Below are 57,671 nucleotides of genomic sequence, written 5' to 3' on the forward strand. Positions count from 1 at the left end.
AAAAACCGCACCTTCGGCACGGTTTTGAACGATTTATTTTTCTGTTGATATACTTTTCTTTGTAGTCAACGGCAGCACGTCTTCCTCTGTTTTTAGATCTTTTACATGCATTTCCTTGAAAGGCGCACTTATTTTCTTATTTTTCGGAGGTTCTTCAAAATTCTCCACCCAATCACATAGCAGTTCAAATCCTTGATACACATAAGGCAGGAGAGGCTGAAGCTTTCGATCTGGGTCAATTTGATGATTCCATACTAAGCTATCAATGTGGTTGCCATTTTCAATTACATAGTGACGATGAAGGTGCTGCTTACCAGAATCTTTTACCAGTTGTTCATAAGGATAAGCATGAATATCCGGAAAAATAAGAGCATCTAACGACCCTGTAATGCTTATCAACGGAACGGAAATATCACCTGTATTTTCAATTTCACGAACTCTTTGCTTTACATCTTGCGGTCTTTCTTGATAATCATACTTTTCAAAAATAGAATCTAACGAACGATCTCTAACTCCGTTTTCAAAAAGAGTCAAGTATTTTTGCCATGGAATGCTTCCAGGTGCTTGACTGTCAAACTCATCTCTATATATATTAAGCGTTAAAAACCAATAATACTGGTCATGATATGGCCATAAAAACTCAGATCCTTTTGGCAACCCTGCTTGATACAAACGGTGCAAAGCTTCTTTTTGCGATTCACCTACGGTGTACAGTGCTTCTTCGGCATGATTTACAACAGGTGTTAAGGAAGTAATCAAGTTATCGTGATCAGCTCGCCACATAACCCCTTCCCATTCAACGCCTCCATTAAAAAGCTGAGGCTCTCCATTTTTCCCGTCGTTTTCTAAAGCATAGCGAACAACATAACCCCCGTTAGAAATACCTAACGCATACGTTTTTATATCAAAATATTCTGTCACTTCTTTTTGAAGTTTGTGACGATAATTTTCAAACAAAAATCTCTGCGCGATTTTTGTCACTTCTCGGTATTGAATATGCCATTTTCTAATAGAGTCTTCTTCTTTGACTAGAGCGTTCTTTGCTTTAGCAAATGGATCATCACTCACTTCTTCTCCCTGAGTTCCTTTATCAGAAGCAGCAAACGCAAACCCTTTTGCCAACACATAGTCACTGAATAGTAAATCCGTTGATTTCTCATCTCGGGTAGCTGGGACTCCTGACATAACTAACTTTCCATTCCAATCATCGGGAATTCGAATGAGAAATTTACCACCATCAACTTCACCTTCTACTTGAACGCCCGTTATTTCTTCAGGCTGATACATGTAATACCATCCATTTTTTTCTTCTTTTGTTCCCCAATAGATAGGAGCCAGCCCAATGTTTCCATAGGCAGTCGCTGCTTGAAATTGAAGAGGATTTTTAGTCGTTAGCCAGTTTCCATACTTACCGTCAAACGTTGTGATATTCAAGTGATGACCTCCATTCACATTTGCTTTTGAAGAAACTCTTGGGGACTATACATGCATAATTTTAGTTAAATATTACCATCATTTTCTCAAAAAGTACATCAAAACGCCTTTCTTATAGAAAGAAAGTAGACATTTATCACAACTGAGCCCATAGCGCCGTATAATATTGAAATTTATTCAAAAAAAGGAGTGTAAATGACTATGAGTTCGTTTAATTCTTCAAAACTTTCTACGACTCTTATTCCCCCTGCTACTTCCTCCTATCCGGTTTCCGGAAGAAAATATACTCTTACTCATTCTGATACAACCGGTCAGCTTTTTTTAAGCATCGGATGCTCATATAACAACAAGGCGATAGATAAAAATATGCGTGATGAAGTACTGGCTGCTCTTCACGTAACAGACCGACAAGCAGTTATTCAAGGCGAAGTTTTTGTTAGCGGGGGCGAGTTCAGCCGCGAGCAAGCTCAGCTTCGTTATCAAATTTTCCGTCGTGAACTCCCCCTTGCTTTAGAAGCAATGTTTTACGGAGACCAAGCGTTTTTTCAACATTATCCCGACTTGCTAAATACACCAATTTACATTTATTTTATATCGACTTATCAAGAATTTAGAGGGTGGTCCTATTATCAAACTCCTAAATTTTATTTAAAACAAACATGCAGCAGCTAGCACGCTCGTGCATAAACTAATGGGAAATGAACGAGGAAGGTGTGAATGTTTCATGTACAGTCAATGGGTTTACCCCTATATGCCGCGCTATTACCATCCAGTGGTTCCTACTACGAATGAAAATTATTTAGAACCTTATAGATACAATGAAGACTTATTTTCTTATATCCTGCATGAAGAAGAGGAAGTTAGATCTACACGCGATGTAGACAGAGTGATGAAAATTTTAAAACGCCAGTATCAGTCCATCTACAGAGATGCTCAACGAGGCGGGATGGATAGCAAACTAACAGAATACTTATTTCGTTCCATTGTAAGATTTGTTGATGATAACTATAACAATTACAGCGGATCTATTAACGAACGCGTTGAAAAAGCCGCGCGACAGTTAAAAAAACGTGACCCCTGGATATTTGAACTTTTTAACTTATACAGCGTTTCCCCCGCTTCACAAGTTCGAATTACCAACACGATTTTAACCGTTTCATTTGAGAATTTACGTAGAGGAAATGAAGTTCCAAATCCTAGATAAACAAAAAACCGCCACAATTGTGACGGTTTTTTGTTATGGTAATACAGTTGCTCCCATTAGATGGCTATCAACTTGTTTAGCGACTTCACGACCTTCATGAATAGCCCATACGATTAAACTTTGCCCACGCCGAGCGTCACCAGCAGCAAAAACACCTTCAACATTTGTTTTGTAATTTCCATACGCTGCATCTACGCGACGATTTTTCGTTTCAACACCAAACGCTGATAGAACCGGATGCTCTGGACCTTCAAACCCAATCGCAATAAAGACAAGCTGAGCTGGCCATACTTTTTCTGTTCCTGGAATTTCGGTAAAGATGTACTGTCCATTTTCACCTTTTACTTTTTCCATTTGAACCGTATGAAGTTCCTTTAGATTGCCTTGCTCATCTGCCACGATTTTTTTCGTTTGAATTGAATATTCACGTGGATCGTCCCCAAATTTCGCCTGTGCTTCTTCATAAGCATATTCAAGATTAAATACATGTGGATATTCAGGCCACATATTATCTGCCGTACGCTCAGCAGGAAGCTGAGGATGTTTACCAAACTGAACAACGCTGCGGCATTTTTGACGAAGAGCAGTAGCTACACAGTCAGCTCCCGTGTCTCCGCCTCCAATAACAATAACGTCTTTTCCTTCAGCATCAATAAATTGACCATCTTTGAAGTTAGAGTCTAAAAGGCTTTTTGTTGAAGTTGTTAAGTAGTCCATTGCAAAGTGAACTCCTTTTGCTTCACGACCTTCTAATACTAGATCTCTTTGCTTCTGAGCTCCTGTACACAAAATTACAGCATCATATTGTTCTTTTAATTCTTCAGCAGTAATGTCTTTTCCAACTTCCGTATTTGTTACAAAATCAATACCTTCTTGCGTCAATAAGCGAACACGTCTTTCCACTACTTCTTTATCTAGCTTCATATTCGGGATTCCATATGTTAATAAACCGCCAGCACGATCTGCTCTTTCATATACCGTTACCGAATGACCCGCTTGGTTCAGCTGATCTGCGCTTGCTAAGCCTGCTGGCCCAGAGCCAATAACAGCAATTTTTTTGCCTGTTCTTTTCTCCGGAATTCGCGGAGTAATCCACCCATTCTCAAAGCCTTTATCAATAATAGCGCGTTCGATATTCTTAATCGAAACGGCTGGATCTGAAATAGCAAGCGTACAGGAACCTTCACACGGAGCAGGACAAACGCGTCCTGTAAACTCCGGGAAGTTGTTCGTTTTCATTAAACGCTCTAAAGCTTCTTTCCAGCGTCCTTTATAAACTAAATCATTCCACTCTGGAATTAAGTTATAGATTGGACATCCAGAAGTAAAAGCATTAATATCCATTCCCATGTGGCAAAAAGGTGTGCCACAATCCATACATCGTGCCCCTTGACGGCTTAGCGCTTCATCAGATAAAGGAGCAGCATACTCTTTCCAATCACCTAAACGTTTTAACGGGTCACGTTCCTTCCCTTTTTCACGTTTGATTTCCATAAATCCTGTTGGTTTTCCCATCGTACTCTCCCCTTTCTTACTGAGCTACCGCTTCTTGTTGTTTTGCCGATGCTTTCTTTTCTTGTTTTGCATTTTCCTCAAACGCACTCATAGCTGCTTCTTCTTCCGTTAGTCCAGCTGCTTTTTGCTCTTCAATGCGATTCATCATGCGTTTATAATCATTCGGAATCACTTTTACAAATTTTGAAAGTGATTGTTCCCAATTTTCCAAAACAAATGCTGCTTTATGACTGTTCGTATATTTCAGATGATTTGAAACCATCTCTTTTACTTCTTCTGCTTCTTCGCCTTTTAAGCTCTCAAACCCAATCATGTCTTTATTGCAAAGGTTTTTGAATGCTTCTTGATCATCAGCAAATACGTAAGCAATACCGCCTGACATTCCTGCACCAAAGTTTTTACCTACATCGCCTAATACGACAACACGTCCGCCAGTCATATATTCACAGCCATGATCGCCAATTCCTTCAACCACTACGTTCACACCGCTGTTACGAACTGCAAAACGTTCCCCTGCTAGCCCGCTAACATAGGCTTCACCGCTTGTTGCACCGTAAAATGCAACGTTCCCAACGATAACATTCTCGCCTGACACAGCTGTTGTTTCCTTAGGTGGAGCAACAATGATTTTACCTCCTGATAAACCTTTTCCGATATAATCATTTGCATCTCCAGTTAGATACATAGACATTCCTTTTGGAACAAACGCACCAAAACTTTGTCCTGCTGAGCCAGTGAATCGAAGAGTAATCGTATCTTCTGGCAGACCTTTCTCACCGTAACGTTTTGTAACTTCACTTCCCACAATTGTTCCAGCTACACGGTTAATATTAGAAATTGGAAGTTCTAACTCGACTTGATACTTATGCTCGATTGCTTGCTGTACCGCAGGCAAAATCTTTTGCATATCAAGAGATTCGTCAATTTTATGATTTTGAGGTGTTTTAAAGGTACGTACACCTTCAGCTTGATATAAAAGAGTTGTTAAGTCTAAGTGCTGAGCCTTCCAGTGATTTTTTGCACGTTCGCTAACGCTTAATACGTCTGTACGTCCAACCATTTCATCCACTGTTTTAAATCCAAGTTCAGCCATAATTTCGCGCACTTCTTGTGCAACAAATTTCATATAGTTAACGATGTGGTCCGCTTCTCCCAGGAACTTTTTACGAAGCTCTGGATTTTGCGTCGCCACTCCAACTGGGCATGTATCTAAGTGACACGCACGCATCATGATACATCCTAAAACAATTAAAGGTGCCGTAGCAAAACCAAACTCTTCTGCTCCTAGAAGTGCTGCCATGACTACATCTTTACCCGTCATTAATTTCCCGTCTGTTTCAAGCACTACTTTTTCACGAAGACCGTTTAACATAAGCGTTTGATGAGCTTCTGCTAAGCCAAGTTCCCACGGTAGTCCAGTATGTTTAATACTTGTTTTTGGAGATGCTCCCGTACCTCCGTCGTAACCGCTAATGACAATAACATCCGCTACTCCTTTTGCTACTCCGGCAGCAATCGTTCCTACACCTGCTTTTGAAACGAGCTTGACGCTGATTCGTGCATCACGGTTTATATTTTTCAAGTCATGAATAAGCTGCGCTAAATCTTCAATCGAATAAATATCGTGGTGTGGAGGAGGTGAAATTAAGCCTACTCCTGGCGTTGATCCACGTACATCTGCCACCCATGGATATACTTTGTTTCCTGGAAGCTGACCGCCTTCTCCAGGTTTTGCACCTTGTGCCATTTTAATTTGAAGCTCATCGGCATTCAAAAGGTAGTGACTTTTCACCCCAAAACGCCCAGAAGCGATTTGTTTAATCGCACTGCGGCGATTATCTCCATTCTCATCCAGAGTGTAGCGGCTAGGATGCTCGCCACCTTCTCCACTGTTGCTGCGTGCCCCTAAACGGTTCATCGCAACCGCTAATGTTTCATGAGCTTCTTGACTTAAAGATCCAAACGACATAGCACCTGATTTAAAACGTTTTACAATCGAATCAACTGATTCCACTTCATCAATGGAGATAGATGAACGCGATCCATTAAACGAGAACAGGTTGCGCAAGAAACCGATGCGTTCTTCATTAGCCGATTCAGAGAATTTTTTAAATAAGCTGTAATCTCCCTTACGGCAAGCCCACTGCAGCGTGTGAATTGTTTTTGGATTAAACGCATGATGCTCGCCCGTGTGTCTCCACTGGAAGTCACTTCCTGATTCTAACGTTTGCTCAATTGTTTCAACATAAGCATTGTCATGACGCGTTTTTGCTTCTTTTGCAATAACATCTAAACCGATACCGCCAAGCTGCGAGGCAGTGCCTGTAAAATAGTGCTCGATAACCTCTGCACTGATTCCAACTGCTTCAAAAATTTGTGCGCCCCGATAACTTTGCACCGTTGAAATACCCATTTTAGACATTACTTTTACGACACCTTCAGTAACGGCTTTTACATATTTCTCAACAGCATAATCATACGATACGTTCAACGTACCTGCGTTAATTTCATTTTGATATGTTGCAAAAGTAAGATATGGATTAATTGCGTCTGCGCCGTAACCAATCAGCGCTGCAAAATGGTGCACTTCACGCGCTTCTCCCGTTTCCACTACAATGCTCGCCTTTGTACGGTTTCCTTTTCGCACTAGGTGCTGGTGCAGCCCGCTGACCGCTAATAAAGCTGGAATAGCTACAGATTGAGCTCCCGCTTCACGGTCTGTCAGAACAAGAATGCTAGCACCCGCGTTAATTGCCGCTTCAGCTTCAGCAAATACGCGATCAAGATCTGCTTTTAAATCATTTGTAAATACAGCAGATATAACAGCACTTTTGAAATCCGGATGAATGGCAGACTTCAGCTGATCAGTTTGATCGTTTGTTAAAACCGGCGTCTCAAGCTGAATTCGATGAATGTTTTCTTTGGTTGGATGCAGTAAATTCCCTTCTGCACCAAGCAATGTCATTGTCGATGTAACCAACTGTTCACGAATAGCATCGATCGGTGGATTCGTTACTTGAGCAAATAGCTGCTTAAAGTAATTGAACAGCGATTGAGGACGATCAGACAACACGGCTAATGGAGTATCGTTACCCATTGAACCAAGCGGATCTTTTCCTTCTGTAATAACTGGAACTAAGTATTTATGAATATCTTCATACGTGTAGCCAAATGACTTCTGGCGAATGACCAAATCATCGAAGTATTCAGATTTTTCTCCCTGTACTTCTGGCAACGTTACCAGCTGTTCATCTAACCACTCTTGATAAGGCTCAGCCTGTGCCATTTCAGATTTAATTTCTTCGTCTGAAATAATTCGGCCCTCCTCTAAATCGATTAGAAGCATTTTACCTGGGCTTAAACGATCTTTATATAATACATTTTCATCTTCAACATCAATGACGCCTACTTCTGATGAAAGTATGATGTAATCATCTTTTGTAACATAATAGCGAGCTGGACGTAAACCGTTACGGTCTAAAATAGCACCGATTTGTTTTCCATCCGTAAACGAAATAGCAGTCGGACCATCCCATGGCTCCATTAATGCGCTATGATACTCATAGAAAGCACGTTTTTCTTTTGACATGTGCGGATTCTCAGACCAAGGTTCTGGAATAAGCATCATCGCTGCATGCGCTGGCTTACGGCCGGCCAATACAAAGAACTCTAGCGCATTATCTAACATGGATGAGTCGCTTCCTTCAGCATCTAAAATTGGAAGAACCTTCGGCAAATCCTTACCAAATGCGTCCGAAACAAACTGCTGTTCACGTGCTCTCATCCAGTTTTGATTGCCGCGAAGCGTATTGATTTCACCGTTATGAATTAAATAACGGTTTGGATGTGCTCTTTCCCAGCTTGGGAACGTGTTTGTGCTAAAGCGAGAATGCACTAAAGCAAACGCTGAAGTAAAGTCTTCATCTTGTAGGTCAAGATAAAAAGCATCAACTTGCTCAGGCGTTAATAACCCTTTGTACACAATTGTTCTACTTGAAAGACTCGTAAAATAAAAACGATTTTGACGCGCCTGCGCCCAATTTTCCGCTTGCTTACGAATAACATATAGCTTGCGTTCAAACGCTAAGTCATCTTGAATACCGTCATTTGCCCCAATAAATACTTGTCGTACGTACGGACAGCTTTCTTTTGCGACTTTTCCGATTTTTCCGACATTTACAGGTACAGTTCTCCAACCTAGTAACGTTTGTCCCTCTTCTTCAATTAATTTATTAATATAAACTTCGATTTCTCGACGCTCGTCTTCGTTATTTGAGAAAAAGATCATTCCAACTCCATAACGACCTTTTTCAGGCAAGTTCAATTCAACGCATGTCTTTTTAAAGAACGCGTGTGGAATTTGTACCATTAATCCAGCTCCATCTCCTGTTAGCGGATCGCTTCCCTGTCCGCCTCGATGGTCAAGCTGGCAAAGCATATTTAGTCCTTTTTTAACGATATCATGTGACGCTACGCCTTTCAATTGAGCGTATAGTCCGATTCCACATGCATCGTGCTCAAACTCAGGACGGTAGAGACCTTGAGCTTTTGGCATTTGATTGTATGTCATCTTCTTCTCCCCCGTTCGTTTTCTTTATCTTTTTAAGATCACCTGTTTACATTGTAAGTTTTCAAATCAATATAAACAATATATAATTTAGATAAAACTAATCTAATTTTGATATATATAGATGGAGGATGCCTATGGAACTGCGTCAATTACGCTATTTTATGGAAGTTGCAAAAAGAGAACACGTATCTGAGGCGGCAGAGTATCTGCATGTAGCTCAATCAGCGATCAGCCGTCAAATCGCGAACCTGGAGTCTGAGCTAGGTGTTAGTTTATTCAAACGCGAAGGAAGAAATGTCAAGTTAACAGCAATAGGAAAAGTCTTTCTTGAGCATACGGAGACGGCTATGAAAGCTATTGACTATGCGAAAGAACAAATTGATGAATACCTGGATCCCGAAAGAGGAACGATTAAAATCGGATTTCCCACAAGCCTTGCCAGTCACCTTCTTCCTACTATTATATCAGCCTTTAAAGAAGAACACCCAAATGTTGCTTTTCATCTTAGACAAGGTTCGTATAAATTTTTAATTGAATCGGTTAAAAAAAGAGATATTAATATCGCTTTTTTAGGCCCTGTACCTGTAGAGGACCAGAGTATAGAAGGGCATATTCTATTCACTGAAAATCTTTTAGCCCTTGTTCCTTCTCATCATCCGCTCGCTGAACGGGATAACATTCGGCTGCGGGATTTAAGAAATGAAGATTTTGTGCTATTTCCAAAAGGATTCATTTTACATAAAATGGCCTTTGACGCTTGCAAACAAGCAGGATTCATGCCTAATATTTCATCTGAAGGAGAAGATTTAGATGCGATTAAAGGTCTTGTATCCGCAGGAATTGGCGTCACGCTTCTTCCCGAAAGCACAGTGTCTGAAACGACTCCTCGTTTTACAACTAAACTTCCTATTCATACGCCGCAGCTTCAGCGTACAGTCGGGATGATTATTCCTCGAAATCGTGATTTAGCACCTTCTGATAAAATTTTTTATAAGTTTGTCAAAACCTTTTTTGAACGGTTGGAGCAGTATAAATAAGAGAGGCTCCTGCCTCTCTTATTCTTTACTTTATACACTATTCCTCAGCTGATCAATTGTATAAATAGATCTTCTTCCCCTAAAGCTAACAGGCATTGACGCTTACCGGACTCTTTCTTATACTGGAGTAACTGACTAAAAAGAAACAAGGTGACTGCTATGGATTTTAAAATTAATTTTTTATCATTTTACGTAATACAAGTAGAAGGAAAAGAAGAACAGGCTTCTAAACAATATAAGCATTTTCAAACGCTTGATACAGAAGAATATGAAGAAAGTCCCATTAAAGATTTTTTAGACGGTGAATTTAAAAAAATTGTAAAGCGCAAAGTAGAGCGACACCCCAAAGCAGAACAAGTGCCTACAAAGCTCGGATATTTTATAGTTGAACCAGGACACGCTCTCGACTCAAACCCTAATTATAATTTATTTCACCGCACTCGTTTTGCCACAACCAAAGAAGAATTTGAAGAAAATAGCGAACAGTTTATCAATGCATACCTTGATACTGCAGCCGTTCGAGGAGGAGCATTTTTAGTTGTATCTGCTGTTCCAAGAAAATATTTTGATCATGCTTTTGTGTTTATTTTAAAATGTGACTTCGAACCAAAAGTGGCTTCAATTTCAGACGAATCAACCCTTATTCGTCACGTAGAAATGGCGATTACTACTAAAAACATGAAATCCATTCAATACCCATACATGCCTGAAGAAGGCATGGTCGAAGAAAGTGAACTCGTCATCCACCAAGCGTCTCACGCTCGTTACTTTGAAGACTTTTTGAAATTCATTGACTACAACGAGCCGATGCCTGAAATTATGAAAACACAAGTGATGGATATGGTGCGTGAACACGTCAGCGAAACGTTTGAAGCAGAAAGCGTAGAACTCGAACAGTTTGAATCGGACATGGAACTGTGGGCAACAAGTGAAAAGCGTGAGCTTCAAGAACGTTTAGATACCCATCAAGTCATGGAAGCTGCTGCTCATATCGTCGAGCATACGCCTGATGCTGAGCTTAAAATGAAGCTTGGCGAAACAGAGATTAAAGGACTGTTAGCTGATTTCGGGGAAAATATTCACTTAGCGAAAGTGAACGGACGCTACGTGGCTATAATTGAAGCGGAATCGATTCTGTTTGAAAAAGGCGCGTCTCCCATTGAGTTTCATAAGCCTGGTGATTTGCACGGAATTATTGAGAAAATCAGCAGTAAGAAATGGGAAGAATAAATAAAAGCCAGAGAGCTATGTTGTACTCTCTGGCTTTTATTTAACTGAAAAACCAGCTCTATTTATCCACCTTAATTCTCTACTAATTGGCTCACGGAAACATTTTGTTCATTTTCTGGCTGACCTAGCGGATAAATTCTTACCGTATCATTTTCTTCGCTTACATGTTGAATATAAACGGCCGTATCGTTATACGTAACGTTAGCCATAACGGGTGAATCAGCAATTTGTTTTGCTCGCTGCTTGTCCACGTTTCTTCCCCCCTCTATGTTGATATACATATAAGGTTTGCTCAAAGAATAGATGCTATTCGCCCCCTAGAGCAGTTCTACCGTTTTTTAGCGGTGCGGTAACCAAGGTAAAAAACGAAAGAAGTATAGGTAATGAATGCAGCTCCAGCCAGCAAGAGCATTTTGTGATGATGCCAAAGGGCCGCATATGTTTTGATGAAGATTCCCTTTGTAAGTAAAATATATTGATACACAATAAAAGCAACCACTAAAGCAAGAAACAGCACTCGAAACAAACGAATGAAATCAATGTTAGATACAATGGAAGCAGCTTTTACCCAGGGCGATGTAGGAGGCTGCGCTTTTTTAGCGCTGCGGCTCTTCGACTTTTGTTTCTTTGCAGGCGAAGCTTTTGATTCTTCTATTTTAGGTGCTGGTTTTTGTTTTCCTTGAGCCATTAGTCACTTTCCCTCTTTCTTAAATAAAGTGTCTAAAAAAGAAGCTTTTCTATTTTGCATATTCAAGACAAGACCGGCTATCTCCTTTTGACTTTTAAAAATACTTTCTTTTTTAAATACAGAATGTCTTTAGGTATGTGCCTATAGCATTTTTCTTATCTTCGCATACGTTATATCGTGTTTGATTTGAAATTACTATGTAAAAGGAGCGGTGCCCTAATGAATCCTTATTATTTCAACCCTGGATACATTCCTCAACAAGTTGATTACTCAGTTCAACAATACTATCCCCCTTACGTACCACAGCATGAAGAATACGATGAAAGACAGCAGCTTCAAAACCTTGGAGGATTTGAACGAAGAATTCGTGCCCTTGAGAGACAAAATGAGGAGCAAGTCAGAGAAATTACTCGTTTAAATCGCGTTGTGGAGCGACATACTGATCGTATAAACAGATTAAATCAGCGCTTACGCAATGTAGAAAGAAGACTTAACATTCCATTTACAGCAAGCCAGGACGGATTTTAAACTCACCTTAAGCATTCCCGTTTCTTTTGAGCGAGAATGCTTTTTTACATGTCTTCCGTCGTTTTTGATAGCACATAGGATATTTGATTAAACTTTACATAAAATAAAATTTGACTATGAAAAAGAAAAGGAGAAAATCACATGAAATCCCCTGTTGTTATTTGTCCTAACTGTCATTCTCAAAAAGAGCTTGCTACCGTTTTAACTGCTCAGTCCAATCAAAACGTTATCTATACATGCTCAGCTTGCGGCTATAAGCTGACAAACATTAAAACAAGCAAAGGGTAATCAGTATCTCTCACCTCACTTAGTACCTATACTCAATACGTTCTTCTGTCCATATACAAAAATTAACGTTTACGTAAATGTTATTAATTTTGTATACTGATAGTATTATGGGAAAGGGAGTTGAAGAAGTTGAAGTTTAAAATGAAGGAACGCGGGCAGCTGCATTTGAGTCCCGAAGGAAAACAATTAATTTTAGACTTGTACGAATCAAATATGATGGAATCTGTAAATGAAGCTTTGGATGCTGAAACAAGAAGCTTTCACAGTGGAAAAGCCGATGGGATACAGGCTATTTTACTTCTTTTAGGGGTACAGCTAGAAGAAAACACTTCACAATCGTAAATCAATGCCCTATAAAAAACGTAAAAGCAGACGCACTCTTCTGGTGAATGCGCCTGCTTTTTATGATTCTTCCTGCTCAAATTTTACAATTGCAGTCTTAGCACGATCTCTCAATGACAGAAGGTCAGACTCTACTTTTAAGATGTTTTTCTTTTTCTGTTCAATCAGCTTGAGCTGCTCTTCTACCGTATGTAATACTTGCTCTAACTTTTCTTTTTGTTGACTTGTTCCTTTCACTTGCCTATAATCCATCTTTTGTATTTCAAGAGTATCACTTAAAGCAAGAAATTCCTGTAATTCTTGAAGTGAAAAACCCATGACTTCTTTGGCATTCGTAATTTTCTTTAAAAATTCTACATGTTCTTCGGTGTACAGACGAAATCCACCTTCACTTCTTGGTGGTGCTGGCATCAGTCCGATTTGTTCATAATAACGAATTGTACGTTTTGTTAAACCGCTTTGCTTCGCTACATCATCTATTTTTAGTTCACTCATTTTTAAATCCCCTTTAATCAATTCACAATGTCAACTTTTCATACTTGTTACTATTATACACTAACGCTAGATATCTCAAAACAAATCTGAACAGCTGTACACTTATTTAAAAATAAATAAGCAATTTCTTTACCCTTTTTTAGAGTAAAAAAATTGCTTATACAGTATATGCTGGGTTCTTTTCTCTAAAACCTTATCATAAATTGCCGTTTTTGTTAATTTACGATTTAGCATACAAATTAATAAATTTGTGTTTGAGAGTTCTTATTTCTATCCATTAAATGTTTATTAACTTGTATGTAGCCTTCCCTTTCTGTACTAGCCCCGCCTGCGCTGAGTACACCGATAGCCACGCATGCTATCCAACCTAATTTCATTATAACAGAAAGCGCTTACATAATAAAGTGTTATGCTTTAATTTCTAAAAAGTTATAAATAAAATCAGCAGGTCTTTTTCCACCTCCTGCTGATTTGTTAAATAGAACCGGCACGATACAGCTTTATCAAACAGTGAATAGTTCGTCTTAATAAGCTACTTTATAAATCAAAAACCGTTCATATGGGTTTTTACGATCCAACTCTGGCAGCATTACCTCTTCTTTTAAAATGAAAGAAGGATGTTTTTCGAGGTGATGAAGATAATCCTCCGAACTATAATATAAAATCAAATCAATCTCCCGTTTATTCTTTTCCCACGAAAGCAAAATATTGTTCACTACTTGGATAAAAATTTGAACTGAAAAAGGATTAAAAAAATAAAAGCAGTTGTCTAGCGGATGAATCTTATATTCTTGGGCTAAACAACACTGAAATTGAATATGATGTTTGCGACCCTTGGCTTTTTTTAAATAGCGCCTCTGATTATCTATGGCCTGCTCATAAAAGTGCTCGTTCATTTCTACCCCTACAGCGGTGGCATTGCACAGGTAGTTCACATAAAAATTTAGCCTTCCTTTTCCACACCCAAAGTCGACAATTCTATCACTGCTTGTTAGCTCATACTGAGTGAAAAGTGTTTCTAATGCACTATAAGGCGTGGGTTCATAACGATGGTAATGAAATGAATCATTGAATCCCTTTTGTTCTCCCGTTGTTTTTATATTTAATAAAGCGTCATAATATTGCTCATTCATGGCCAATCTCCTGTTTATAGTTGTTGAAAAAGAGAAGGACAGATGTCCTTCTCTTTTTTTCTCACTCTACTTTCACACGCATTTCTGATATTTTAAGACCAATCTCTTCAATTAACTGCACAGCTTCCGCTCGTTTTTGATCATCTAATGTGCTGATTCCCCGTACATCTACGCTTTTTAAATATCGATAAGAGGCTTTAAGACGTTCTAGGGTATCTTCTTGGTCAAATGTTTTCATCATTATCTCCTCCAATATATGTAGTTACTATATGTATACCACAAACATGTCCGTAATAAATCTAACCTGTTTAATAAATACTAAACGTATCTGATTTATCTAAGAGGAAATGCACTTCTAATAGCTGATATATACTCAAAAAATTCCTGGGTTTTCGAATTTTTACGTTCATTTCTCGTGTTAGTGGCAAAAAAAGCTTCTCTTTGCGCTTTACTTATCTCAATTTGCACACCCATCCGTCTAGCTGTTTTATTGGTTATATTTCTAGGGCTTGTACCGGAAAACGGGTCTTGATCTGATAAAATTTCTGTACTAAAACCTTTGGAAATAAGCGCTTCATACACTTTGGATCTTAATGCCTTGTCAGCACCGCCGATTTTAGTGTGTTTTTCACTTTTATCATTGTATCCATGAAAAGATACGGCATAGTCTTCTTTCGATATAATAGTTAGCGCATGAGGTTCATCAAAATGAGTGGAGGTGATATGAAGATCGGCATTTCCTGATTTCTTTAACCCTTCAAATATATAGTACGAGTATTCGTTTCCTGCTAGCCCAACAGCAAGTTCGGATGTTCCAGTTTCGATACCTCCGCCGTGTATCGCGAGCATAATAATGTTAGAAGGTCTGATTTCAAATTGAATTTTGTAGTCTTGGTTGTATACTTCATGAGAGGCAAGTTCAGAGAAGCTAGCATATTTATCTGGCATCATATATCCTCCTTGTGAATAAGACATAGTAAATAAACTTATTAGTTCTTTCTTTAATGTACCACATCTTTTCTTTCATCACATACTATGTGATTGCAATTACCAATAAATATGGTACGATTAAGTTCGAGTTTCTTGCTCGTTAAAAGTTCACCAGATAGTCAAAATTTTTATTTTTAAGCATTCCATTTTTATCTTATAATAAAGGATGTACTTATTTTTAATTGGTAATTCGACATTATTCATTGTTTTTTTAAAAAGTTCAAGGAATGTTAACAAATTTTACGAGCAACCTTGATGTAATTACGATATTTTTTTGTTAAAATAGTTTAGTTGATTAATAAAGATTAGGTTTATTCATGTAGGAATAAGCTCAAAAAGGAGAATTGCTGTGAAAAATACCGAAGTTATCACAAAGGAATCACTTCCTATCAATCAGTATTTTTCCCGGGAAGTAATCAGTGCTATTATAAAAACTGGGATTATTAAATCGAACTCACTAGGAATGGTTGCTGGGCTTTGTCTCGCAATTGCTGTTAATGACTTAAGCTTTGTGACACAAATTCCTATCATTATTTTGGCTTTAATTGGGACATCCTTTGTCGTAGGAGGAGCTGGGGCAGTTAATAACTTCTATGACCGTGATATTGATGCGATCATGAAACGTACGAAAGACAGACCGACGGTAACAGGAGCGGTCAACCCTAAATTTGCTCTATGGTTAGGACTGGCTTTATTTGTTATCGGTGTAGGCATTTTATTTTTAGTTTCTAACATGGCCGCCATTATGGGTATTTTAGGATTTTTCTTTTATGTAGTGCCTTATACTATGCTTACAAAACGTACAACTATTTATAATACCGAAGTCGGAAGTATTTCTGGAGCTATGCCTCCAATCATTGGCTGGGCCGCTATTTCACCAGACTTATTTCATCCGGTAGCCGTTGGATTGTTTGTATTTATGTTTTTATGGCAGCCTCCTCACTTCTACGCTATTGCGATTAGAAGACTTGAGGAATATAAAGCCGCAGGTGTACCAATGCTTCCTGTAGTAAAAGGGATCCGTCGTTCCAAAGTCCAAACGCTTGTATATCTAGTTATTTTACTAGCGGCATCTTTCTTATTTTTATCGTTTAGTAAAATTATCGCATTTACAATGTTCGGTTTAACACTAGTGTGGATGCTTCTTGGGATTGTTGGATTTAAAAAATTAGAAGATACAAAATGGGCTACTTTAATGTTTGTGTTCTCATTGAACCATCTTACGATTATTTTTGCCCTTATGATTATACTGTCATTTTTCAAATAATAAACTTTCAAAAGCAGGTAGCTATCAGCTACCTGCTTTTATACTAGATACATCTTTTGCTTTAAGCGAAATCATTCCTCCGTACCTTGCCGAAACTGCTCCACCTAACGCGTTAGCAAACATTGTGTACTGCTTCTGTGACTCCTCACTTTCAGGTAATCCTTTTTCGTGAACACACCATAAAATTCCTGCCATAAATGCATCACCCGCTCCCGTCGTGTCTATCACCTGCACTTCATTTGCACTCACATGAAGCGTTTGATTTGCAGTAACGGCTACTGCGCCATTTTCTCCCTGAGTGACCCATACGTACGGAATATGATACGCTCTCAGTTTTTCTAGGCTTTCTGCCAGGTCTGCTGAATTCATCAAAAATAGGAGCTCATCTTGAGAGATTTTCAAAATGTCTGTCTCGTACAAAAACGGTGTCACGATATTTCTACATGCTGCTTCACTTTCCCATCTTTTCATTCGAATATTTGGATCAAACGCTACAAGCATACGATGTTTTTTTGCGAGCTTCACAGCTTCTTTTGTAGTTTCCTGGGAAATCGAATGAAACAACGTACCTGATCCAAAATAAAAAATCGCTGCCTGCTCAAATAAAGCTTCCTGCAGCTCATGTTTATACACTTGCTCATGAGGTGTAGAATCTATGTAGGAATGGAAGTAACGATCTCCTTCTTTACTTTTATGTACATACACTTCACAAACTTTTTTAATCTCCGATATTACACAGCCGCTTTGATTCACTCCTTCAATTAAAAGATTCTTTCTTACAAAGTCACTTGTTTCATCACTGCCTAACTTGCAGATATAATATGCTTTTGCTCCTAACTTCTGAACTCCGACTGCTACATTAACCGTTGTGCCTCCTAAAAAAGGGTCAAAGCTGGTGTTAAATTCGTTTTTAGCAATATAATCAATAAATGCCTCACCGTATGAAATAATTCCTTTTTTCAAGTTAATCCTCACCTTCTTTCTTCTGTCTCCCAACGCATTTGACGCATACACACGCTTTTCCTCTGCTTTCTAAAGGAATTTGTTTAAACAAATCAGGGGTAAAAACTTTCTGCATACACCAACATTTTTCTATTTCTCTATCTTGTACAGAAGCACAGTTATTTTTTTCTCCGCAGATAGGACATCTGCTATCATCGCCTGAAAATGTCATGAATTCCTCTCCTTTTTTCTATGCAGTTGTATAGATTATCTTTATTAGTATACAAGAGGTGGTTAAAATGCGCTTTCTGCTTTTTGATATTTTCGTTTTCAACTTCTTCTATTCTTGATACTATACATATAAAGGAAATAACATATTGCGAAAGGAGCCTTTATGACAACACATTTATTTCACCAAAAACCCCTTGCTACATGGATGCATGAATATCCTTTATTAACACCTTTAATCAATAAACAGGAAATACTTTGGATAAATCCTTATATAAAACCTGCTCAAGAAGCACTTTCTTCTCTTTCTTTACATACCAAAGATATAAAAGATGCAAAAGAACGACTTTCTCGCTTTTCTTCTTTTCTTCAAATTGCTTTTTCTGAGCTGAAAGCATCAAAAGGAATCATTGAATCACCTCTTCAAGAAATTGCATACATGAAAGACTATTTAAATCAACAAATGAATAATAAGCTGCAAGGAAAATTATTGATGAAATGCGATCACGATCTTCCCATATCAGGTTCTATTAAAGCAAGAGGCGGCATTTATGAAGTATTAAAATTTGCTGAAAGTCTTGCTATCAAAGAAGGACTGCTTACCGAGGAAAACAGCTACGCTCTTCTAGCTGAAGACCGATGTAAAAAGTTATTTTCTTCTTATTCTATTGCAGTAGGATCTACCGGTAATTTAGGTTTAAGCATTGGTATTATGAGCGCTACTCTCGGCTTTAACGTCACCGTGCATATGTCAGCGGACGCTAAAAAATGGAAAAAAGATCTGCTTCGTTCTAAAGGTGTAACCGTTATTGAATATCAGTCTGACTACGGAAAAGCCGTGGAAGAAGGACGAAAGCAAGCCGAAGCAGACCCCGCCTGTCATTTTATTGACGATGAGCAGTCTAGAGATTTATTTCTTGGTTATTCCGTTGCGGCTTTACGTTTAAAAAAGCAGCTAGCAGAGCAGCAGATTCAAGTAGACGCCGAACACCCTTTATTTGTCTATTTACCTTGCGGAGTAGGCGGAGGTCCTGGCGGTATTACGTTTGGATTAAAAGCAATATACGGTGATCACGTTCACTGCTTTTTTGCTGAACCTACTCACTCCCCTTGCATGCTGCTTGGATTAATGACCGAGCTGCATGATGGCATTTCCGTTACGGATATTGGACTTGATAACATAACAGCTGCCGATGGACTAGCTGTAGGAAGGCCATCTAGCTTTGTAGGCGAAACGGTAAAATCGCTTATTAGCGGAATTTATACCGTAGAAGATGATCAGCTTTTCCGATTTATTTATGAGCTAGCCAATCGTGAAAATATGTATATAGAACCTTCAGCAGCGGCTGGTTTACAAGGGCCTCTTCACCTAATGAAAAACGGGCCTTCCTATATACAAGCGCAAGGATTAGAAAACGATATGTCAAAAGCTACTCATCTTGTATGGTCAACTGGAGGCAGTATGGTGCCAGTTGAGGTGATGAACAGCTATTACGAGCAAGGGAAAAATTTAATGAATAGATAACGTCAAAAGGCATGGAGAACAATGATGTTCTTCATGCCTTTTTAGCCGAAGTAGCTTGCAAAAAGATAGGATGCCAAATCTCAAATGGAAAATATCCGGACTTATAGCTGCCGCTTGTACCCATAGTTGCAATTTTTATTTTCCTGTATCCTTTTTTCCATAAAAAGGTGCCTGCAAACACCTCAATTTCTTCTATTTTCTTCCTTCTAATAATCGTTGTTTTTCGTGTTAAAAACTGCGATCGAATACTGACAAATACATCGTTCATCATCAAGCCGCCTTGGCGATAGCCCAACCAGTGAATGAGTACGTATACAAGGCATAGCACAGCAATAATCCACACAAACATTGATTTCCAAAAACTGATGCCAATCCCTGCTGCCGCAAATAACAAGACCGGTAATAGTAATGGATACCACGCATATTGAATCGCTGTATTTCTTGGACACTTTACATATTCATAGTGCGGGACATATACGTTCATTAACGCTGCAATCTTTTTTTGCTGAATAAACGGGTGCAAATAGACCTTTTCTTTTAAATCAGAGGTTACGACGTTTAACGAAACGGAAGACCATCCAAATAAGCGCCGAACCAACCCTTCCTCTATCGTAACAGCCTGTATTTTATGAAAAGGAATCGTAAGGGATTTCTTATTTAACAATCCGTATTCAATATGTAGATAATGATCGTAGCGTTCTACTGTAAAACCGCCAAATCGTATTACATATAAAACGATAGACAGCAAATAAGCAATCACCACAATTACAGCCACTAATACAAATAAACCAAGCATCGATTGATGAATCACTTCTTCGTAAGCTGTCTTCACCCAGCGGTTGATATAGGTATCAATATACTGATAGAGAAAACCAAGAGCAGCAAATATGTAGCCAAAATTCCCGGAAAACGCAGCAGCTAACGCAAGATGTTTCACCGACACTTTCATCGTACATTCAGGACTTTTTTCCCTTATTTCCGGCTGACTCCCTGACAGCTTTAACGTATCTTTAAGATGGTGCGCTTCTTTTAGTGAAATACCAGATAAATCAATTTCAGCATCCGTACCGCTGCTGGCCGTGTCAATACGAAGCCGGGCTAAGCAAAGAATTCTAAAAACAAACGGCTGATCTAACTGAATTGATTGAATGCGATTTCGTTGAATAAATCGTTTTTCTTTTTTTAAAATCCCTTTATACAGACGCACTTCCGTTTCCGTTACTTCATAACGAAATTCCTTCCAAGTAAAAAAAGCAAATAAAGCGACTACGCCTCCCGCTAATAGCGTTGCCCACCAATATGTAAACAATAGGTGCCGATTGACGATAAATACAAACACAAAAGGCAGGATATTATTTTTTATATGTTCAATAAATGCTATTGCAATATATAGAGGATGCAGCCGCTTACTCATCTTCATCATCTACCTCTGCTAGTCTAGCAATATACTCTCGCAGTGCCTCAGCATCTCTTTGTACAAGTGCAGGAATTTCGACGCTTCCAGCTGCTGTAATGATTTTAACAGATGCCAAGTCAAATTTTCTAAAAATCGGCCCTGTCAACGTTTCAACGTGCTGTACTTTCACAAGCGGAATTTTCGTATGATACCAGATGAATAGCCCTCTTTGTACATCAATTTGAGTATCTGTGACTTCATATGAATATACATTCATATATACATTTGGAGCTATAATTGTATATATGATAAAGCTCACGACTAATAATCCAGCTGATATCCATCCAATAATTGACCACCAATCAAAAAAATGAACGAGTAGAAAATAACCCGCTGTTGCAAGAAGCCACAGGCTATGCGTAAAAATGGATTGCCAGCGCATCGCTTTTTTAGCTTCGAGGGGCAATTTGCCCTTTAAATGTTTAAACTCCATAAAAACTCCTTTCTCTACCTTTTTTACTATTTCTATTACTATATTACGTTAAAAAAGGAAAAAAGTTTCATAGTTTGCTATTTTCTTATTATTTTTTGATAAAAAACAAACAAAGCTGCCTATTTCGAGGCAGCCTTGTTTGTTATCGATAAACGCCGTCTTTCTCTCCGTGTACAACAGCCGCTCTTTCAACTGCTTCAGATACTGCTTCATGTACAGCTAGATTAAGAGGATGAGGAACTAAATCGCCTGGACGCGTTGAATTTGCAATGGCTTCAGCTGCAGCTACCAGCATCGTATGCGTAATATCGCGCACCCCCGCATTTAACACTCCTCTGAAAATACCTGGGAAGCCAAGTACATTATTCACTGACCTTCCGTCAGTAGCGTAAATAGCTCCTGCTTCAAGAGCATCTTCAGGTTCAATTTCTGGCTTTGGATTAGAAAGTGCTAGAATGATTTGGCCTTTTCGGATCCATTCTTTTTGTATTAAGCCAGGTACACCTGTTGTCGCAATAACAATATCGCAGTTCTCCATAAGCTCTTCTAATGAATCCGCTACTTTTCCACCGTAGCTGACTAAGCGCTCATTCGCTTCAGGAGACTTATCAGCTCCTATCACCTGTTTGACACCGTAAGCCATGAACATTCTGCAAGTAGCGATGCCGGCAGCTCCTAAGCCAATCTGCCCTACTTTAGCTTCTTTCAAATTCACACCTGTGCTGCGGCAAGCTGAAATAGCTGCTGCTAGTGTCACCACCGCTGTTCCGTGCTGATCATCATGCATAACTGGAATATCGAGCTCTTCTTTTAAACGTTCTTCAATTTCAAAGCAGTGAGGCGACCCTATATCTTCTAGTAAAATACCGCCAAATCCCGGTGAAATATTTTTAACCGTTTGAATGATTTCTTCCGGCTCATTTACATTCAATAAAATAGGGATAGCGTTCACATTGGCAAGTTGATCAAATAACGCAGCTTTTCCTTCCATAACGGGCATCCCTGCAACAGGACCAATATTTCCTAATCCTAGTATAGCGGTACCATCTGTTACAATCGCAACCGTGTTTCCAATGCTCGTGTAAATTTTAGCTTTATCAGGCTGTTCTTGAATAGCACGGCAAACGTTTGCTACACCTGGTGTATATACTCTTCTTAAGTCAGCGATCGACTCAATTTTCATTTTGCTTTTCATTTGAATTTTACCGCCTTCATGCGCATGAAGAACTTCATCTGATACTGTATGTAAAGTAATGCCTTCTAAACTACGAACCGCTTCAAGCAATTCCTCAAGCTGGTCTTCACTTTCTACTTGAACCGTAATGCTTCTCATGGTGTAGTTATGTCCTACTTTAACGGTTTCAACCTCGCCAATATCTCCTCCAACATTTCCAATAGCTGTTGCTACTCTTCCTAAGTTTCCCGGTACGGTCGGTGTTTGTACCATTAATGTGCGTATTAGATTGTTCATCATATCCCCATATCCCCCTTGTCCTAATCCTGCAAGTACGTATGCTTACTAAATGAAACGTTTAAAACAGTCAAATTCCCTATAAGTTCATGTTATCTACTTATCTTACAAGTAGATCTATACGTACTGTCTTCACCATTAAAAGAAAAAGCAAAAGATAACGCTTTCAAACAGACGTTTCGCTTTGATTATAAGCAAAGTTTTTAGAATAATCAAGCGATGACATTGTGAAAATTCATAAATTATTAAGAAGGAATTTGTTCTTCACAAACAGAAAAGACTTATATAGAGAAGAAACAAAGGAGTGAATCAATTGAAATCAATTTGTGTGTTTGCAGGATCAAGCGCTGGAATGAAAACAGAATATAAAGAGGCCGCCGTCTCGCTAGGACGCTGTATGGCCCAAAAAAACTACCGGCTGATTTACGGAGGCTCACGAATGGGCCTGATGGGAGAAGTCGCAAATGAAATGCTTCAGCATGGAGGCGAAGTCATCGGCATTATGCCCCGCGGTTTGTTTAGCGGTGAAATTGTTCATACTGCGCTGACAGAACTCATCGAAGTAGAGAGCATGCATGAGCGAAAGGCAACTATGCACGAGTTAGCTGATGGTTATATTGCGCTTCCTGGAGGTTTCGGGACATTTGAAGAGTTGTTTGAGGCTCTTTGCTGGGCTCAAATTGGTATACATAAAAAACCAGTAGGGTTATTAAATGTGAACGGCTACTACAACCCGCTTATGCAAATGGTTCAGCATGCCGTAGATGAAGGGTTTTCTACGGATTCTGCTATTCGTCTCATCAACATTTCTGATACTCCTGAACAGCTTATCTCTTCAATGGACACGTACACGTCCCCTTCAGAAGACCAAAAATGGAACACTGAACGCTAAAAAGCAAGCGCATAATTTGCGCTCGCTTTTTAAGCTTTATTAAAAGTAATCTCATATTTTTTTACACCAAAAACAAAAGGACTGCCTATTGGCTTTAAAGACTGATTTTGAACTTTCGAAAATTCTCCTTTTTCTAGTAACTTAGTAAAAGCAATTTTCCCTTCCATTCTTGCTAGCGGTGCTCCTAAGCAAAAATGGATGCCGAATCCAAAGCTCACGTGAGGATTTGTTTTACGATGCACGACAAAAGTTTCAGGCCGTTCAAACTTAGCCGAATCTCTATTTGCACTTGCTGCCCAGCTAATTACCTGCTGCCCTTTTTTAATCTTACACTCTCCAAGTTCTACATCTTCAGCAGCTATGCGTCCAATCGCTTGAATAGGAGGATAATAGCGAAGCGTTTCTTCCACCAGGTTCGGCACTAGCGATATGTCTTGACGAACTTCATTCTGTACGTCTACGTCTTCTGTCATATACCGGACTCCGTTCGTAATTAAGTTTGTGGTTGTTTCATTGCCTGCTACTAGCAATAAAATACAAAACCCCAGCACTTCCTCTTCTGTTAAATGCTCGCCGTCAATTTCTGCTTCTAAAAGCAGCGAAATGAGATCTTCTTGTTTATTTTGCTGACGCTCAGCGATAATTTCTTGAAAATACCCTTGTAAAAAAATCACGCCTTTATTACGATTTTGCATCATTTTTGCAAAAGCTTCGTCTGAATTATTTTCGGCACCGCTCACTAAATCATCAGAGTACTTTTTAAACAGTGCTCGATCTTGTATAGGTACTCCTAGCAGCTCTGCTATTACAATAATTGGGAGTGGTCCAGCAAAGTCTTCTACTATATCAAACTTTTTTTTGTTGCTTACTTGATCTAATAAATAATCGGCAATCTCTTCAATATGACCCTCCAAGTGCTGAATAGCTCTTGGCGTAAAAGCTTTGTTTACTAAGTTTCGTAACTTTGTATGTTTTGGAGGGTCCATCATTAAAATACTTTCTTGGCGCTCTTCCATTGCTCGTTTGGATGAAAAAAGCGACGGGTTTTTTAAAATATACTTTACTGTTTCATAATCAAATACATCCCAGCAGTTTCGGCTTTCATCGTACCGAATAGGTGCCTCTTGACGCAGGCTGTTATAAATATCAAATGGGTAAAGCTGCTGTTCAACTGATTTGATTTCTTGCATAGGAATCAAGTTAGCATAGCGATTTTCTCTTTTTACTGCTTTTGAATTCATCTCGTATTCCTTCTTTCGTTTAGAAGTGACCTCGTTAAGTTTTTAAATTTTCTACAGATCAAAGAATTTTTTTCCATCTTTGTATCTTTTGATCAGACTATCACAAGGTTTTTTCACTTTCAACGGACATATTCAGAAAATTTTGTCAATTATACAGAAGACTTATTTTATTTAAGGTCTAAATCAGTGATTCTTTTCCATTTTTTTAGTTCATTTATCTTGTTTCATAATAATCATAGAGATGGTTACACTACAAGTAAGTACGTAAGAAAGTAGGGATCTCATGTGATAGATGCCCTTATGTGGGGTGGTGTCTCAGGCTCAGCTGTATTAATTGGAGCTATTATAGCTATTTTTGTACCTTTAAAAAAACAGTTGACTGCTTATATTATGGCTTTTGGCACGGGCGTTTTGTTAGGAGCTGCTGCTTACGAGCTCATTCAAGATTCGGTAAAAGAAGCGGGAATCATTTCTTCTTCTTTAGGCTTTTTAACAGGCGCAGCACTTTTTACTCTTCTTGACATCTCCTTAGCTAAAAAAGGCGCTCACAAAAGAAAACGTTCGGACCACCTTGTCCCCGCTAGCTCGGGACTGGCCATTTTTATTGGTACCATTATGGATGCTATACCTGAGTCACTGATGATTGGCGCAAGTTTGATTGAACAGCACCACGTTAGCTGGCTGCTTGTTGTTTCTATTTTTATCAGCAATATACCCGAAGGAATCTCCGGGACAAGCGGACTACTAAAAAGCCAATATAAGCAAAAGAAAATTTTTTCATTATGGCTTTCTGTCTTCTTTATATCGGCTCTTAGTTCTTGGATTGGTTATCTATTTCTTCAAAATGCTACCCCAAACATGATGGGTTTTATTGCCTCATTCGCCGGTGGTGGAATTGTGGCAATGGTTGCTTCGACGATGTTGCCGGAAGCTTTTGAAGAAGGTGGTCCTGTTATTGGTTTTATTGCCTCATTAGGGTTATTAACTTCTATTATTTTGGATTATCTGTCTTTTTAATGAATAAACTTATATTTTGTATGAAACAAAATATATAGGTCTTTCGTCTTTACAAGTAGATATAAACAAAAGGAGTTACCATTATGAAAAAAATATATGCTTCTCTTACACTTTGCACAGTGCTCACTTGCCTATCAGGGTGTGCTTATGCACCTCATAATAACCTGTCTGCCGAAAGAGTCTCTGCTTCTTCTATTCAATATACTTCTTCAAAACATGAGGCTTCAGTAGAGGAAATTACAAATAAGCTTCCGGGACACGTTTATTTAAAAGGTATAGCCTTTCAAGATACGCAAAAACCTTATTACTTAGCAATTAATTACGCTGCAATAGATAATCAGCATACGTTTGAAAAAAGCTGGACGTCTGTTAAAACCAAACGCATACTTTTACATAACGCAACCATCTTACTTTCTGCCGTACAAAATATTGACAGCGTTCACTTTACTATTAATACGACTGTTCCTCAGACAATCACGATTACTCGAAAAGAGTTAACCGACTTCTACGGAATAGATCTTCGGAATTATAATGACGTGAAACAAGTATGGAAAGAAAAATTCGAAGGGCAGCAAGAAAAAATCGAGGAATTTTATGATGCACATCCAATTACGGAAATGCAGTAAAAGCGGCCCATGGCCGCTTTTTAAAGTTGTTTTTTCATAAACACCTGCTCAAGTTTGATTCCTTCATCTGTATATAAATCTTGAAAACCAAATGATTTTAACATTTTCACGAGTAAGCTATTTCCTTTTTCAGGTACATTATATGTATTATAAGCAATTGGTCCATACATATTAAAAATGGTTGCTAATAAAAAGCCCAGAACGTCCTCTGAATTTGAGATATGTTCCTTAACGCTTCCTTGATAAAAAGTAACGGAATTCACGATGCCTATGGAAGAAAAATTCTTTTGAAATAATAGATAGCCAACTTCTTCGTTTCTTTCATTCAACGCAATAAACGATTCTCCATTACGAATACAGTCAAATTGATTTTTCCACGGAACGTCGTATGTATAAAAAGATAGGTTCTGAATATCTTTTGCAAGCCTTCGCTTTAACGAATACGTGAGCTGATTCTTCTTTTTAAGTAAAGCATCGGGAAAACTGCCTCTATGCTTTAGAAAGAAAAGCGTATCTACAATCTCATATCCGTATTTCTGATAAAGGTGAATGGCTTTTTCATTCACTTTAAATGCTTCCAGACTGGCTTCCACTACTCCTTGCTGCTCGTATCTCTCAAGTGTAGCTTTTAGTAAGGCTTCTCCAATTCCCATTTTTCGGTAAGGTAAGGCTACGCTTGTACCTCCATTCCAAGCATATTTTTTTCCCTTGACCTTTTTTATTCCATTTAACATAATTCCAGCTGGTGTATTATTATAAAAAGCCATAAATGAATGGTCGACAGATAGCTGATCGAAACCAAATCTACAAGTGAATTGATCTAGTGACAGCTCAATCGGAATGTAATAATCTTCAAAACCCTTATTGAATGCTTGTAGTGCATCAGAAAAAGAACACTGGCTTAGAGGCTTAATTATAATCATGGGACATTCCTTCCTTTTGTAAAAAGATAATAAGCTAGAAAATCATTATAAGAAAACATCATCAATAACCTTCTGAATTTTTGTGGTTTTTAAAAGAAAAGAAAGAGACGTATCCTTTAAGCATCCTGTCTCTTCCTTTTCTTTTAACACTCTATTCTATTGTCTTTTAACCTCTACATCCGACCCTTTCACAAACGCATAGCGGTGATTAAAATAAATTTGATAATATTCGTCTTTTCCAACAATCATTTTGTGATCGTTTGGGTTTGTTGTAAAAGTTGGGGCATAGTAATAGTCACTCCTTACTTTTTCTACCCCCACGTACACCTGCTCTGGAGAAATTTTATACTGAAGTGGCACCATAGCTTTAACTGGTATATCAGAAGGATAGGCTGAAGCTTCCGGGAAAGCTCCTCCGTACACTTGAATGCTTTCTTTTCCTGGTTTTGGCGTCAATAAGATGCCTGTACCTTTACTTGTATTTTTATTATGAGGATTATAAAACCACGCTTTTTGTCCTCCGTACCAAATCGCTGTCCATTCTCCTTTTGTCTCAGCTACTGCATACGTTTGGCCAGTTACAGCTTTGCTTCCCCAGTCTAACGTTTGTTTCGTTCCAGGCCCTGAAGCTGCAGGCTCATTCAGTAGCGGTGAATCATTGCTGGGAGCTTGATGCAAATACACAAAGTTGGCCGGCTGCTTTGGTGCATCTGATACCTCCGGCTGATTGTTTTGAAAGACTGGATTAACCGTAACGGCTAGTTTGTTTGTGTGCTGGCGCTCGACCGGGCTTCCTACCAAATCCATGTAGTGCCCCCAATCCCAAAACGGCCCGGGATCTGAATGCATACCTGATTGAGCTTTAGGAGACAAACCCGGCACCTCATCATGACCAATAATATGAGCTCGGTCTAACGGAATATTATATTCTTTGGCAAGGTGGCGTACGAGTCTTGCCGAAGAACGGTACATTTCTTCTGTAAACCATGTGGATCCTTCAAGGGCGAACCCTTCATGCTCGATTCCAATACTGTGCGTATTAAAATACCAGTTTCCTGCATGCCATGCTACGTCTTTGTTATTGATCATCTGTGCGATGTGACCATCACTTGAACGGATTACATAGTTTGCAGCGGCTCTATTAGGGTTAGCAAACAAATCAATCGTTCCATCATAACTTACTTCTGTATCATGAATAACAATATAGCGAACATCTGATTTTTGGCGATTTGCAATATCATAGTTTCCATAATCTGAAGGACTTTCGCTGAATTTCCCGTAAAAAGCAGGGATGTATTCACATTTTAAAGATGCCGGACAGTCCGCTTTATTCGTATTAGAATTTTCAGCACGAGGAATCGACATATCTATATTTTGAGGGGAAATTTTAAGATGCTGTCCGTCTGACGTTGTATGCTCTGCTCCTTTTTCCAACGTTTCATATACATCATCGGCAAATACTTGAGCGTTTTGTTTATCCTGAGAAGAACTGTAAGCTGCGACTGCATCGTACCATTTTTGATCAGTGGACGGTACATTTCCGTTTTTGTCTTTTGCGATAAAAGCCAGCACAGCAGCGCCACCGCGAATATTTTGCACGGGATCTTTTTTTAACCTTTCTTTATCTAAGTTAAGCAGCTTAGCAGCTAAGGAGAGAGTTTGCTGTTTATCATATGCTGGTTTTGAAGGCGAAGCTCCGTTTCCTTTTCCATCTTCTAAAGAAGGGATGTCTGTTAAATGCATAAGACCGTATCCCCCGGCTGCACTAGGTTTTCCGTTATGACTTTCCCAGCGCGACTTGTTGTAGGAAATTGCTTTTAAAAGCGAAGCTGGCACACCAAATTCTTTAGATGCTTGTGCAAATGCTCGCTCCAAAGAATCTGACTGATTCTCTGCAGCCAAAGCGACTACAGGCTTTTGCAGCGTATGAAGGGGCATATAAGCTGTACATATGACACCAGCCGTAAGCATGGCTACCCCTATCTTATTTAGTTTTAATCTTTTTTTTAGTTTCAAACGTATTCCTCCCCCGTAAAGTATGTAAATGAGGTCAATAAAGACATAATATGACTTTACCTCGTTCTCAACCATTTCGTCTTCTTTCTTTCTATTCCCTTGAGACAATAGTCTAGAAGATTCGACAGAATTACTAGGAGGAAAGATGTGGTACGAGGAAAAAATCATAAAAATCATCCCTCTTCTTTAAAGCTGCGCTCTCAAAAATGGTTAAGTATAACAGCGGTCCATTCATCCCTTTTGCTGCCTTTTTAATAAAGCAGCAATATTGTAGATAATGACATTCCTTCTATAATTCAACTATTACTAAACCAAATTTCTTAATTTACCAGTTTTTTAACAGACTGTTCGTTCGACATTTTAGTAACTTTTCACCATAGTTAACCATGGAAAAGGTTGCTATTATTAAAGACAAGAGAATGTTTACATATGATTGAACGCAGCAAGAACTGCTCTTGAAAGGAGATACCTTATGAGAGGACACAGCATTCCAGCAATTAAGTTGAATGAAGAAGAAAAAGAAAAATTAGAGGAACTTATTGAACACTATAATTTAAAACGAACGTCTCTCATTCGAAAATTTATTATGGATGGAAAAGTTAAGCCTCCTTTAATCGGCAAAGAAGCAGGTGTGGAACTATTGGTTAACCTGCGAAAAATTGAGTCTGAACTAAGCCGGCTAAGCAATAATATGCATCAAATTGCAAAGTACTTACATAAACCAAAAGATAAGCAAAACCATTCACAGAACCTTGAAGACATCCTATTAGAAATGATGAAAAAACAAAAACATGTACAAGAAGATGTAGAGACTATTTCAGAGCAGCTTAGCGATCATTTATACGTTAAATAGAGAAAAAACGCTCTTTTCATTTCAGAAAAGAGCGTTTTTTATAAAGAAGTAGGGATTTAAATGCTTTTTTTCATGCCGCACTTTGCGCATGTACGGATAAAAATAAAGTCTTTTACTAAGCTTTTAAATTTCACATGTCCACAGTTATCGCATCTGCCTGCAACTTTATCCGGAAACTCCTCATATACATATACTTTTGTTAAATCAATCGCTTCTTGTTGCTCTTCCATTTCCATCACACCTTTATGCATCTTTACGATTCAGCTCTTTATATTCTATCAAAAATAAGTAAAATTACTAGGGTGAAAGCTTCAAAAAACAAGAAGGTTTTTTCACTATTTTGTTATCCGTTCAGCTTTGTACCACCAATTTTCTCTATCTAAAAATGCTTTTACATTCAGTATTTTTTTATCGCGAAGGGTAATGATGGCTACCGCAGCTCCTTCTTTGGAAAAGGTTACAGCTGTTTCTAATTTCTCTTTTGTCACAAACACTTTTAATGTTTTCATATTCTCTTTTGTTAATTCCGCAGTTGTGATGGTTTCTCCTTCAATGATTGTATCTTTTTTTCCAATAAAATGTTGTCCATCCATCATCCAGGCTGCACGCGTTTCACCATAAACTTGAAAGAAGGTATTCTTTTTTAAATAACCTGTTCTCTCCGACATATTTGCATCCTTATACGTCTCCGTATCCTCGGTTGTTTTTATCCATAAAGGTTTATATAAAAAAGTAGGCTTTGGAAAACCTTCCTCGTCAGAATCTCCCACAGGATTTGTAGATTTAGACTCCAAGTTTAAAAACTGCGCAACCCCTTTTGCATATGCCACCCCCATATCTTTTAGAAATTGAGGATTTTTTAAGAGCTTTGCATCATGTTCTGTATCAATAAACCCGATTTCAGTTAGTACAGACGGCATATAGGAACGTCTTAACACACTATGATTAGCCAATTTCCTGCCTCGGTTAAAGTGATTGTATTTAGTAAGAACAAATTTCACATGATCATGAATATCGTTTCGTAACACAATGGTTTGGTTATTTATATTTTTGCTATAAATAAAATCTTCATATCCCGTTTCGCCACCCGAATTTATATGAATAGATAAGTATACATCAGCACCCCACGCATTGGCTTTGTTGACCCGTTCATTTAATGACAAAAACACATCGGTTGTACGTGTTGTACAAAGAGAAAATCCTTGATAGTGAGTAGAAAGAAAAGAGATGATGTACTGTTGAACAGCTAACACTACGTCTTTTTCATATAACCCGCTGGCGACAGCCCCTAGATCTGCCCCTCCGTGACCTGCATCTAAATAAATTTTTTTCATATAACCTGTCTCCTCCTTATCCGTAGCATATGCATGAATAAGCGAAGACGTTTGTTATACAAAACTACTTTTATGTATAAAGCTTTTTGCTATAGCTCATTTAGAAGTCTTTACAACTGATTTACCATAGCTAGTAACATCAAAATATGTATTTGATCCATCGTCTTCATTGATCACAACATCTAAGTCATGAAAATAACGATGAAGTTCTTTTAACAGTGCTTGATCTTTCGTCTGCTCTAGCTGTACAGCGAGCTTCTCCATATGCTGAAAGTCTTTCTTTAAAACAGAATCTTTTACTTCAATCGTGCCAATCGTATTGTTAATGGCTGTGGCTTCTTCTTGTACTGCAGACCAGTCTGGATGCTCAATGGCACTCCACCCCGTCAAATCATTTAGTACGTCATGATGTTCAGCAATAAAGTCTTTTGCCTGCTGATCGCTGCTTTCCAGTTTATCAACTTTTTGTTGATCCACTTTAATGGCGCTTGCCTGTATACTTTGCTGTGATAAAAAAGGAATTTTTCCGTTTTGGTACAATATCCACCCTGTCGCTCCTCCCCCGACTAAAAAAACGGATAAAGATATCGAAATGATCATACGCTTCTTCTTACTTTTATGTCTTTTTTCCATTTGACTCCTTTCCGGGTATTCAACACCCTTTAGGCCTTATGAACTGAAACGAATAACCTACAAAAAGAATTTTACCATATTTTTAATATTAAAAATATTAAAAAAGAGACTCCTTCGAGTCTCTTTGAATCCACTTCAATTAACTTTCACCTGTGTGTAGCGATTTTTAGGAACATTCAACTGCAAGTTACTTCTTAACGTATTCCCTTCGTATTCTGTACGATACAAGCCTCTTTCTTGCAGTATCGGTACAACGTGTTCAACAAAGTCATCTAAGCCATGCGGAACGCTTGAATGAATAATAAAGCCGTCAGCTCCTTTTTCTTCAAACCACTGTTCCATCAAATTAGCGATATGCTCTGGCGTCCCAATAAATTGTGTTTTAGGTGTAGCAATTCGCAGCGCTGCTTCTCGCAGTGTCCACTTATATTTTTTGGCGTTTTCTTTAATTTTGTCAGTTGTACTGCGGAAACTATTACTTCCTATATCTCCTAAGTCAGGAAATGCATCATCTAATGGAAACTGTGAAAAATCAAAATGATCGAAAAAGCGTCCTAAGTAGTTTAGCGCATGTTCAATTGTCACCAATTGAGAAAGTTCTTCATATTTTCTTTCGGCTTCTTCGTTTGTAATACCAATTATAGGACCAATTCCCGGAAAAATTAGAAGTTCGTTTTCATTGCGTCCTTGCGCTGCGGCTCTCGATTTTACATCTTGGTAAAAAGCTTTTGCTTCTTCTAAATTGTCTTGTCCCGTAAACACTGCGTCAGCCGTTTTTGCTGCTAAATCTTTTCCGCTTTCAGAAGAGCCTGCTTGAAACACTACGGGCTGCCCCTGAGCTGAGCGGCCAATGTTTAACGGGCCTTCTACAGAGAAAAATTCGCCTTTGTGATGCAACCGGTGCAGCTTTTTCTCCTCAAAAAATTGTCCGGTTTCTTTATTTCGAATAAATGCATCATCTTCCCAAGAATCCCATAATCCCTTCGTTACTTCTAGAAACTCTTCAGCTATTCTATAGCGTTTGTCATGAGTGGGGTGCTCTTTTCCATAGTTAAGGGCTGATCCTTCTAATGGAGATGTGACAACATTCCACCCTGCTCGGCCGCTGCTAATATGATCAAGCGAAGCAAATTGTCTAGCCACCGTAAACGGTTCGCTATACGAAGTCGATAGAGTGCCGACTAAACCAATATGAGAAGTGACAGAAGCAAGTGCTGATAAAATAGTAAGAGGTTCAAAACGATTCAAAAAATGCGGAAGCGATTTTTCATTAATATATAACCCATCGGCAATGAACACTAAATCAAATTTTCCTTCTTCCGCTTTTTGAGCCTGCTGCTTGTAAAAACCGAAATTAACGCTGGCATCTGACAAAATTTCAGGGTGTCTCCACGCCCCCATATTTCCTCCAACTCCATGAATAATAGCCCCTAGCTTTAATTGTCTTTTTATTGTCATATTACCATTCTCCTTTTTCATACCCGTTCATAAATTCTCGTAATTGATTGGTTAAACCGCCTGCTCCAAAGCGAAGGACTCCTTCTTTTTCTGTCTTTCTTTCATTTCCTTCTTGTGCAAATTGCAAAAAAGCGATAACGTGAACTCTTCTAGGGTGAATATTTTCAATTCCTTCGTCATAAAACCATTGATCAATTGTATTGTAAATCCCTTTATTGACTCTGAATTGACTGTGGCACCAATTAAAAAACTGGAGATCAGGCAAATTTAAATACCGCGCTTGCCCTAGCTTGGAAGCTGTATGTTCACTAGATACATAGCCCATATGTTGAAATCTTTGCTTTGCTTGTAGCGTATCAGCTTTAATTTGATGCTTTAAAAATTCAATAGAAGGAAATTTTTTCTCTCCTCGCACCCGAAAGATCACGTCGCATTGAACTGTCTCTCCATAAATAACGTCGTTAAAATCCAGAATATGCACCTCAAATGTTTTAGATAGCTCCGATCCAAATGTCGGCTTAACCCCTACATTCATAACTCCTATATGTTCAAGCCCCCGCAGATGAACGAGGACACCATACACGCCATTCTTTAATTCCTTATGCTGAGTATCTATATTAGCTGTTGGAAACCCTAAGTGTCTTCCTTGCTGCCTTCCAGGTACAACCTGGCCTTTTATAATAAGTTTTTTGCTTGTTTTAGCTTTTAATGCTCCTCTATTCACTACGTTCACCCTTCTTCCCTTAAGTCTAGTAAAAAATAAAAGGTTCTTTGCACAATGTCACATATTGTGCAAAGAACCTCTAGTGATCTAGTCGGTTTGTTTAATTTGATGATCTTATCACATACTTATTATTCCTATGAGTCAAGTTGGTTTTTAGTTAAAATATTAGATTGTTTTTTCATAAATATAAGAGTAAGGCGAATGCGTTGGGTTAATACGCTTGAAAAATTGCTTTGTTCGTTCTTCTTTTGGATTTGAAAATATGTCTTCAGGATAACCTTGTTCCACAATCTTTCCTCCGTCCATAAATACCACATGATTAGAAACTTCACGGGCAAAACTCATTTCGTGCGTAACAATGATCATTGTAATTCCTTCTTCAGCAATTTTACGAATAACAGACAGTACTTCACCCACCAGTTCAGGGTCCAAAGCAGACGTCGGCTCATCAAATAAAATGACTTCAGGATTTAAAGCAAGCGCTCTAGCAATGCCCACTCGCTGCTGTTGACCTCCTGATAACTGACTTGGATAAGCATTTGCTTTTTCAGCAAGCCCAACTTTTTCAAGGACGTCTAAACTGCGTTGTTTCGCTTCTTCCTTTGGCAGCTTTTGAACAATAACTAGCCCCTCCATAATATTTTCAATAACGGTTTTGTGTTTGAACAAATTGTATTGCTGAAAAACCATCGTTGTTTTTTGTCGAAGAGTTAAAATGTCTTTGCGGTTTGGCTTTTGGCACTGAACCGTAAATTGATCAATCGAAACTTCTCCTTCATCTGCTTTTTCTAAGAAATTAATGCAGCGTAAAAACGTAGTCTTTCCAGAACCACTCGGTCCTAAAATGGTCACAACGTCGCCTTTTTTAACAAGTAAATCAATACCGTCCAATACTGTATTATGACCAAATGTTTTTTTGATATTTGTTAATGCAATCATACAACTCCTCCTCGATTATAAACCGTTAATTTTCGTTCAAGCAGCGCTGTTATCCCTTCTATTAACATCGTCAGCATCCAATAAATAAGAGCAGCAGCAATATAGGCTTCTAAAAACTTGAGATTGTTCGAAGCTACGATATTAGCAGCACCGTTTAGCTCTTTTTGCGATACGATGAATGCGATAGAAGACGTATGCAAAAAGCCGATGAAGATATTACATAAATTCGGTAAAGACAAAGCAAACGCCTGCGGAAAAACAATTCGTTTCATTGATTGAAAGCGATTCATCCCAATGGCATACGCAGCCTCAATTTGTCCTTTTTCTACAGCTAACAAACCAGAGCGAATAATCTCTGACATATAAGCTCCCGCTGTAAAAGACAAAGCGATTAATACAAATACGACAATAGGAATGCTGTTTGCATTGAAGCTCCATCCATAGTAACTCGATAGTTTATTAATAAATAGCGGGAACCCTAGGTAAATAACCATAATATGAAGAATAGCAGGCGTTCCTCGGAAAAATGATACGTATACGTTGGCAATTGGCGTTATTATTTTTACTGAGTTGATTCTCACAGCCGCAACAGCAATACCAATAAGCAACCCGCCTAGTAACGGACCGATGGTAATAAGGAGCGTTAAAGGTAATGCCTTTAAAATTTCTACAAATGCTGTCCATATAAACGGTACGTCAATAATCATGTTTACACCTCTTTTAGTAAGCTCGTTTTATACATGAACAGGCTGATCATGTTTTTGCAGCTTCTGTTCTGATTTCACAAAAAATTTCTCTAATATAATCGCCACCAAATAATAAATAATGGCAAGTGCGATATATACCTCCACTGCATGAGCCGTTGCAGCTATAATGGTATCTCCTCTTCCCATCATATCCATCACACCAATGGTAAAGGCTAAAGACGTATCTTTTAAGGACCCAATCACAAGATTTCCAAAGTTAGGAAAGGCTACAACGAGAGCTTGCGGCAGCACAATTCGAGTGAACGTTTGTTTTCCCGTCATTCCTATACTATAAGCTGCTTCAGTTTGCCCTTTATCCACACTATTAATGGCACCTCGCATCATTTCAGAAAAAGACGCCGCCGTGCTCAGTGAATACGTGATAATAACAAATACAAGCGGAGCCATTCTTGAAACGTCAATATGAATCAATTGTAAAAGGGCAGGTATCCCGTAAAAAACTAAAAATAATTGAATTAAAATAGGCGTTCCCCTCATAAAAGAAATATAAACTGCTGCTATTTGGCTTAACACCGGTACTTTATAAATACGAGGCAGGGCAATAAACAATCCCAAGGTACTGCCAATCACAAGTGAAGCAATTAAAATCCAAATTGTAATATGCAAATAAGATAATAATTGAGGAATAGAGGTGAAAATCAGCTCTATATCAAATGCTTTTCCCATCTTTTTCTCTCCTTTGTTTCCCTCTGCAGGTAGCGAAAGGACCCAAGTTCAAGGCTTGGGTCACAGTAAGTGCTAGTAAGTGCTTTAGTTATTTCCAGCTGCTTTTGTATAATCTTCTCCCAGCCATTTTTTACTTAATTTTGTCAATGTTCCGTCTTCTTTTATTTCTTTTAACGCTTTATCAACGTCTTTTTGTAAACCTGTTTCATTTTTGCGAAGCATAAAATATACTTTTGAATTTGAAATAGCAGGCCCTACAACTTTTTGCTCTGCGTCCGCTTGTTTATTGACAAAGTCAACTGCAAACGGCGTACTAATCGTGGCATCCGCACGCCCTGTTTTCAGCTGCGTTTTTGTATCATCAGATCCTTGGCCTGAATAGACGATATTAATTTTATTTCCATGTTCTTTGTTATACTTATCGATTAAGTTAGCAGAATTACTCGTTGCTCCTACAATTACCTTTTTACCGCTCAAATCTTTAATTGATTTAATAGACGTATTTTTTTCGTTTACAACTACATGCAGCGGAAAGATATTATAAGGTTCTTTATTAAAAAGGAACTTTTGTTTTCTCTCTTCATTCACTTCCATCTGATGGGCTACTAAATCAATTTTGTTCGATTCTAAGCTCAAAAGTAAATTAGAAAAATCCATTGTCTTAAATTCGAACTTATAGTTTGGAAGGCGTTTGTCTATTTCTTTAACAAGCTCTACGTCATACCCTGTTAGATTTCCTTTATTGTCAAGAAAGCAAATGTTCGGAAATTGCGTACCCGTTCCTACAATAATTTTTTGTACTTTGTCTTTGCTTGCGTTAGCCGCTGTTTCTTTATTTGGTGTTCCGCAAGCGGCTAGTAATAAAAGAAGTGATAAAAAGATAGCTGTCAGCTGTAGTTTTTTCATGTGTTTTGTCCCTCACTATGTCTCAAAATAATTTGTTGTTTTAATGAATGAATAAAATAGATGTTCCAGCTATTTAACGATTGGTGAATAGTCTTCAATCAATTTTTCTATTTGTTCATAATCTTTTTCAATTACTCCTTTAAACTGCCCCTCGTCTCCAATTTCAACGACCGGTACATGGCGAATACCGTATTTAATTTCAAGTAAATCCCGCAAATAATCTTTTCCTTCTACATCGATACTTTCATATTGATATCCTTTCTCATGAAAATATGCTTTTAGTTCCTCGCAATGATGACAACCTTTTCGATTCCATAATAAAATTTTTACTGACATGGTTTTTCCTCTTTTCTTTTAAATGATTAATTAGCTTTTTGTAACTCCTTGTGTTTTTCTAACTCATATCTTTCGGGGTGTAAGATCTTCCTTAAGAATACGCCTTTTCCTTCTTCTCCTTGATCGACTTCAAAAAAACGTTCATACCCTTTCCTTTCATACATAGGAATCAACCACGGATGTTGATCAGAAGTAGCCAATGTAACGGCAGGTTCCCCCAATTGATCCCGAATAATTGTTTCTTCAACCCATGTTAAGAGTTTAGAACCTACTCCTTTCTTTTTAACCAAAGGATCTACCGCAAACCACCATAAGAAAGGCCAGTTCGTTATTTCTTTATACGTTCTTGCTGTAATCGTAGCTACGATTTTTTTATCACTTTCCAGTACGTAGCAGCGGCTGTTTTGAATGTTTTCTTTGACAAGTTCAATCGTTGCCGTTGCGGCTGGAAACTTAATTCCTAGCTTTCGAATCGGCTCGTATGCTCGAAGCGTTAAATCCAACAGCTCTTCAGCATCTTCTACGGTTGCTAATCGAAATAATTCACTCATTTTCTTCACCTCATTTTATAAATGTTTGAAGAGATAGATCAGCTTTATAAATCAGCTCATCCACAGCTTCCTTTAAACGACTTTTGGCATTTGCATTGTTGATGCCTGTAAAAGAGGCGTATTCATGCAGCAAAAAAAGACTGCTGACCCAATAAGGTCTACCTAAAAAAGACGCTAAAAGTTTTAAATCATACTTAGCTTTTAGTAACGAATTCACATTTTCACCAATAAGAATTGGCAGAAGTATTTTTTTATGCAATAAATCTTCTGGCAATATTTTTGTTAGCCGTTCAAAAGACTGTACGTATGTTTCATTTACTCCAGATAACAGAACGACAATACTTTTAGCTTGGTTCACTTTTGAAATAAATCCCTTTACTTCTTTCTGTGCTTCCTGCTTCAAAGCGTGTACATCATGATACAAAATAGTTTCTGCGTGCACTCCTCTTGAGGTTAAGCAAGCTTCTAGCTCATCTTTCACTGAGGCTATTTGTTGATAATTATGAGAGCTTCCGTTATATAAAATACATACATCGCTCACTTTCTTCCCCTCCTTTTTATAGCAAAAAGGCTCCTGGAGTTTCCTCAGGAGCCTTTGGTAGACCAATCAGCTTTAACTGTTTTTTTGATAAAACCGGAGAATGAAGTGAAGTGTCTTTGAAACATACTCACTTAATTCTTATTTATCCAAGTTGTTTTATCGGCTTTTCTGTTTGATGATTCAACTATATAGCCTCAAAATAGCAAAGTCAACTTATTTTTCAAAAAATTTTTTTCTTTCAAAAAACTCTTTTCATCTGGAAAATCCTTTGCTAAAATTAATCCCAATTATTCTTACCTTTTTTATCAACTTTAAGGAGTGTTTTCAGTGAAACTAAGTATTTTAGATCAAAGCCCACGTTATGAAGGTGAACGTGCTGAAGATGCATTTCAGCATACTATACAATTAGCTCAGCTAGCAGAAGAACTTGGCTACCACCGCTTTTGGGTAGCGGAGCATCATGACTCTGAACATGTTGTAGGATCATCACCTGAAGTGTTAATTTCTCACCTGCTCGCTAAAACGCATCATATCCGTATCGGCTCAGGCGGTGTTATGCTTCAGCACTACAGCCCTTATAAAGTAGCAGAAAATTTTAATGTTTTAGCCTCATTATCTCCAAATCGCATCGATCTTGGAATCGGTAGAGCACCAGGAGGACTACCTCATTCTACTCAAGCCTTGCAACAAAACTCTCAGCCCACTAAGTCCTTAACAGACAAACTGATAGAACTTAAGCAATACCTAAACGATACGCTGCCGGAAGATCACCCTCTTTACGGTTTAAAAGCCTATCCAAGGCCGGAAAAATCAGCAGATATGTTTTTACTGGGAGCAAGTGCTTCAAGCGCAGAGCTTGCGGGTTCATTAAACCTTCCTTATGTATTTGCTCAATTCATTAATGGTGATCAAAAAGTGCTAGAAGAAGCGATTTCTGTCTATAATCAGCACGTTGCATCTCGCGCACGCTCGCTTGTCGTTGCCCTTTCCGTCATCGTAGCGGATACCGTAGAAGAAGCAAAAACATTAGCATCCAGCACAAAAATATTTAAAGTATACTTACAAAATGGGAAGTCCGCTACATTAGGCTCCAAAGAAAAAGCTGAAGAATTTGGTCAGCAGTCCAAAGAAAGCTATCGAATTGAAGAAAAAGAAGCAAACATTATATACGGTACAAAAGAAACCGTTCGTCAAAAGCTTCAAGCTTTGAAACAAGAATTTTCTATTGATGAATTCATTATTCTTACTGCCATTCAAGATTTTGAACTAAAAAAGCGATCTTACACGCTCTTAAAAGAAGCATTCAATGAAGGAGATGTGCAGAGAACTAATCACACTCTAGCTGCTTACTAATCCAGAAGCTGAGACAAAAGTATTTTAGCAGAAATAAAACACGAACTAATAATCAGAATTATCGATTATTAGTTCGTGTTTTTCATTATTTTATCTACTTCCGAGGTGTTCAAACAAAATATACGCATGCCTCTCATTTTTTCAAAAAATCATTAAATTGAATCAAACGTTTTTTTATAGTACCATATGAAGATATGAGTCTAGTAGAAGAAGGGAATTTAAAAATATGCCTTACAAAATGATTGTTTTAGATTTGGATGATACACTATTATGCGATGATCACACTATTTCTCCCCGCACAAAAGAAGCATTAATGAAGGCGCAAGAATCGGGAGTGAAAGTTGTACTTGCTTCTGGACGACCAACTTACGGAATGGTTCACATCGCCAAGGAACTGGAGTTAGAAAAGTACGGAAGCTTTATTTTATCGTTTAATGGGGCAAAAATCATTAATTGCCTAACAAATGAAGAGCTATTTAGCAGCACATTATCTCCGAGAACCGTTGCACGTCTCGACGATATTAGCCGCGAAGAAGGCGTTTTAATTCATACGTACGTTGGAGATGAAATTATAACTGAAGTAGAAAATAAATTTACGGATATTGAAAGTGACATTACAGGTCTGCCGATCCGTGTTGTTTCATCTTTTACTGATGCCGTTACAGAGCCTGTTGTAAAAGTACTCATGCTTGCAGAACCGGAAATGCTGGTTCACGTTGAAAAGAAACTTCAAAAGCAGCTTCAAGGAGAGCTAAGCGTAATGCGCTCTAAACCATACTTCCTTGAATTTACAGAAGAAGGCGTCACAAAAGGGACAAGTCTCCACTTATTAATTCAACAGCTTGGCATTACACGCGATGAAGTGATTGCCATTGGCGACAGTTATAATGATCTTGCCATGATTGAATTTGCAGGACTTGGCGTAGCAATGGGAAATGCTCCTGAAGATATTAAAGAAAAAGCCAACCATGTAACAGATACAAACATGAACGACGGTGTGGCAAAAGTTGTGGAAGAATTTATCTTAAAACCTGTTAGCGTTTCATAAGACAAAAAAGCAGCTCGTACGAACTGAGCTGCTTTTTTCGTTTTGATTTTATACTCCTAAAAGTTTCATAAGAAGCGTAGCTAAAATAACAGTAGAAGCGCCTCCAAGTCTTGTTGCTACTTGAGCAAATGGCATAAGTGACATACGGTTGGAAGCTGATAAAATCGCTACGTCTCCCGTACCTCCTAAACCGCTGTGACAGCCTGTTACAATAGCAGCATCTACAGGGTGCATTTTCATCATTTTACCTACAAAATAACCTGTTGCTACCATAGCAATAACAACTGCAGCACATACGACTACATAACCTGGTGTAACAATTTTCACTACATCTTCAAGAGGAATATACAAAATCCCTAGCCCCACCATTAACGGCCATGTTAAGCTCGTAGAAATGAATTTGTACATATGGTAAGCACCTTGCTCCATCTTAGCAGGCATTACTTGTAAACATTTGACTAGCGTTGCCGCTACGATCATTAAAACTGGACCTGGAATTCCTAAAAACTTATGTGCTAAGCCTCCGAAAATAAAGAAACTACATGCAATTAAAAGACCCGCGCCCATTAACGAAAAATCTACTGGTTTCTTGATATTTGTATCTTCTGAGATGCCATCTCCGCCTTTTGTCTTCACAAGAACTCCATTACCTGTTAATTCTGGCTTTTTCTCTCCTAGACGTTTCATTAAGCCAGCACATACGATAGCAACGATGTTTCCGATAACAGCAGCTGGAATCATTTGCGACACAAAAGATTCTGCTGAACTACCTAAAATTTGAGAATAAGCAAGTGAAAGCGGTAAAATACCTTCACCAATCCCTCCTCCAATAATTGGTACAACAATATAGAAAAATGTATGTTTTGCTCCGTAACCAAATAACATCCCAACAGCTACGCCTGCAGCTACAGCGGCTAACGTACCTAATACAAGCGGTACGAACATACGTGTAAAGCCTTGAATTAAAACTTTGCGGTTCATACCAAGAATACTTCCGGCTACTAAACAAGAAATATAAAGATATAAAAAGTTTGATGTTTTCATCAAAGTTGTTACCGCTTCCATAGATGCAGGATTTAAAACATTATAAAAAACTAATACGGAAGGTACAAGCAGTGATAAGATAGCTGGTCCGCCAATATCTTTTAAAATCGGAATTTTTAACCCTAAATCACCAAGCAGCATTCCCATTACCATAATGATTGCAAATCCGCCAATCATATCTGGAGGAAGCTCGTTGTAAACGGCCGCACCGTATACAATTAAGGCAAGTAACACATATAGCGGTAGAGGAATAACTCCTACTTTAATATTGTTGATGCGCTTCCAAAATCCTTTATTTTCAGGCTGTGAATCTTGAGTAAACGTTTCCAATTTACGTGCTGTATTCATGTCATAACCCCCTGTGCTTCTAATATAGAGAATCATACACAAGTTTTTAAAAACTATATACGTTATGTAACTTAAGAATTCTTTTTGTAACTAAAAAAAGCACATCTTCTTTTTTCAGAAGCTGTGCTTTTTCTATCTAAAAATTAAGCATTTACTGTTTCTAAAGCTTTAATTTCTTTGTATGTTGGTTCCCACATTGCTGCTTTTACTGCCGCTTTAACATCTGTTGGAACTTCTTTTGCAACGCCATCTTTAATTGCTGCGTTAGCAACCGCTAAAGCAACGTTATATGATACTTCACGTAATTCTTCTACGCGTGGTAGTAATGAAGCACCCGTCTTGCTGCTGTCTACCATTTGAGCTACAGCGTGTGCACATGCTGCAAACATGCTGTCTGTAATAACTTCTGCTTTTACCACGATTGATCCAAGACCAAGACCAGGGAAAACAAAAGCATTATTAGATTGACCAATTTCATATTCCACACCATCGTAGTTAACTGGTTCAAACGGACTTCCAGTCGCTACAAGCGCTTTTCCTTCTGTCCAATTTAATAGGTTTTCAGGAGTAGCTTCCGCAAGCGGAGTTGGATTTGACATTGGTAAAATAGCTGGGCGTTCTACATGCTTCGCCATTTCTTTTACGATTTCTTCTGAGAATGCGCCTGCTACACCAGACGTACCAATTAAGATTGTTGGCTTAACTTGTCTGACAACTTCTAAAAGAGAAATTTTGTCTTCTTCACGGTTCCAGTCCTTCACTTCTTCTGCTTTTCGTGCATAAGGCGTTTGGAAACCTAATAAGTCATCCATGTCATCTGTTAAAAGGCCTCGGAAATCAACTGCCCAGAAGTTTTTATATGCTTCTTCTTCTGTAATACCATCTAATACCATTGCGTCACGAACTTGATCGGCAATACCGATACCTGCTGTACCCGGTCCAAAGATTAAAACTCGGTGGTCACGAAGTGGCATTTTAGACACTTGAACTGCTGAGAAAATAGCGGCAAGCGTTACAGCACCTGTTCCTTGGATATCATCATTAAACGTTAAAATTTCTTTTCCGTACTTGTTAATAATGTTGCGAGCATTTACATTACCGAAATCTTCCCAGTGTAACAGTGCATTAGGGAATATTTCAAGAGATTTTGAAATGAATTGATCTACGAAATGATCATAGCGTTCACCGCGGATACGTTCATGACGGTTTCCGATATATAAAGGATCATTTAATAATTTTTCGTTGTTTGTTCCTACATCAAGAACAACTGGAAGCACTCTGCTTGGATCGATTCCTGCTGCAGCTGTATATACCGCTAATTTACCGATAGCAATATTAATACCGCCAACGCCCCAGTCGCCAATTCCTAAAATACTTTCTGAATCTGTAATAACCATTAAATCAATGTCTTCACTATTTGCATCGATATTTTTAAGAGCTTCTTCAATGCCCTCTACATTATCGATTGATAAGTATACGCCACCCGGACGGCGATATTCGTGGCTGTACTCTTGGATTGCTTGTCCAACTGTTGGTGTATAAACAACAGGAAGCATTTCTTTTAAGTGATCTTGCAATAAACGATAAAATAATACAGCATTACGGTTTTGTAAATCGTTTAAATATACATTCTTACCAAGGTTATCTGGCTGAGCTAAAAATTGCTCATATGCACGTTTTGCTTGCTCATCTAAAGTTAAAGTCATTGGAGGAAGTAAACCTTCTAATCCTAACGTTTTGCGCTCTTCTTTTGTAAAAGCTACCCCTTTGTTTAACATTGGAGCTCCTAAAATTTCTTTCCCGCGTAAAGTCGTTTCGATTGTTTCATTATCTGCAAAAAATACGTTGCGCATACGACTATCTTCCTTTCTGTAGACTTGTATGACAAGCATACAAGTTGGTTAGATTTAAGTAATTAACATCTTATATGGATATTACATATTATTCAAATGTCCGTTAACTTTTTATGAATAGCATGCTAATTCATTTGACAATAGTATATTTTATGCCTATCTATTTCTGCTGTCAACTATTTTAGTAGAGCAATTTTTTAGTTATAAAGAGGTGGAAATTTCCGAATTTAATATCTTTTGTTAATTTTCTTTTTATATAGGTATTAAGAACCTTATTTACAATGGGTATTTCTTTTTGAGAGTTAAAACAGTTCTTTAATATGGAAAAAATGTTTAATTATAAAAAATTTTTTTAAAAATAATTTCAGTTTACCTTTAAAAGAATAATTTTTATTTTTTTGTCTATGCTGATTAGTAAATTACTATGAATATTCTTTCTCTTCTCTCTATACATATAAACTACATAGTTCTTTTTTATAATAATGGAGGTTATTGCATGCTAAAACCAGATACAGCTATTATTTTTGGATTTCTTATCGAAGAGGCGTCCAGTCGATTAGACGATCAAGAAATTAAAGAAATTGCGGCTAAAGAGCTAGAAAATGGAGAATTGGTGTTTGAAGAAGCGAGTTATTTTTATAAACGCTTTTTTATTCCGGCTTCCTCTGAATTAAGACAAGCTCTTCGCCGAGAGGTCTTATCACTTCATTTAACATTAAATCAAATCAAAAATGCGCATGGCAACGGATCCATGTCTAAGATTGCTCATATGCATCAAATTATTGCAGAAACTGAAAAATCAACAAACGAACTAAACAGACTTTTAAATCTTGCATTTTACGAAGGTGAAGACGATCAGACATACGCCTCCTTCATGAATATTTTTTCAAATAAATCATAAAAAAACCGCCCTTGAGGACGGTTTTTTTTATTGAACACCTTTCATTAAACGCTGAATTTTTGGCGAAATCATTAGTACAATTACACCTAAAATGACCGACACTCCGCCCAATGCAGCAAAATAAACAACTTGCGAAATGTTTTCATAATATTGAACAAGCTGAGCATTGATTGCCTGCGCCGCTGCGCTTGTTAGGAACCATAAACTCATTGTCTGAGCAGAAAACGCTGCAGGTGCTAGTTTTGTTGTCGTTGATAGCCCTACTGGTGATAAACAAAGCTCTCCAACTACAACTAAGAAGAAGCTTAGCACTAGCCATAGCGGGCTCGCTAACGTTTCATTTCCATGAATGCTAGCCGGGATAACCATGACAAGGAAAGAAAGCCCTGCAAATAAAAGTCCTAATGAAAACTTCTTTGGTGTAGAAGGCTGTCTGTTTCCTAATTTTACCCAAATCGCTGCAAAAACTGGCGCAAATATAATAATGAATAGCGGATTTAAAGATTGGAACCAACCAACTGGAATTTTAAAACCACCATACGTTAGCTGCGTATGATCTTTTGCATACGTTGCTAAAATTGTTGACCCCTGCTCTTGAATCGCCCAGAACATTACTCCAGAGATAAAAAGAGGAATGTACGCTAATACGCGTGAACGCTCATCAGCTGTTGTCTTAGGGCTCTTATACATAACAACAAAGTAAATAATAGGAATAACTATCGCTAAAATACTTACAAATAAAATAACACCTTCAACAGTTAAAATACCCGCTAAAGAAGTCAGTACAATAAAGATTGCCAGTACAACTACAACGAGTGCAATGGTACCAAAAACTTTTTTGCGTTCTTCTGGTTTTAAAGGGTTTGGAACTTGTCTGCCTGCACGACCTAGGTTTTTGCCTCGTGTAGCCATAAATACAATTAGACCTAAAAGCATTCCTACTGCTGCGATTCCAAAACCTAAGTGGTAATTGTATTTTTCCCCTACTGTTGAAACAACTAGAGGTGCGATAAATGCACCTGCATTTACACCCATATAGAAGATACTAAATCCAGCATCTCGACGGTTATCAGTCGGGCTATACATATCGCCCACAACGCTCGAAACGTTTGGTTTTAATAAACCTGTTCCGATGATAATCAAGAACATTGAAATAAACAGCGCTGTTACACCTGCTGGCAACGCAAGCACTAGATGTCCCAGCATAATAAATATACCGCCGTAAAACACCGTATTAGACGTACCTAAAATGCGGTCTGCAATCCAACCGCCAATAATTCCAGACATATAAACAAGAGAACCATAAATAGAAAAGATCGCTAAAGCGGTTCCTTGTTCCATTCCTAATCCACCGTTTGCAATTGTATCGTACATGTACAATACAAGTAGCGCACGCATTCCATAGTATGAAAAACGCTCCCAGAATTCTGTAAAGAACAAGGTAAATAAACCTTTAGGATGTCCGAAGAATCCTTTTTGAGGAACTGTTTCATACACTTTTTCTCTCTCTACCGACATATTCCTTAACCTCTCTTTCAACCGTAAACCACCATAGACAAAACTGTCAAAAAATTATGATGATATAAAAAATAGAAACAAGAAAATTTTATTCTTATAAAATGATTCTGTCAATATCAGAATTTTACAATGAGTGCATAATATACGGTTTTCTATTATAAAATTGCACCTATAAAAAGCTTTAAATCAAGATTTCTTTTCTTAAAATATCTTTTTGAAAATTTTTTTATACAAAACCCTTAATTATAAAGCATCTGATTATCTACTTTTCATACAACCAGATAATATTTTTCTTTTTAGGAATTTTTTCTTTATATTAAAAAAGAGGCTTTATTATTTTTTCATTATACTTTCCTCAACCAAAAATATACTTTTTCAAAATAATAAAACCCTCTTTAAAAATATCTCTTTTGTTATAGTAGATACTCATTTTTCTTCTATGTATTACCTTTAATATAAGTCATCCTCATTTTTTTATGTAAAAAAAGAGATAAAAGGTTTATTTTTTACCTCTTTTTTCACTGTACCTACAATTTTACGTATTCACCGTTTACCATTTGTCCTTTGTGAAGAGGAAACACACCTTCTTCTTTATTGTATACAATCGTTCCTCTATTAATGGTAGTTAAAATGACGCTATTAAATACCGTTCCTTCATATATACTGTGCTTATGTTTGAAAACCATTCCTTCTTTTGTCACTTTTTCAGTTTGATCCAGATCAACGATAACCAAATCCGCATCAGATCCGAGCAAGATGCTTCCTTTTTTAGGGTATAAACCGAATCGTTTAGCTGGATTGGTTGATACAAGCTTTGAAATGCAAGAAAGAGAAATCCCTCTAGCGATGGCTCCCTCGCTAATCATTGCTTGCAAAGAGTACTGACCGCCTGATATTCCACCCCACACTTTAAATAAATCATTCTGATGAGCGGTTTTTAACTCAATCGGGCAAGGAGAATGATCAGAAGAAATCATATCTATTTCCTCCGATTGAATACAAGCCCATAATTTTTCTTTTTGACTTCTGCTGCGAAGAGGAGGTGCACACTTAGCGGTTACGCCAATTTCTTCAAAGTCTTCCTCTGTAAAAAGTAAATAATGCGGACACGTTTCCAGCGTAACGTTCATTCCATTCTTCTTTGCTTCCGTAATAAGCTGCACTGCTTCAGAGCTGCTAATGTGTACAAAGTGAAGCGGACATCCCGTTTCTTCACCGTACTCAAGCGCTTGCTTTACTGCGTTTACTTCTGCTACAACCGGTCGTGTTTCTAAATAATCTTTAATAGCAGTTTGCTTTTGCTTCTGTTTCGCCTGTTCAAGCTTTTGTATTAAGTCATTTCTTTCAGCATGCAGGGCAAGCACTTTATTTAGTTTTGCAATCTCTTTCATTCCTTCGTATAATGTGAGGTCATCTGAGAAATCAAATTCAGAACCGGCTTCTGACATAAATGCTTTAAAACCTATTACACCCGAATGAGCCATTTTGCCTAATTCTTCTTTATTACCAGGAACCAACCCTCCCCATAGACCATAATCTACTACTGACTTTTGATCAGCCAGTTTTTTCTTTTCCCACAGCGCTGCTTCTGTTACGGTAGGAGGAACGCCGTTTAAAGGCATATCAAAATATGTAGTGCAGCCTCCCGCAGCCATAGATGCTGAACCGTAGTCAAACCCTTCCCAATGGTCTCGGCTCGGTTCATCAAAATGCACGTGAATATCAATCATTCCAGGCAGAACATATTTGCCTTTAGCATCTACGCATTTTTTTGCTGGTGTGCTAACACCTTGCGCTATTTCTGCAATCTTTCCTTTTTTAATCCCTATATCCGCTTTTACTATTTCGTCTTCTAATACGACCGAACCATCCCTAATAATTAAATCGTACATGTTATCAAACTCCCCTTTATTTAACTACTCCGTCTTCTTATTAAACGAAGCAGTCTGCTATTGTTCTATCATGCATTGTTTCCTTCAAAAAGTCTTTATCCTTGTAAAGAAACCTGACACATAGACTGGTTATTACGCTAGTAAATATAACTGAATTATCTGATTTTTACACTCGCCTTTTTGTCTAACCTTTTCTTTTTTATTTGGTCACTTTCACTAACTAAAAAGAGATTGAGACATAAATAAATGAATGGACGAACAAATTGGATAAAGGGACAAGTATAGATCGCTTGTGACACTGCTGTTGATTCCCGTGCAAGCCTTTCGTTTCTGCCCGCTCTCCCCTCCTATTTCGCTTTTCCCGCAGGAGTCTTCGCCTTGCCTACCAATCAACAGCTAGAAGCAACTACATACCTAAAACCTACGTTCACCCTAACCATAAAAAAATCCGAACGAGTTTGATTCCCCATGAAGAATCAAACTTGTTCGGATCTTCCTTCAACTAATTTTGTCACAGCCTCTTTTAACTCTTTTTCACTTTTTGTGACATTGGCAAGCTTACTGTAAATGTACTTCCTTTTTCTTGTTCACTTTCTACGTCAATTTTCCCTTTATGTGTTTCTACGATCCATTTAGCAATTGCTAGGCCAAGCCCATGACCTCCCATTTGACGAGATCGCGATTTGTCAGCACGATAAAAGCGGTCAAAGATTCGATCCTTTTCGTCGGGATGAATCCCAACCCCTGTATCACGTACTTTTAATATACATTCACTCCCATGCTGAACTACTTGAATGTTTACATTTCCATGAGGAGTCGTATATTTAATCGCATTATCTAACAAAATGTAAATCAGCTGAGTTAGACGCTCTTGATCTCCTGTTACTACTAATTTTTCCGGCGTATCCAGCTGCAAATCAATATGTTTAGAAATCGCTAGGGTTTCCACGGATTCCATTACCTTTTGCACCGCATCTGTAATATCAAAGGGCATCATTGCTTTTTCTACTTTATTAGAGTCTGAGCGTGCAAGCGTAAGCAAATCACTGACGAGACTCGTCATGCGCTTCACTTCAGCTTTCATATTATTGATTAATTTTTTAGAAAAAGGATCTTCTGTTACTTCCTCCTGCATTTCTAAAGCATTGATAGAAGAAAGCATAACGCTAAGCGGCGTTCTTAACTCATGAGATGCATCCGCCACAAACTCTTTTTGCTTTTGGAAAGCTGTTTCAATTGGAACCATAGCCCGTTTTGACATTAAGCGGCTGATATAAATGGCTACTCCTACAAACAGTACGGTAAGGCTTAACATAATAATAAGGAGCCACTTTAACAGCTGATAAAGAAATGAAACGTCTTTTCCAATATAAAGCATCCCTAAAAATTGACCTTTATAAAAAATAGGTTCACCCGCCATCATCAAATCAATATCTATTTTGCCTTCCCCGTTTTGCCCTTTTACTCCTTCAATGTGTTCGAAACTAGGACGCGGGGCTTTTATTCGTTCTTTCCTCACTTCATTTTCGATAGGGATCCACCCATCAATTAAATCTAATAAGTTAGAGCGAAGCCGCTCGCTCGCTTCGTTTCCCATAATAAGGTCCCCTTCAGGACTGATGACATAATAAAAAAACTGATCTTCACCGGCTACGACAATGTTTTTGTACTCTTCTTTTGACTGTTGATTCGAGCTGTTTATCGCTTGTTTAATTAAGATGCTTTGGACAATTCGGGACTCTTGCTTTAGCATGCTATTTAAGTTTTGCTGCTGACTGTTGGATACAACCACATATACCAATGCATAAACAATAAACACGAATAATAGCAGAAACAGCATTAGTAATGCGCTATATCGGAATGTTAAACGATTTTGCGTCTGGCTGAATAAATCTTGCTTTACTTTTTGTTTTACTTTCTGTTTAGCTCTTGTAAGGAGTTTAGCTTTCAATTTTGTAGCCTACTCCGCGAATGCTTTGAATAAGATCCTGTTTGTTAAATTTCTCTAGTTTTTTCCGCAAAAGTTTAACCGTCGCATCAATCGTTTTAATGGAAACATCTGATTCATATCCCCATACCCGGTCTAAAATAATATCTCGAGAAAGAACTTGTCCTTTGTTTTTCACTAAAAAATCTAGGAGTTGAAATTCACGTGGACTTAATTGAATAAACTCTTCGTCAAACTGTACAGTTTGACTTGCTCTTTTTAATATCATGCTGGCAATCTCTACTTCTTCTTCTAAAATTGGTGCATAATTACGACGAGACAAAGCACGAAGCCTTGCAAGCAGCTCGTCAATTTCAAATGGCTTAATAACGTAATCATCCGCTCCCGCATCTAAGCCTTGTATACGATCTTGAACCGCATCTTTTGCTGTTAACATAAGAATAGCGCCGGCGTATCCTTCTTTTCTTAAACGTTTACATACATCGATTCCGTCTCCATTGGGCATCATCCAGTCAAGAATTAGCACGTCATAATGCGCTTCAGATGCATAATCATATGCATCATTCCCTTCCGTCACCCATTCGACGTTATAACCTCCTTTTTTCTTTAGCATATAACTAACTAATTCACCTAGCTGCAAATCATCTTCTGCTAGCAGTACATTCATTCCGTGTAACTCCTTCCTTTGATACATGTCGCTGCATCCTTTTGTTTACTTTATTATACAAAAAGAATCAGCAGAAACAAGCTGCCTCTACTGATCTCTTTTCATTTTAAATTCTCTTAGCTATACTCAGCACGGGCGCAAACTGCTGTCCAGCAGTTTAGTTTTTTGTACTCTTTATGAATGCCTAACGATTTGATTTGAATATGAAGGATTTGATCCATTAACAGTTTCTGTGACCTTTACAACACGCCGGCATATTTCAGCTCGTACACCTCTGTGCTTCAATTGCTCGACGATTTTTTCTAACTTACTATAAGACGCTGTTTGTTTCATATCCATCCCCTCATTTCGTTAAGGTATTATTTATGAATCAAGTTTGTTTGTAATATCATACTTTTTCTTTAGCTTTTGTAACCACGTTGGATACTCTGTTTGGTATTTTTGATCAAGCAGCGTTTGCTTGATTTTTGCTTTGCTATTTTCATATGTTGCTTTTTGCGCTTCTTTTTTGCCTGTTACTTTAATAATGTGATAACCGTATTCTGTTTTAACAGGATCACTTACTTCATTTACCTTCATTGAAAATGCTTTGTTGGCAAAAGCTTCGACCATATCACCTTTTTTGAAGTATCCAAGGTTTCCGCCATCTGATTTAGAAGCTGTATCTGTTGAATATTCTTTTGCTAGCTTCGCAAAATCTTCTCCTTTATCAAGCTTAGCCTTTACTTCTTTCGCTGTCTTTTCGTCTGCTACTAAGATGTGGCTAGCTTTCACCTGTGCTTCTGTAGCTAGTGAATCTTTATTTTGATCAAAGTACGATTTCATTTCACTATCTTTAATATTAATAGTCGACTCGACCATTTTTTTCGCCTCAATATTCGTCTTTAAATCTTTTTTCAGCTCTGACAATTTTACACCGCTAGATGCTAATGCTTGATTTAATGCATCTTCTCCCCCGTACTGACTTTTAAGGTTTTCTAATTCAGCATTAATTTCTTTATCGGTTACTTTAACATTTTGTTTAGCTGCTTCTTTTGAAATGACTTTTTGTTCAATCAGTGAATCAAGGACACTTGATCCTCCTTGAGCAAGAAGAGCATTGTACAGCTGATCTTTTGTGATTTTTTCATCACCAACGGTAGCAACCACCTTTGATTTATTCATTGCTACGGCACCGATAGCTACTGCAGCAATAACCACAACGGCTGCAATAATCATAATTATTTTGTTTTTAGACATCGTTAAACTCCTTTTCCATTTCTCATTACTTACCTAAACTTAAACTTTTGCGCCTTGGTAACGGTTTAAGCTCAATTAAAGGTCTTGCAATAGTAGATACGTATTTACTCGACAACAACCACGCCACTCCACAAGCTCCAATTAGAAGAATACTGTATCCTTGTACACTTTCTATCCAGTCTCCAAAAGAAGATAGGCGGATATATTTAATCAGAAACCCATGTAGCACATATACATAAAAGGTTTGAGCACCTCGAGATGTAAAGGACATCGTTTGTGTAGGGACCAAAGCTAGAAAGGAAATCGTCATTGCTAAGCTGATGCTATAAAATAGCGTACGAATGGTCATTCCCTCTAATTGATTTACACCTAAAGAGGCATAAGATTTTGAACCAAATAACCACTCTTTCTCAAAGTCCGGTGCTATATACTGGATCCATAGAGCAATAATCAGCAAAGTGCCTCCAGCTACTTTTTTACAAGAAACAGACGTCAACTTTTTAAAATGTTCTTTTTTCATATAAAATCCTGCTAAGAAGAAGGGAAAGAACACAAAGGTTCTAGAAAGGCTCAACGTTGTTTCCAGCGGTTCACATAAGCCAATCATAATTCCTAAAACTGCCGCAACGGCTAAAGGATATTTGATTTTTGTAAAAATGAACAACATGGCGTTCCAACAAAATAAACTCAACAAAAACCATAGCGACCAAGCTGGCTGAAACACTGAAACTTCGAATGTGGATTCATCATACAGTTTATAGTCGTATACCGCATAGATAAGTTGAAAAATAATATAAGGAAGTAATACTTTCTTCGTCATCTTCCACATGTATCCCTTTTTTCGGTATCCCTTTGCAAAATAGCCGCTTATTAAAATAAACGCTGGCATATGAAAGGTGTAAATAAATATGTAGAGCGTTCGTAGCCACTGTCCATCATTGATGAAGGGAGTTAACAAATGGCCAAACACTACTAATACAATTAAGATAAACTTTACGTTATCAAAATACGCATCCCGCTTAGCCATTTGACCTCCTCCTTTCTTTCGCGTTCTACGGATCTGTACGACGTGCTGCTGCGAATATCTTTTCTTTACATTCCTTACTATACATAGTGAAAATGAAAAAACAGTGAAAACCTTGCTTACTTCTATTTTTAAATAAGTCGCGGCTAAATAAGTTTGACAAATGGCTCCTCTTTCTCTACTATATAGATACGCACCCTATCCAATTCAATTTCGCTTGTTGCGGGACACTTAACCAGTACGGATGGATAGGGTGTTTTTGTATGCAAAAAAAGGCAGAAGACCTAGGTCTTCTGCCTTTTATTTTGCTATAGGCTGACTTTCGTTTTTTCTATTTCCTTTTTTATTTTTCAAATAATAAAACAGATAACAAAAAAGGACAAATGGGATACCGCAGTATAATGCGATACGCTGACTCTCATCAAAAGCCAGTCCGACACAAGCAGCAAAGCATAAAACAAACGCTAAAATAGGTACAATAGGATATAAAGGAGCTTTGTAAACAAGCTTCGATACATCATTCCCTTCTTTAATATAACGTCTTCTGAACATAAAGTGAGAAGCCGCAATAGCCATCCATACAGCTACAACCGCAAATCCAGAAATAGAAACTAATACTAAATAAACAGTTGTTGGTGCAACTACACTTGACAGCAAGGACAGACATGCCACTCCCATGCTGATAAGCAACGAATTAAATGGAACTCCTTTAGACGTTACTTTTCCTAACCAAGTGCTGACCATTTTTTGATCAGATAATGACCATAGCATTCTCGAACATGCGTATAATCCTGCATTAGCGTTTGATAATAAAGCTGTTAAAATAACCAAGTTCATAATATCTGCTGCGTAAGGAATGCCTATTTGATCGAATACCGTCACAAAAGGACTTTCTAACACTCCTGCTTGTTTCCATGAAATCAACCCAGATAGTACAAACATAGCGCCAATAAAGAAGAAGAACGTACGCCAAATGATATTTTTAATTGCGCGAGGTATGTTCTTTTCCGGATCCTCTGTTTCTCCTGCCGTAATACCAATTAATTCTGTTCCCGAAAAAGCAAAGCTAACGGAAACCATTGTAATTAATACAGGCATAAGTCCATTTGGAAATAAACCGCCCTCTCCTGTAAAATGAGAAAGCATCGGCGCTTTTTCATGACCGCTAAGAGGAATGAATCCAAACATAGCTGCTGCGCCCAAAATAATAAATACAATAATCGTTAATACTTTAATACTTGAAAACCAAAATTCTGTTTCGCCGAAAAAACGTACAGATGTTGCATTTAAACCAAATAATAAAAGGGCAAACAGCGCGCTCCATATCCAAACCGAAACGTCAGGAAACCATCTTTGCATAAGCAATCCAGACGCTGTAAACTCCGAACCGACAGATACCACCCAAGTCAGCCAGTAGAGCCAGCCAACCGCAAAACCAGTTCCCGGCCCGATAAACTTTGTAGCGTATACTTGAAATGATCCAGACACAGGCATTGCTACGCTTAGTTCACCTAGACATATCATGACTAAATACATAATTAATCCACCGATTAAATAAGCAAGAAGTGTTCCCCCAGGACCTGCTGCATTAATTGTGTAGCCTGAATTAAGAAACAGCCCCGTACCGATCACACCGCCAAGGGAAATCATAAATAAATGACGGCTTTTCATTTTTCTTTGTAACTGATTCATAGATGTTGTATTCTCACCCATTATGTACCTCCTTTTATAGTAAACCCATCCAAAAACTTGGTTTTTTTACATATTCTCTACAGTCTTTTCTCTGCAGGAGTAGGCTCTGTTTCTTCGATATGTACGAATTTTGTATATTGTATACAATATACACTTCTTAAATCTTTTTACGATTATATCATTTTTCAGATTTTTTACAACAATGAATAGTAAAAAATATTTCAACAATTCTATTTTTTATATTCTAACTAAGATTAAATGAAGTGATATGATATGATTATTTTTACACCTGTACGTTCTTTCTTGCTATTTTTATACTCTTTCATCACCATGACATGAAGAGAAAGAACGGCTGATGCGATATTTATTTTAGGGGGAAACAATGAACAAGGGGCCTATGATTTATCATTCATTAAAAGATCATGTATATAACTACATAGCAAGTCAAATTCAAGACGGTACACTGCTGCCTAACGACAAAATAAATGAAGCCAGTATTTGTTCTCAGCTGAATGTCAGCCGAACGCCTGTAAGAGAAGCGCTTATTAAATTGGCTTCAGACAACCTATTGGAATACAGACCGCGCAGAGGGTTTACCGTAAAGAAAATTGGCACACCAAAAAAACTAGAAGTATTTGAAATCGTCGGTGCTTTAGATGGTCTAGCAGCTGCCCTGTCGATTGATCACTTAACTGAAGAAGATTTTACGAAAATGGATGAGCTTATTAAAAAAATCGATGCTTCGATTGCATTAGAAAATTATCAGGATTATCAAAAATATCAAACGTATTTTCATCGAGTCTATTTGAACCGATGCAATAATGTGACCTTAAAAGAACAGCTTATGTCTCTACAAGACGGATTCATCAGACAAACGTACTTTAGCGATGACAATAAAGAGCTATACGCCATTTTACATGTAATGAATGAACATCACCGACATATTCTGAAACTTCTGCAGCAGAAAAAAAAGGCGGAGGTTCAGCTTTACCTTCAAAATGTTCACTGGAAAATCGAATATCCAGAAATGATTTGATCAAAAAGAACTCGAGACATAACTAAATCAATTCAATCAACAGATAGAAGCAACGAAATACATGAAACCTACGTTTATCATACCAATAAAAAAATCCGAACGAAGTTGATTCTTCATTAGGAATCTCAACTCATCGTTCGGATTTTTCTTTAACTAAAACACTTTTGTCCCAGCCTCTTTTATTTTGCTATAGCAGAACGCTGTTTTTCTTCTTTTACGTACCAAATGAATTTCCCTGTATATCCGTAAATAATCGCCAAAATAATAGAGACAAAACTGAGCCACATAAACGGCAGATAAGCGAATGTAGAAATCCCAAGCGTTGTAGCTAGAAATACACCGTTGTCCGTCCACGGAACCATTCCAGAAGTTAAGGTTCCTCCTACTTCTGAGTTACGGGCAAGCACCAGACGCTGTATTCTTAACTTATCATAACTTTTCTCCATAATTTTCGGTGTTAAAATTAATGACACATACATCGCACACCCAAATATATTCCCTAATAACCCAACGAAAATAGTAGAAGCCGTAACGTTTCCTGAATTGACAAGAATTTTTTCAAATTTAGATAGCAGAACTTCTAAGACGCCGAGCTCATCTAATAACCCGCCAAATCCTAGTCCAAAAATAATGACAATAATAGAACCGACCATGCTTAAAATTCCGCCACGATTTAACAGCTCACTTAAAAATGTGTTGTCAGTATTAATTTTAAATCCTTCATAAGCCGTATTAAATGCGCTCGCCACATCCATATGTTGAAAGACAACTGCCCATATAATTCCTAATAATGAGCCAACCGCAATTGCTGGAAGAGAAGGTTTCTTTAATGCTAAAAGGACAATGACAGCCAAAGCCGGAATCAGCATCCACCCGCTGATATGGAATGTATCCAACAGCGAAGATTTT

General features: G+C 38.0%; 57 protein-coding genes (1 of these 57 only partly in view). 17 read left to right on the forward strand and 40 right to left on the reverse strand.

Features of this window, described 5'->3' with window-relative positions:
- Window positions 1–33: 33 nt before the first annotated feature.
- A complete protein-coding gene (locus tag AC2YJL_RS13830; RefSeq protein WP_251567992.1) occupies window positions 34–1,434 on the reverse strand; it encodes an alpha/beta hydrolase in 1,401 nt (466 codons plus the stop codon).
- A 201-nt stretch (window positions 1,435–1,635) separates the two neighbouring features.
- Between AC2YJL_RS13830 and AC2YJL_RS13835 the strand changes: the two genes are divergently transcribed.
- Both AC2YJL_RS13835 and AC2YJL_RS13840 read left to right on the forward strand, forming a co-directional pair.
- Window positions 1,636–2,106 carry a staygreen family protein gene (locus AC2YJL_RS13835; protein ID WP_028408724.1) on the forward strand — a complete coding sequence of 157 codons (471 nt, stop codon included), beginning with the start codon at window positions 1,636–1,638 and terminating at the stop codon, window positions 2,104–2,106.
- A 52-nt stretch (window positions 2,107–2,158) separates the two neighbouring features.
- A complete protein-coding gene (locus tag AC2YJL_RS13840; RefSeq protein ID WP_016763905.1) occupies window positions 2,159–2,638 on the forward strand; it encodes a hypothetical protein in 480 nt (159 codons plus the stop codon).
- Between the two features lie 33 nt (window positions 2,639–2,671).
- Here AC2YJL_RS13840 and gltD read toward each other — a convergent pair whose 3' ends face one another.
- On the reverse strand, window positions 2,672–4,153 hold the full coding sequence (gene gltD / locus AC2YJL_RS13845) for a glutamate synthase small subunit (RefSeq protein ID WP_013082931.1): 1,482 nt from the start codon (window positions 4,151–4,153) through the stop codon (window positions 2,672–2,674).
- A gap of 16 nt (window positions 4,154–4,169) precedes the next feature.
- Complete coding sequence (gltB, locus tag AC2YJL_RS13850; RefSeq protein ID WP_251567990.1) at window positions 4,170–8,723, reverse strand: glutamate synthase large subunit; 4,554 nt, start codon at window positions 8,721–8,723, stop codon at window positions 4,170–4,172.
- Between the two features lie 134 nt (window positions 8,724–8,857).
- Between gltB and gltC the strand changes: the two genes are divergently transcribed.
- On the forward strand, window positions 8,858–9,760 hold the full coding sequence (gltC, locus tag AC2YJL_RS13855) for a glutamate biosynthesis transcriptional regulator GltC (RefSeq protein ID WP_013056801.1): 903 nt from the start codon (window positions 8,858–8,860) through the stop codon (window positions 9,758–9,760).
- A gap of 159 nt (window positions 9,761–9,919) precedes the next feature.
- A complete protein-coding gene (locus AC2YJL_RS13860; RefSeq protein ID WP_230932506.1) occupies window positions 9,920–10,990 on the forward strand; it encodes a DUF3900 domain-containing protein in 1,071 nt (356 codons plus the stop codon).
- Between the two features lie 71 nt (window positions 10,991–11,061).
- Here the strand turns inward: AC2YJL_RS13860 and AC2YJL_RS13865 are convergent, their stop codons facing one another.
- The gene (locus AC2YJL_RS13865; protein ID WP_013056799.1) at window positions 11,062–11,241 is read right to left on the reverse strand and encodes an H-type small acid-soluble spore protein; all 180 of its coding nucleotides are present in this window, start codon (window positions 11,239–11,241) and stop codon (window positions 11,062–11,064) included.
- A 77-nt stretch (window positions 11,242–11,318) separates the two neighbouring features.
- Window positions 11,319–11,678, reverse strand: coding sequence for a hypothetical protein (locus AC2YJL_RS13870; RefSeq protein WP_195694262.1), 360 nt, complete (start codon window positions 11,676–11,678; stop codon window positions 11,319–11,321).
- A gap of 219 nt (window positions 11,679–11,897) precedes the next feature.
- On the opposite strand from AC2YJL_RS13870, the gene AC2YJL_RS13875 reads away from it, so the two are divergent.
- From AC2YJL_RS13875 to AC2YJL_RS13885, 3 genes are all read left to right on the forward strand, one after another.
- Window positions 11,898–12,206 (forward strand): flagellar hook-associated protein FlgK, encoded by a 309-nt coding sequence (locus AC2YJL_RS13875; RefSeq protein ID WP_013056797.1) that lies wholly within the window; start codon window positions 11,898–11,900, stop codon window positions 12,204–12,206.
- Between the two features lie 141 nt (window positions 12,207–12,347).
- Entirely contained in the window at window positions 12,348–12,494 is a 147-nt protein-coding gene (locus AC2YJL_RS13880) for a hypothetical protein (RefSeq protein ID WP_013056796.1), read from the forward strand.
- Between the two features lie 129 nt (window positions 12,495–12,623).
- A complete protein-coding gene (locus AC2YJL_RS13885; protein WP_013056795.1) occupies window positions 12,624–12,836 on the forward strand; it encodes a hypothetical protein in 213 nt (70 codons plus the stop codon).
- A 60-nt stretch (window positions 12,837–12,896) separates the two neighbouring features.
- On the opposite strand, the gene AC2YJL_RS13890 is transcribed toward AC2YJL_RS13885, so the two are convergent.
- The 4 genes from AC2YJL_RS13890 to AC2YJL_RS13905 all read right to left on the reverse strand — a co-directional run bounded on the left by AC2YJL_RS13890 (window position 12,897) and on the right by AC2YJL_RS13905 (window position 15,415).
- Window positions 12,897–13,331, reverse strand: coding sequence for a MerR family transcriptional regulator (locus AC2YJL_RS13890; protein WP_013056794.1), 435 nt, complete (start codon window positions 13,329–13,331; stop codon window positions 12,897–12,899).
- Window positions 13,332–13,855: 524 nt separating this feature from the next.
- Window positions 13,856–14,464, reverse strand: a complete 609-nt coding sequence (locus AC2YJL_RS13895; protein WP_195694264.1) for a methyltransferase — start codon at window positions 14,462–14,464, stop codon at window positions 13,856–13,858.
- A gap of 61 nt (window positions 14,465–14,525) precedes the next feature.
- Entirely contained in the window at window positions 14,526–14,705 is a 180-nt protein-coding gene (locus AC2YJL_RS13900; protein ID WP_133177156.1) for a hypothetical protein, read from the reverse strand.
- Between the two features lie 92 nt (window positions 14,706–14,797).
- Complete coding sequence (locus AC2YJL_RS13905; protein ID WP_116515862.1) at window positions 14,798–15,415, reverse strand: poly-gamma-glutamate hydrolase family protein; 618 nt, start codon at window positions 15,413–15,415, stop codon at window positions 14,798–14,800.
- 388 nt (window positions 15,416–15,803) lie between these two features.
- On the opposite strand from AC2YJL_RS13905, the gene cyoE reads away from it, so the two are divergent.
- Window positions 15,804–16,721, forward strand: coding sequence for a heme o synthase (cyoE, locus tag AC2YJL_RS13910; protein ID WP_050689964.1), 918 nt, complete (start codon window positions 15,804–15,806; stop codon window positions 16,719–16,721).
- Window positions 16,722–16,745: 24 nt separating this feature from the next.
- Here the strand turns inward: cyoE and AC2YJL_RS13915 are convergent, their stop codons facing one another.
- Together AC2YJL_RS13915 and AC2YJL_RS13920 are read right to left on the reverse strand one after the other, a co-directional pair.
- Window positions 16,746–17,684: a carbohydrate kinase family protein gene (locus AC2YJL_RS13915; RefSeq protein ID WP_195694266.1), complete on the reverse strand. Its 939-nt coding sequence runs from the start codon at window positions 17,682–17,684 to the stop codon at window positions 16,746–16,748.
- 1 nt (window position 17,685) lies between these two features.
- The gene (locus AC2YJL_RS13920) at window positions 17,686–17,895 is read right to left on the reverse strand and encodes a cysteine-rich CWC family protein (protein ID WP_153253880.1); all 210 of its coding nucleotides are present in this window, start codon (window positions 17,893–17,895) and stop codon (window positions 17,686–17,688) included.
- 162 nt (window positions 17,896–18,057) lie between these two features.
- Here AC2YJL_RS13920 and dsdA point away from each other — a divergent pair, with 162 nt between their 5' ends.
- Window positions 18,058–19,416, forward strand: coding sequence for a D-serine ammonia-lyase (gene dsdA, locus AC2YJL_RS13925; RefSeq protein ID WP_195694268.1), 1,359 nt, complete (start codon window positions 18,058–18,060; stop codon window positions 19,414–19,416).
- Window positions 19,417–19,447: 31 nt separating this feature from the next.
- On the opposite strand, the gene AC2YJL_RS13930 is transcribed toward dsdA, so the two are convergent.
- From AC2YJL_RS13930 to AC2YJL_RS13940, 3 genes are all read right to left on the reverse strand, one after another.
- The gene (locus AC2YJL_RS13930; RefSeq protein ID WP_251567988.1) at window positions 19,448–20,830 is read right to left on the reverse strand and encodes a PH domain-containing protein; all 1,383 of its coding nucleotides are present in this window, start codon (window positions 20,828–20,830) and stop codon (window positions 19,448–19,450) included.
- Complete coding sequence (locus AC2YJL_RS13935; protein WP_251567987.1) at window positions 20,823–21,305, reverse strand: PH domain-containing protein; 483 nt, start codon at window positions 21,303–21,305, stop codon at window positions 20,823–20,825. The genes AC2YJL_RS13930 and AC2YJL_RS13935 overlap by 8 nt, the downstream gene beginning before the upstream one ends.
- Before the next feature lie 142 nt (window positions 21,306–21,447).
- Entirely contained in the window at window positions 21,448–22,779 is a 1,332-nt protein-coding gene (locus tag AC2YJL_RS13940) for an NAD-dependent malic enzyme (RefSeq protein WP_014460373.1), read from the reverse strand.
- Between the two features lie 310 nt (window positions 22,780–23,089).
- Between AC2YJL_RS13940 and AC2YJL_RS13945 the strand changes: the two genes are divergently transcribed.
- Entirely contained in the window at window positions 23,090–23,668 is a 579-nt protein-coding gene (locus tag AC2YJL_RS13945) for an LOG family protein (protein ID WP_195694274.1), read from the forward strand.
- A gap of 29 nt (window positions 23,669–23,697) precedes the next feature.
- On the opposite strand, the gene AC2YJL_RS13950 is transcribed toward AC2YJL_RS13945, so the two are convergent.
- Window positions 23,698–24,909, reverse strand: a complete 1,212-nt coding sequence (locus AC2YJL_RS13950; RefSeq protein ID WP_195694276.1) for a cytochrome P450 — start codon at window positions 24,907–24,909, stop codon at window positions 23,698–23,700.
- Between the two features lie 285 nt (window positions 24,910–25,194).
- Here AC2YJL_RS13950 and AC2YJL_RS13955 point away from each other — a divergent pair, with 285 nt between their 5' ends.
- Both AC2YJL_RS13955 and AC2YJL_RS13960 read left to right on the forward strand, forming a co-directional pair.
- Complete coding sequence (locus AC2YJL_RS13955; RefSeq protein WP_195694278.1) at window positions 25,195–25,926, forward strand: ZIP family metal transporter; 732 nt, start codon at window positions 25,195–25,197, stop codon at window positions 25,924–25,926.
- 83 nt (window positions 25,927–26,009) lie between these two features.
- Window positions 26,010–26,552: a DUF4825 domain-containing protein gene (locus AC2YJL_RS13960; RefSeq protein WP_195694281.1), complete on the forward strand. Its 543-nt coding sequence runs from the start codon at window positions 26,010–26,012 to the stop codon at window positions 26,550–26,552.
- 20 nt (window positions 26,553–26,572) lie between these two features.
- On the opposite strand, the gene AC2YJL_RS13965 is transcribed toward AC2YJL_RS13960, so the two are convergent.
- Together AC2YJL_RS13965 and AC2YJL_RS13970 are read right to left on the reverse strand one after the other, a co-directional pair.
- Window positions 26,573–27,475 (reverse strand): GNAT family N-acetyltransferase, encoded by a 903-nt coding sequence (locus AC2YJL_RS13965; protein ID WP_369360618.1) that lies wholly within the window; start codon window positions 27,473–27,475, stop codon window positions 26,573–26,575.
- A 156-nt stretch (window positions 27,476–27,631) separates the two neighbouring features.
- Window positions 27,632–29,491, reverse strand: coding sequence for an N-acetylmuramoyl-L-alanine amidase (locus AC2YJL_RS13970; RefSeq protein ID WP_369360620.1), 1,860 nt, complete (start codon window positions 29,489–29,491; stop codon window positions 27,632–27,634).
- Between the two features lie 472 nt (window positions 29,492–29,963).
- On the opposite strand from AC2YJL_RS13970, the gene AC2YJL_RS13975 reads away from it, so the two are divergent.
- On the forward strand, window positions 29,964–30,344 hold the full coding sequence (locus tag AC2YJL_RS13975; protein WP_028408740.1) for a plasmid mobilization protein: 381 nt from the start codon (window positions 29,964–29,966) through the stop codon (window positions 30,342–30,344).
- Window positions 30,345–30,400: 56 nt separating this feature from the next.
- On the opposite strand, the gene AC2YJL_RS13980 is transcribed toward AC2YJL_RS13975, so the two are convergent.
- From AC2YJL_RS13980 to AC2YJL_RS14035, 12 genes are all read right to left on the reverse strand, one after another.
- Complete coding sequence (locus tag AC2YJL_RS13980; protein WP_025752091.1) at window positions 30,401–30,580, reverse strand: DUF8096 family protein; 180 nt, start codon at window positions 30,578–30,580, stop codon at window positions 30,401–30,403.
- A 99-nt stretch (window positions 30,581–30,679) separates the two neighbouring features.
- Window positions 30,680–31,678 carry an N-acetylmuramoyl-L-alanine amidase family protein gene (locus AC2YJL_RS13985; protein WP_487374784.1) on the reverse strand — a complete coding sequence of 333 codons (999 nt, stop codon included), beginning with the start codon at window positions 31,676–31,678 and terminating at the stop codon, window positions 30,680–30,682.
- 96 nt (window positions 31,679–31,774) lie between these two features.
- Window positions 31,775–32,311 (reverse strand): hypothetical protein, encoded by a 537-nt coding sequence (locus AC2YJL_RS13990; RefSeq protein WP_098249863.1) that lies wholly within the window; start codon window positions 32,309–32,311, stop codon window positions 31,775–31,777.
- Window positions 32,312–32,446: 135 nt separating this feature from the next.
- A complete protein-coding gene (locus AC2YJL_RS13995) occupies window positions 32,447–33,769 on the reverse strand; it encodes an LLM class flavin-dependent oxidoreductase (protein WP_487374785.1) in 1,323 nt (440 codons plus the stop codon).
- Window position 33,770: 1 nt separating this feature from the next.
- On the reverse strand, window positions 33,771–34,493 hold the full coding sequence (locus AC2YJL_RS14000) for a riboflavin kinase (protein ID WP_487374786.1): 723 nt from the start codon (window positions 34,491–34,493) through the stop codon (window positions 33,771–33,773).
- Between the two features lie 165 nt (window positions 34,494–34,658).
- Window positions 34,659–35,432 (reverse strand): amino acid ABC transporter ATP-binding protein, encoded by a 774-nt coding sequence (locus AC2YJL_RS14005; RefSeq protein WP_230932498.1) that lies wholly within the window; start codon window positions 35,430–35,432, stop codon window positions 34,659–34,661.
- Window positions 35,429–36,139 carry an amino acid ABC transporter permease gene (locus AC2YJL_RS14010; protein WP_028408745.1) on the reverse strand — a complete coding sequence of 237 codons (711 nt, stop codon included), beginning with the start codon at window positions 36,137–36,139 and terminating at the stop codon, window positions 35,429–35,431. Before AC2YJL_RS14010 ends, AC2YJL_RS14005 begins: the two co-directional genes overlap by 4 nt.
- Window positions 36,140–36,166: 27 nt before the next feature.
- A complete protein-coding gene (locus AC2YJL_RS14015; RefSeq protein ID WP_028408746.1) occupies window positions 36,167–36,865 on the reverse strand; it encodes an amino acid ABC transporter permease in 699 nt (232 codons plus the stop codon).
- Between the two features lie 84 nt (window positions 36,866–36,949).
- Window positions 36,950–37,771: an amino acid ABC transporter substrate-binding protein gene (locus tag AC2YJL_RS14020; RefSeq protein ID WP_028408747.1), complete on the reverse strand. Its 822-nt coding sequence runs from the start codon at window positions 37,769–37,771 to the stop codon at window positions 36,950–36,952.
- Window positions 37,772–37,840: 69 nt separating this feature from the next.
- Window positions 37,841–38,107 carry a glutaredoxin family protein gene (locus AC2YJL_RS14025; protein ID WP_230932497.1) on the reverse strand — a complete coding sequence of 89 codons (267 nt, stop codon included), beginning with the start codon at window positions 38,105–38,107 and terminating at the stop codon, window positions 37,841–37,843.
- A gap of 26 nt (window positions 38,108–38,133) precedes the next feature.
- Entirely contained in the window at window positions 38,134–38,658 is a 525-nt protein-coding gene (locus AC2YJL_RS14030; protein WP_028408748.1) for a GNAT family N-acetyltransferase, read from the reverse strand.
- Between the two features lie 10 nt (window positions 38,659–38,668).
- Window positions 38,669–39,199: a hypothetical protein gene (locus tag AC2YJL_RS14035; protein WP_487374787.1), complete on the reverse strand. Its 531-nt coding sequence runs from the start codon at window positions 39,197–39,199 to the stop codon at window positions 38,669–38,671.
- Window positions 39,200–39,526: 327 nt separating this feature from the next.
- Here AC2YJL_RS14035 and AC2YJL_RS14040 point away from each other — a divergent pair, with 327 nt between their 5' ends.
- Both AC2YJL_RS14040 and AC2YJL_RS14045 read left to right on the forward strand, forming a co-directional pair.
- Window positions 39,527–40,552, forward strand: coding sequence for an LLM class flavin-dependent oxidoreductase (locus AC2YJL_RS14040; RefSeq protein WP_487374788.1), 1,026 nt, complete (start codon window positions 39,527–39,529; stop codon window positions 40,550–40,552).
- 226 nt (window positions 40,553–40,778) lie between these two features.
- Window positions 40,779–41,600, forward strand: a complete 822-nt coding sequence (locus tag AC2YJL_RS14045) for a Cof-type HAD-IIB family hydrolase (RefSeq protein ID WP_013082899.1) — start codon at window positions 40,779–40,781, stop codon at window positions 41,598–41,600.
- A 48-nt stretch (window positions 41,601–41,648) separates the two neighbouring features.
- Here AC2YJL_RS14045 and AC2YJL_RS14050 read toward each other — a convergent pair whose 3' ends face one another.
- Window positions 41,649–42,992: a 2-hydroxycarboxylate transporter family protein gene (locus AC2YJL_RS14050; protein ID WP_230932492.1), complete on the reverse strand. Its 1,344-nt coding sequence runs from the start codon at window positions 42,990–42,992 to the stop codon at window positions 41,649–41,651.
- A gap of 143 nt (window positions 42,993–43,135) precedes the next feature.
- The gene (locus AC2YJL_RS14055; protein WP_230932491.1) at window positions 43,136–44,845 is read right to left on the reverse strand and encodes an NAD-dependent malic enzyme; all 1,710 of its coding nucleotides are present in this window, start codon (window positions 44,843–44,845) and stop codon (window positions 43,136–43,138) included.
- A 496-nt stretch (window positions 44,846–45,341) separates the two neighbouring features.
- Here AC2YJL_RS14055 and AC2YJL_RS14060 point away from each other — a divergent pair, with 496 nt between their 5' ends.
- Complete coding sequence (locus tag AC2YJL_RS14060) at window positions 45,342–45,746, forward strand: hypothetical protein (protein WP_028408753.1); 405 nt, start codon at window positions 45,342–45,344, stop codon at window positions 45,744–45,746.
- Between the two features lie 27 nt (window positions 45,747–45,773).
- On the opposite strand, the gene AC2YJL_RS14065 is transcribed toward AC2YJL_RS14060, so the two are convergent.
- From AC2YJL_RS14065 to AC2YJL_RS14100, 8 genes are all read right to left on the reverse strand, one after another.
- Window positions 45,774–47,264: a peptide MFS transporter gene (locus tag AC2YJL_RS14065; RefSeq protein ID WP_028408754.1), complete on the reverse strand. Its 1,491-nt coding sequence runs from the start codon at window positions 47,262–47,264 to the stop codon at window positions 45,774–45,776.
- 527 nt (window positions 47,265–47,791) lie between these two features.
- Window positions 47,792–49,156, reverse strand: a complete 1,365-nt coding sequence (locus tag AC2YJL_RS14070) for an allantoinase (protein ID WP_230932490.1) — start codon at window positions 49,154–49,156, stop codon at window positions 47,792–47,794.
- 523 nt (window positions 49,157–49,679) lie between these two features.
- Window positions 49,680–51,107 carry a sensor histidine kinase gene (locus AC2YJL_RS14075; protein WP_195694299.1) on the reverse strand — a complete coding sequence of 476 codons (1,428 nt, stop codon included), beginning with the start codon at window positions 51,105–51,107 and terminating at the stop codon, window positions 49,680–49,682.
- Window positions 51,097–51,771 (reverse strand): response regulator transcription factor, encoded by a 675-nt coding sequence (locus AC2YJL_RS14080; protein WP_013056756.1) that lies wholly within the window; start codon window positions 51,769–51,771, stop codon window positions 51,097–51,099. The genes AC2YJL_RS14075 and AC2YJL_RS14080 overlap by 11 nt, the downstream gene beginning before the upstream one ends.
- Window positions 51,772–51,945: 174 nt before the next feature.
- The gene (locus AC2YJL_RS14085) at window positions 51,946–52,104 is read right to left on the reverse strand and encodes a hypothetical protein (protein ID WP_014460408.1); all 159 of its coding nucleotides are present in this window, start codon (window positions 52,102–52,104) and stop codon (window positions 51,946–51,948) included.
- Between the two features lie 30 nt (window positions 52,105–52,134).
- Complete coding sequence (locus AC2YJL_RS14090; RefSeq protein WP_230932489.1) at window positions 52,135–53,010, reverse strand: peptidylprolyl isomerase; 876 nt, start codon at window positions 53,008–53,010, stop codon at window positions 52,135–52,137.
- A gap of 25 nt (window positions 53,011–53,035) precedes the next feature.
- Window positions 53,036–54,037 carry an acyltransferase family protein gene (locus AC2YJL_RS14095; RefSeq protein ID WP_230932488.1) on the reverse strand — a complete coding sequence of 334 codons (1,002 nt, stop codon included), beginning with the start codon at window positions 54,035–54,037 and terminating at the stop codon, window positions 53,036–53,038.
- Between the two features lie 297 nt (window positions 54,038–54,334).
- Window positions 54,335–55,747 carry an amino acid permease gene (locus AC2YJL_RS14100; protein ID WP_025752074.1) on the reverse strand — a complete coding sequence of 471 codons (1,413 nt, stop codon included), beginning with the start codon at window positions 55,745–55,747 and terminating at the stop codon, window positions 54,335–54,337.
- Between the two features lie 361 nt (window positions 55,748–56,108).
- Here AC2YJL_RS14100 and AC2YJL_RS14105 point away from each other — a divergent pair, with 361 nt between their 5' ends.
- Window positions 56,109–56,762 (forward strand): GntR family transcriptional regulator, encoded by a 654-nt coding sequence (locus tag AC2YJL_RS14105; protein ID WP_230932487.1) that lies wholly within the window; start codon window positions 56,109–56,111, stop codon window positions 56,760–56,762.
- 179 nt (window positions 56,763–56,941) lie between these two features.
- Here AC2YJL_RS14105 and nhaC read toward each other — a convergent pair whose 3' ends face one another.
- Window positions 56,942–57,671, reverse strand: partial view of a Na+/H+ antiporter NhaC gene (gene nhaC / locus AC2YJL_RS14110; protein WP_230932486.1) — the 3' portion only. Its footprint extends 677 nt past the window's final position; 730 of the gene's 1,407 nt are visible here — the last part of the coding sequence; its start codon lies off the right edge, out of view; its stop codon occupies window positions 56,942–56,944.

It is taken from the genome of Priestia sp. SRI_019 (assembly GCF_057586255.1).

Bases quoted from the DNA above. Each gene is read 5' to 3' on its own strand.
- AC2YJL_RS13835 (WP_028408724.1), top strand. From the start codon at position 1,636: ATGAGTTCGTTTAATTCTTCAAAACTTTCTACGACTCTTATTCCCCCT.
- AC2YJL_RS13840 (WP_016763905.1), top strand. From the start codon at position 2,159: ATGTACAGTCAATGGGTTTACCCCTATATGCCGCGCTATTACCATCCA.
- gltD (WP_013082931.1), bottom strand. From the start codon at position 4,153: ATGGGAAAACCAACAGGATTTATGGAAATCAAACGTGAAAAAGGGAAG.
- gltB (WP_251567990.1), bottom strand. From the start codon at position 8,723: ATGACATACAATCAAATGCCAAAAGCTCAAGGTCTCTACCGTCCTGAG.
- gltC (WP_013056801.1), top strand. From the start codon at position 8,858: ATGGAACTGCGTCAATTACGCTATTTTATGGAAGTTGCAAAAAGAGAA.
- AC2YJL_RS13860 (WP_230932506.1), top strand. From the start codon at position 9,920: ATGGATTTTAAAATTAATTTTTTATCATTTTACGTAATACAAGTAGAA.
- AC2YJL_RS13870 (WP_195694262.1), bottom strand. From the start codon at position 11,678: ATGGCTCAAGGAAAACAAAAACCAGCACCTAAAATAGAAGAATCAAAA.
- AC2YJL_RS13875 (WP_013056797.1), top strand. From the start codon at position 11,898: ATGAATCCTTATTATTTCAACCCTGGATACATTCCTCAACAAGTTGAT.
- AC2YJL_RS13880 (WP_013056796.1), top strand. From the start codon at position 12,348: ATGAAATCCCCTGTTGTTATTTGTCCTAACTGTCATTCTCAAAAAGAG.
- AC2YJL_RS13890 (WP_013056794.1), bottom strand. From the start codon at position 13,331: ATGAGTGAACTAAAAATAGATGATGTAGCGAAGCAAAGCGGTTTAACA.
- AC2YJL_RS13895 (WP_195694264.1), bottom strand. From the start codon at position 14,464: ATGAATGAGCAATATTATGACGCTTTATTAAATATAAAAACAACGGGA.
- AC2YJL_RS13900 (WP_133177156.1), bottom strand. From the start codon at position 14,705: ATGATGAAAACATTTGACCAAGAAGATACCCTAGAACGTCTTAAAGCC.
- AC2YJL_RS13905 (WP_116515862.1), bottom strand. From the start codon at position 15,415: ATGATGCCAGATAAATATGCTAGCTTCTCTGAACTTGCCTCTCATGAA.
- AC2YJL_RS13920 (WP_153253880.1), bottom strand. From the start codon at position 17,895: ATGACATTTTCAGGCGATGATAGCAGATGTCCTATCTGCGGAGAAAAA.
- dsdA (WP_195694268.1), top strand. From the start codon at position 18,058: ATGACAACACATTTATTTCACCAAAAACCCCTTGCTACATGGATGCAT.
- AC2YJL_RS13930 (WP_251567988.1), bottom strand. From the start codon at position 20,830: ATGAGTAAGCGGCTGCATCCTCTATATATTGCAATAGCATTTATTGAA.
- AC2YJL_RS13935 (WP_251567987.1), bottom strand. From the start codon at position 21,305: ATGGAGTTTAAACATTTAAAGGGCAAATTGCCCCTCGAAGCTAAAAAA.
- AC2YJL_RS13940 (WP_014460373.1), bottom strand. From the start codon at position 22,779: ATGATGAACAATCTAATACGCACATTAATGGTACAAACACCGACCGTA.
- AC2YJL_RS13950 (WP_195694276.1), bottom strand. From the start codon at position 24,909: ATGAATTCAAAAGCAGTAAAAAGAGAAAATCGCTATGCTAACTTGATT.
- AC2YJL_RS13960 (WP_195694281.1), top strand. From the start codon at position 26,010: ATGAAAAAAATATATGCTTCTCTTACACTTTGCACAGTGCTCACTTGC.
- AC2YJL_RS13965 (WP_369360618.1), bottom strand. From the start codon at position 27,475: ATGATTATAATTAAGCCTCTAAGCCAGTGTTCTTTTTCTGATGCACTA.
- AC2YJL_RS13975 (WP_028408740.1), top strand. From the start codon at position 29,964: ATGAGAGGACACAGCATTCCAGCAATTAAGTTGAATGAAGAAGAAAAA.
- AC2YJL_RS13980 (WP_025752091.1), bottom strand. From the start codon at position 30,580: ATGGAAATGGAAGAGCAACAAGAAGCGATTGATTTAACAAAAGTATAT.
- AC2YJL_RS13985 (WP_487374784.1), bottom strand. From the start codon at position 31,678: ATGAAAAAAATTTATTTAGATGCAGGTCACGGAGGGGCAGATCTAGGG.
- AC2YJL_RS13990 (WP_098249863.1), bottom strand. From the start codon at position 32,311: ATGGAAAAAAGACATAAAAGTAAGAAGAAGCGTATGATCATTTCGATA.
- AC2YJL_RS13995 (WP_487374785.1), bottom strand. From the start codon at position 33,769: ATGACAATAAAAAGACAATTAAAGCTAGGGGCTATTATTCATGGAGTT.
- AC2YJL_RS14005 (WP_230932498.1), bottom strand. From the start codon at position 35,432: ATGATTGCATTAACAAATATCAAAAAAACATTTGGTCATAATACAGTA.
- AC2YJL_RS14010 (WP_028408745.1), bottom strand. From the start codon at position 36,139: ATGATTATTGACGTACCGTTTATATGGACAGCATTTGTAGAAATTTTA.
- AC2YJL_RS14015 (WP_028408746.1), bottom strand. From the start codon at position 36,865: ATGGGAAAAGCATTTGATATAGAGCTGATTTTCACCTCTATTCCTCAA.
- AC2YJL_RS14020 (WP_028408747.1), bottom strand. From the start codon at position 37,771: ATGAAAAAACTACAGCTGACAGCTATCTTTTTATCACTTCTTTTATTA.
- AC2YJL_RS14025 (WP_230932497.1), bottom strand. From the start codon at position 38,107: ATGTCAGTAAAAATTTTATTATGGAATCGAAAAGGTTGTCATCATTGC.
- AC2YJL_RS14030 (WP_028408748.1), bottom strand. From the start codon at position 38,658: ATGAGTGAATTATTTCGATTAGCAACCGTAGAAGATGCTGAAGAGCTG.
- AC2YJL_RS14045 (WP_013082899.1), top strand. From the start codon at position 40,779: ATGCCTTACAAAATGATTGTTTTAGATTTGGATGATACACTATTATGC.
- AC2YJL_RS14050 (WP_230932492.1), bottom strand. From the start codon at position 42,992: ATGAATACAGCACGTAAATTGGAAACGTTTACTCAAGATTCACAGCCT.
- AC2YJL_RS14055 (WP_230932491.1), bottom strand. From the start codon at position 44,845: ATGCGCAACGTATTTTTTGCAGATAATGAAACAATCGAAACGACTTTA.
- AC2YJL_RS14060 (WP_028408753.1), top strand. From the start codon at position 45,342: ATGCTAAAACCAGATACAGCTATTATTTTTGGATTTCTTATCGAAGAG.
- AC2YJL_RS14065 (WP_028408754.1), bottom strand. From the start codon at position 47,264: ATGTCGGTAGAGAGAGAAAAAGTGTATGAAACAGTTCCTCAAAAAGGA.
- AC2YJL_RS14070 (WP_230932490.1), bottom strand. From the start codon at position 49,156: ATGTACGATTTAATTATTAGGGATGGTTCGGTCGTATTAGAAGACGAA.
- AC2YJL_RS14080 (WP_013056756.1), bottom strand. From the start codon at position 51,771: ATGAATGTACTGCTAGCAGAAGATGATTTGCAGCTAGGTGAATTAGTT.
- AC2YJL_RS14085 (WP_014460408.1), bottom strand. From the start codon at position 52,104: ATGAAACAAACAGCGTCTTATAGTAAGTTAGAAAAAATCGTCGAGCAA.
- AC2YJL_RS14090 (WP_230932489.1), bottom strand. From the start codon at position 53,010: ATGTCTAAAAACAAAATAATTATGATTATTGCAGCCGTTGTGGTTATT.
- AC2YJL_RS14095 (WP_230932488.1), bottom strand. From the start codon at position 54,037: ATGGCTAAGCGGGATGCGTATTTTGATAACGTAAAGTTTATCTTAATT.
- AC2YJL_RS14100 (WP_025752074.1), bottom strand. From the start codon at position 55,747: ATGGGTGAGAATACAACATCTATGAATCAGTTACAAAGAAAAATGAAA.
- AC2YJL_RS14105 (WP_230932487.1), top strand. From the start codon at position 56,109: ATGAACAAGGGGCCTATGATTTATCATTCATTAAAAGATCATGTATAT.